The 57671-nt window shown below is 63.2% G+C and carries 52 protein-coding genes (2 of these 52 only partly in view); 19 read left to right on the forward strand and 33 right to left on the reverse strand.

What is annotated here, in order from left to right; translation table 11 throughout:
* Positions 1-159, reverse strand: partial view of an extracellular solute-binding protein gene (locus CXP40_RS07370; protein WP_106733247.1) — the beginning only. It extends 915 nt beyond the left edge of the window; the window shows 159 of its 1074 coding nt (coding positions 1-159); its start codon is at positions 157-159; the stop codon falls past the left edge of the window.
* Positions 160-443: 284 nt separating this feature from the next.
* Between CXP40_RS07370 and CXP40_RS07380 the strand changes: the two genes are divergently transcribed.
* The 5 genes from CXP40_RS07380 to CXP40_RS07400 all read left to right on the forward strand — a co-directional run bounded on the left by CXP40_RS07380 (position 444) and on the right by CXP40_RS07400 (position 4558).
* Positions 444-1340 carry a LysR family transcriptional regulator gene (locus CXP40_RS07380; RefSeq protein WP_106733248.1) on the forward strand — a complete coding sequence of 299 codons (897 nt, stop codon included), beginning with the start codon at positions 444-446 and terminating at the stop codon, positions 1338-1340.
* 55 nt (positions 1341-1395) lie between these two features.
* A complete protein-coding gene (locus CXP40_RS07385) occupies positions 1396-1950 on the forward strand; it encodes an NADPH-dependent FMN reductase (RefSeq protein WP_106733249.1) in 555 nt (184 codons plus the stop codon).
* Between the two features lie 107 nt (positions 1951-2057).
* Positions 2058-2633 (forward strand): TetR/AcrR family transcriptional regulator, encoded by a 576-nt coding sequence (locus tag CXP40_RS07390; RefSeq protein WP_106733250.1) that lies wholly within the window; start codon positions 2058-2060, stop codon positions 2631-2633.
* Between the two features lies 1 nt (position 2634).
* On the forward strand, positions 2635-3513 hold the full coding sequence (locus CXP40_RS07395) for an alpha/beta fold hydrolase (RefSeq protein WP_106733251.1): 879 nt from the start codon (positions 2635-2637) through the stop codon (positions 3511-3513).
* Positions 3514-3898: 385 nt separating this feature from the next.
* On the forward strand, positions 3899-4558 hold the full coding sequence (locus CXP40_RS07400) for an endonuclease (RefSeq protein ID WP_106733252.1): 660 nt from the start codon (positions 3899-3901) through the stop codon (positions 4556-4558).
* A gap of 84 nt (positions 4559-4642) precedes the next feature.
* Here CXP40_RS07400 and hutC read toward each other — a convergent pair whose 3' ends face one another.
* The 5 genes from hutC to hutI all read right to left on the reverse strand — a co-directional run bounded on the left by hutC (position 4643) and on the right by hutI (position 10955).
* A complete protein-coding gene (hutC, locus tag CXP40_RS07405) occupies positions 4643-5356 on the reverse strand; it encodes a histidine utilization repressor (protein ID WP_106733253.1) in 714 nt (237 codons plus the stop codon).
* 216 nt (positions 5357-5572) lie between these two features.
* Positions 5573-7108 carry a histidine ammonia-lyase gene (gene hutH / locus CXP40_RS07410; RefSeq protein WP_106733254.1) on the reverse strand — a complete coding sequence of 512 codons (1536 nt, stop codon included), beginning with the start codon at positions 7106-7108 and terminating at the stop codon, positions 5573-5575.
* Between the two features lie 13 nt (positions 7109-7121).
* Positions 7122-8786, reverse strand: coding sequence for a urocanate hydratase (gene hutU / locus CXP40_RS07415; protein ID WP_106733255.1), 1665 nt, complete (start codon positions 8784-8786; stop codon positions 7122-7124).
* 26 nt (positions 8787-8812) lie between these two features.
* The gene (hutG, locus tag CXP40_RS07420) at positions 8813-9748 is read right to left on the reverse strand and encodes a formimidoylglutamase (protein WP_106733256.1); all 936 of its coding nucleotides are present in this window, start codon (positions 9746-9748) and stop codon (positions 8813-8815) included.
* Positions 9738-10955, reverse strand: a complete 1218-nt coding sequence (hutI, locus tag CXP40_RS07425) for an imidazolonepropionase (RefSeq protein WP_106733257.1) — start codon at positions 10953-10955, stop codon at positions 9738-9740. Before hutI ends, hutG begins: the two co-directional genes overlap by 11 nt.
* A gap of 227 nt (positions 10956-11182) precedes the next feature.
* On the opposite strand from hutI, the gene CXP40_RS07430 reads away from it, so the two are divergent.
* The gene (locus tag CXP40_RS07430) at positions 11183-11776 is read left to right on the forward strand and encodes a HutD family protein (RefSeq protein ID WP_106733258.1); all 594 of its coding nucleotides are present in this window, start codon (positions 11183-11185) and stop codon (positions 11774-11776) included.
* Between the two features lie 52 nt (positions 11777-11828).
* Here the strand turns inward: CXP40_RS07430 and CXP40_RS07435 are convergent, their stop codons facing one another.
* From CXP40_RS07435 to bioB, 10 genes are all read right to left on the reverse strand, one after another.
* Positions 11829-13607, reverse strand: a complete 1779-nt coding sequence (locus CXP40_RS07435) for an acyl-CoA dehydrogenase C-terminal domain-containing protein (RefSeq protein ID WP_106733259.1) — start codon at positions 13605-13607, stop codon at positions 11829-11831.
* 173 nt (positions 13608-13780) lie between these two features.
* Positions 13781-15100, reverse strand: a complete 1320-nt coding sequence (locus CXP40_RS07440) for a GGDEF domain-containing protein (protein WP_371916938.1) — start codon at positions 15098-15100, stop codon at positions 13781-13783.
* Positions 15101-15215: 115 nt separating this feature from the next.
* Positions 15216-17021, reverse strand: coding sequence for a phenylacyl-CoA dehydrogenase (locus CXP40_RS07445; RefSeq protein ID WP_106733261.1), 1806 nt, complete (start codon positions 17019-17021; stop codon positions 15216-15218).
* A 169-nt stretch (positions 17022-17190) separates the two neighbouring features.
* Positions 17191-17928, reverse strand: a complete 738-nt coding sequence (locus tag CXP40_RS07450) for a putative metalloprotease CJM1_0395 family protein (RefSeq protein ID WP_106733262.1) — start codon at positions 17926-17928, stop codon at positions 17191-17193.
* A gap of 54 nt (positions 17929-17982) precedes the next feature.
* Positions 17983-18282, reverse strand: coding sequence for a hypothetical protein (locus CXP40_RS07455; RefSeq protein ID WP_106733263.1), 300 nt, complete (start codon positions 18280-18282; stop codon positions 17983-17985).
* Positions 18283-18381: 99 nt separating this feature from the next.
* A complete protein-coding gene (bioD, locus tag CXP40_RS07460) occupies positions 18382-19068 on the reverse strand; it encodes a dethiobiotin synthase (protein ID WP_106733264.1) in 687 nt (228 codons plus the stop codon).
* Positions 19069-19126: 58 nt separating this feature from the next.
* Positions 19127-19972, reverse strand: a complete 846-nt coding sequence (bioC, locus tag CXP40_RS07465; protein ID WP_256579263.1) for a malonyl-ACP O-methyltransferase BioC — start codon at positions 19970-19972, stop codon at positions 19127-19129.
* Positions 19965-20687, reverse strand: a complete 723-nt coding sequence (locus CXP40_RS07470) for an alpha/beta fold hydrolase (protein ID WP_106733265.1) — start codon at positions 20685-20687, stop codon at positions 19965-19967. The genes bioC and CXP40_RS07470 overlap by 8 nt, the downstream gene beginning before the upstream one ends.
* On the reverse strand, positions 20680-21849 hold the full coding sequence (gene bioF, locus CXP40_RS07475) for an 8-amino-7-oxononanoate synthase (RefSeq protein ID WP_106733266.1): 1170 nt from the start codon (positions 21847-21849) through the stop codon (positions 20680-20682). The genes CXP40_RS07470 and bioF overlap by 8 nt, the downstream gene beginning before the upstream one ends.
* 88 nt (positions 21850-21937) lie before the next feature.
* Positions 21938-22996 (reverse strand): biotin synthase BioB, encoded by a 1059-nt coding sequence (gene bioB, locus CXP40_RS07480; RefSeq protein WP_074855420.1) that lies wholly within the window; start codon positions 22994-22996, stop codon positions 21938-21940.
* Between the two features lie 196 nt (positions 22997-23192).
* On the opposite strand from bioB, the gene CXP40_RS07485 reads away from it, so the two are divergent.
* From CXP40_RS07485 to rarD, 5 genes are all read left to right on the forward strand, one after another.
* Positions 23193-23486, forward strand: a complete 294-nt coding sequence (locus CXP40_RS07485) for a hypothetical protein (protein ID WP_017675774.1) — start codon at positions 23193-23195, stop codon at positions 23484-23486.
* Between the two features lie 43 nt (positions 23487-23529).
* A complete protein-coding gene (locus tag CXP40_RS07490) occupies positions 23530-24270 on the forward strand; it encodes a ComF family protein (RefSeq protein ID WP_106733267.1) in 741 nt (246 codons plus the stop codon).
* Positions 24271-24331: 61 nt separating this feature from the next.
* Complete coding sequence (locus tag CXP40_RS07495; RefSeq protein WP_106733268.1) at positions 24332-25096, forward strand: TOBE domain-containing protein; 765 nt, start codon at positions 24332-24334, stop codon at positions 25094-25096.
* A 98-nt stretch (positions 25097-25194) separates the two neighbouring features.
* Positions 25195-26169 carry a serine/threonine protein kinase gene (locus tag CXP40_RS07500; protein ID WP_106733269.1) on the forward strand — a complete coding sequence of 325 codons (975 nt, stop codon included), beginning with the start codon at positions 25195-25197 and terminating at the stop codon, positions 26167-26169.
* A gap of 375 nt (positions 26170-26544) precedes the next feature.
* Positions 26545-27438 (forward strand): EamA family transporter RarD, encoded by an 894-nt coding sequence (gene rarD, locus CXP40_RS07505; RefSeq protein WP_106733270.1) that lies wholly within the window; start codon positions 26545-26547, stop codon positions 27436-27438.
* A gap of 312 nt (positions 27439-27750) precedes the next feature.
* Here rarD and CXP40_RS07510 read toward each other — a convergent pair whose 3' ends face one another.
* Both CXP40_RS07510 and CXP40_RS07515 read right to left on the reverse strand, forming a co-directional pair.
* Positions 27751-28269: a glycine cleavage system protein R gene (locus CXP40_RS07510; protein ID WP_106733271.1), complete on the reverse strand. Its 519-nt coding sequence runs from the start codon at positions 28267-28269 to the stop codon at positions 27751-27753.
* Between the two features lie 36 nt (positions 28270-28305).
* Entirely contained in the window at positions 28306-28755 is a 450-nt protein-coding gene (locus tag CXP40_RS07515; RefSeq protein WP_106733272.1) for an N-acetyltransferase, read from the reverse strand.
* Positions 28756-29058: 303 nt separating this feature from the next.
* On the opposite strand from CXP40_RS07515, the gene CXP40_RS07520 reads away from it, so the two are divergent.
* Positions 29059-31236 (forward strand): malate synthase G, encoded by a 2178-nt coding sequence (locus CXP40_RS07520; protein ID WP_106733273.1) that lies wholly within the window; start codon positions 29059-29061, stop codon positions 31234-31236.
* A gap of 119 nt (positions 31237-31355) precedes the next feature.
* Here the strand turns inward: CXP40_RS07520 and CXP40_RS07525 are convergent, their stop codons facing one another.
* The gene (locus tag CXP40_RS07525) at positions 31356-33422 is read right to left on the reverse strand and encodes an LTA synthase family protein (RefSeq protein ID WP_106733274.1); all 2067 of its coding nucleotides are present in this window, start codon (positions 33420-33422) and stop codon (positions 31356-31358) included.
* Positions 33423-33587: 165 nt separating this feature from the next.
* Between CXP40_RS07525 and CXP40_RS07530 the strand changes: the two genes are divergently transcribed.
* Positions 33588-35519, forward strand: coding sequence for a putative nucleotidyltransferase substrate binding domain-containing protein (locus CXP40_RS07530; RefSeq protein WP_106733275.1), 1932 nt, complete (start codon positions 33588-33590; stop codon positions 35517-35519).
* Positions 35516-36217, forward strand: a complete 702-nt coding sequence (locus CXP40_RS07535) for a PolC-type DNA polymerase III (protein ID WP_106733276.1) — start codon at positions 35516-35518, stop codon at positions 36215-36217. The genes CXP40_RS07530 and CXP40_RS07535 overlap by 4 nt, the downstream gene beginning before the upstream one ends.
* A 135-nt stretch (positions 36218-36352) precedes the next feature.
* On the opposite strand, the gene yegQ is transcribed toward CXP40_RS07535, so the two are convergent.
* The 8 genes from yegQ to CXP40_RS07575 form a co-directional block, all read right to left on the reverse strand.
* On the reverse strand, positions 36353-37660 hold the full coding sequence (gene yegQ / locus CXP40_RS07540) for a tRNA 5-hydroxyuridine modification protein YegQ (RefSeq protein ID WP_106733277.1): 1308 nt from the start codon (positions 37658-37660) through the stop codon (positions 36353-36355).
* Between the two features lie 244 nt (positions 37661-37904).
* Positions 37905-38411, reverse strand: coding sequence for a hypothetical protein (locus CXP40_RS07545; RefSeq protein ID WP_106733278.1), 507 nt, complete (start codon positions 38409-38411; stop codon positions 37905-37907).
* 91 nt (positions 38412-38502) lie between these two features.
* Complete coding sequence (locus CXP40_RS07550; protein ID WP_106733279.1) at positions 38503-40272, reverse strand: sodium:solute symporter family protein; 1770 nt, start codon at positions 40270-40272, stop codon at positions 38503-38505.
* A gap of 6 nt (positions 40273-40278) precedes the next feature.
* Positions 40279-40539, reverse strand: coding sequence for a DUF4212 domain-containing protein (locus tag CXP40_RS07555; protein ID WP_003463859.1), 261 nt, complete (start codon positions 40537-40539; stop codon positions 40279-40281).
* Positions 40540-40680: 141 nt separating this feature from the next.
* A complete protein-coding gene (locus CXP40_RS07560) occupies positions 40681-41469 on the reverse strand; it encodes a hypothetical protein (protein ID WP_106733280.1) in 789 nt (262 codons plus the stop codon).
* A gap of 144 nt (positions 41470-41613) precedes the next feature.
* Positions 41614-41916 (reverse strand): hypothetical protein, encoded by a 303-nt coding sequence (locus tag CXP40_RS07565; protein WP_106733281.1) that lies wholly within the window; start codon positions 41914-41916, stop codon positions 41614-41616.
* Positions 41917-41968: 52 nt separating this feature from the next.
* Positions 41969-43312, reverse strand: coding sequence for a cell envelope integrity protein CreD (gene creD / locus CXP40_RS07570; protein ID WP_106733282.1), 1344 nt, complete (start codon positions 43310-43312; stop codon positions 41969-41971).
* A 179-nt stretch (positions 43313-43491) separates the two neighbouring features.
* Positions 43492-43875 (reverse strand): phage infection protein, encoded by a 384-nt coding sequence (locus CXP40_RS07575; protein ID WP_106733283.1) that lies wholly within the window; start codon positions 43873-43875, stop codon positions 43492-43494.
* A 245-nt stretch (positions 43876-44120) separates the two neighbouring features.
* Here CXP40_RS07575 and CXP40_RS07580 point away from each other — a divergent pair, with 245 nt between their 5' ends.
* The 4 genes from CXP40_RS07580 to CXP40_RS07595 all read left to right on the forward strand — a co-directional run bounded on the left by CXP40_RS07580 (position 44121) and on the right by CXP40_RS07595 (position 49768).
* Positions 44121-45752, forward strand: a complete 1632-nt coding sequence (locus CXP40_RS07580) for a VRR-NUC domain-containing protein (protein ID WP_106733284.1) — start codon at positions 44121-44123, stop codon at positions 45750-45752.
* The gene (locus tag CXP40_RS07585; RefSeq protein ID WP_106733285.1) at positions 45749-48037 is read left to right on the forward strand and encodes an ATP-dependent DNA helicase; all 2289 of its coding nucleotides are present in this window, start codon (positions 45749-45751) and stop codon (positions 48035-48037) included. The genes CXP40_RS07580 and CXP40_RS07585 overlap by 4 nt, the downstream gene beginning before the upstream one ends.
* Before the next feature lie 359 nt (positions 48038-48396).
* A complete protein-coding gene (locus CXP40_RS07590) occupies positions 48397-49221 on the forward strand; it encodes a hypothetical protein (RefSeq protein WP_106733286.1) in 825 nt (274 codons plus the stop codon).
* Between the two features lie 100 nt (positions 49222-49321).
* Complete coding sequence (locus CXP40_RS07595; RefSeq protein ID WP_106733287.1) at positions 49322-49768, forward strand: hypothetical protein; 447 nt, start codon at positions 49322-49324, stop codon at positions 49766-49768.
* Positions 49769-50117: 349 nt separating this feature from the next.
* On the opposite strand, the gene creC is transcribed toward CXP40_RS07595, so the two are convergent.
* From creC to CXP40_RS07625, 6 genes are all read right to left on the reverse strand, one after another.
* Positions 50118-51551 (reverse strand): two-component system sensor histidine kinase CreC, encoded by a 1434-nt coding sequence (creC, locus tag CXP40_RS07600; protein ID WP_106733288.1) that lies wholly within the window; start codon positions 51549-51551, stop codon positions 50118-50120.
* Between the two features lie 3 nt (positions 51552-51554).
* Complete coding sequence (gene creB, locus CXP40_RS07605; RefSeq protein ID WP_106733289.1) at positions 51555-52235, reverse strand: two-component system response regulator CreB; 681 nt, start codon at positions 52233-52235, stop codon at positions 51555-51557.
* Positions 52236-52444: 209 nt separating this feature from the next.
* Positions 52445-52885 carry a CBS domain-containing protein gene (locus CXP40_RS07610; RefSeq protein WP_099525904.1) on the reverse strand — a complete coding sequence of 147 codons (441 nt, stop codon included), beginning with the start codon at positions 52883-52885 and terminating at the stop codon, positions 52445-52447.
* Positions 52886-52943: 58 nt separating this feature from the next.
* A complete protein-coding gene (locus CXP40_RS07615) occupies positions 52944-54974 on the reverse strand; it encodes a methyl-accepting chemotaxis protein (RefSeq protein ID WP_106733290.1) in 2031 nt (676 codons plus the stop codon).
* Positions 54975-55136: 162 nt separating this feature from the next.
* Positions 55137-55646, reverse strand: a complete 510-nt coding sequence (locus CXP40_RS07620; protein WP_099525906.1) for an ATP-dependent zinc protease — start codon at positions 55644-55646, stop codon at positions 55137-55139.
* A gap of 87 nt (positions 55647-55733) precedes the next feature.
* Positions 55734-56972 (reverse strand): HD-GYP domain-containing protein, encoded by a 1239-nt coding sequence (locus CXP40_RS07625; protein WP_106733291.1) that lies wholly within the window; start codon positions 56970-56972, stop codon positions 55734-55736.
* A 162-nt stretch (positions 56973-57134) separates the two neighbouring features.
* Between CXP40_RS07625 and CXP40_RS07630 the strand changes: the two genes are divergently transcribed.
* Positions 57135-57671 carry the 5' portion of an acyltransferase gene (locus CXP40_RS07630; protein WP_106733292.1) on the forward strand. 357 nt of this gene lie beyond the right edge of the window, so only the first 537 of its 894 coding nucleotides appear in the window; it begins with the start codon at positions 57135-57137; the stop codon falls past the right edge of the window.

Here is a 57671-nt window from a genome sequence, read left to right on the forward strand (position 1 = left end):
GAAGGTGTCGTATTTGACCCGGATGCCGGTCTCGGCCTGAAAGCGCGCGAGTGCCTGCGGCGCCACGTAGTCGGCCCAGTTGTACAGGTTGAGCTGTTTCGGCTCCGCCATCAGCGGCGTGGCGATGGCCAGAAGCAGCAGGCTTGCAGCAAGACGCATGGTTCTATCCTCGGGCAGATGCGGTTGGCCGTGCCTCTCTGCTGGAGGCTAGGTTCTGTACGAAAAGTGCCTGCGCTCGGTGATGCTTCGTTAAAAATGGGTTCGGAATGCTCATTTACAGCTCGTAAATTCCGCTTCCTCACCCATTTTTGCCTCGCCTGACCTTCGCTCGACGACTTTTCGTACAGAACCGGGCATGTCGGCATCCTGCACCCGGCGTTACTTCGGATAAATTCGAAGTGTTCTACTCCAACATCGACAGTCATCAATGTATGGAGCCGCCCATGCTCAGCCAATTGCGCGACCTCGATCTGCAACTGTTGCGCTTGTTCGTCACCGTGGTGGAGAGCGGCGGCTTCAGCGCCGCGCAGGGTGAGCTGGGCATCGGCCAGTCGACCATCAGCACGCAGATGGCCAAGCTGGAAACGCGCCTGGGCTTTCGCCTGTGCGAGCGCGGCAAGGCCGGCTTTCGCCTGACGCCCAAGGGCGAGCAGGTGCTGGCTGCCACACGCAAGCTGTTCGCCGCCATCGAGACGTTCAAGGGCGAAGCGCAGGGCATGGCCGACAAGCTGCTCGGTGAGCTGCGCATCGGTCTATCGGAGGCGCTGTCGGACGAGGTGATCGAGCGTATCGGCAAGGCCGTCGGACGTTTTCGCCAGCGTAACCAGGCGGTGCAGATCGAACTGCTCAGCGCCATGCCCGCCGAACTGGAACGACGCCTGCTGCAGGATCAGCTGCAACTGGCCATCGGCTATTTTTCCGGCAGCCAGACGGCGCTGGACTACCAGCCGCTGTTCGACGAGCGCCAGCGCCTGTACTGCGGCAGCCAACACCCGCTGTTCGCGCGGCAAACGCTGAGTGCCGACGACCTGCAGGACTGCGACCGGGTTGTGCATCCCTATCGCTTCATCGCCGCCCACGAGCCCTGGCAAGGCGGCACAAGCAGCGCGCGCTGCGAGCAGGTCGAGGGCAGCCTGGCGTTCATCCTCTCCGGCGCGCACCTGGGCTATCTGCCCGAGCACATTGCCCAACCCTGGGTGAACCGCGGCGGCCTGCGCGCGCTGCCCGGCACCTGGGACTTCACCGTGCAGTTTCGCCTGGCCAGTCACCGTGGCCATCCGCCCAGCGAGGCGCAGAAGGCCTTCAGCGAAGATCTGCTGGCTGCATTCAGCACCTGCTGAAACATCCGGGGTCTATAGTGGTTGTTCCTTCCTCACCACACCTTCTGGAGTACACATGAGCAAGACTTACAACGTCGCCGTACTGGTCGGCAGCCTGCGCAAAGCCTCCATCAACCGCAAACTGGCCCTGGCGCTGGCCGATCTGGCGCCCGCCTCACTGAATCTGGAAATCCTCGAGATCGGTGACCTGCCGCTGTACAACGAAGACGCCGACGGCGACAGCGCTCCGGCCTCCTACGCGCCGTTTCGCAGCAAGCTCAAGGCAGCCGACGCGGTGCTGTTCATCACCCCCGAATACAACCGTTCGATCCCCGGCGCGATGAAGAACGCCATCGATGTCGGCTCGCGCCCATACGGCCAGAGCGGCTTCAGCGGCAAGCCGGGCGCCGTGCTCAGCGCCTCGCCAGGTGCCATCGGCGGCTTCGGCGCCAACCACCACCTGCGCCAGTGCCTGGTGTTCCTCGACGTGCACGTGCTGCAGCAGCCAGAAGCTTATCTCGGCGGTGCCGGCAACTTCTTCGACGAGAACGGCGTGCTCAGCGACGGCATCAAACCCTTCCTGCAGAAGTTCATAGACGCCTATGCGGCGTGGGTGGCCAAGCAGGCCTGACGCCCTGCGCCGCCCTTTCCGGGCGGCGTTTCACACTGCCGATATGCCTTGATACGTGGCCTGAATGACACTGGCGACTAGACCGACCGGTCTACATAATCCAGGCCATGACCAAGCCCACTCGCGACAAACTCATCGACGCCATGATCGACGCCCTGCAACGCAAGGGTCTACATGGCGTTGGTTTGAACGAACTGCTGGCCGCCGCCGATGCGCCCAAGGGCAGCCTTTATCACCACTTCCCGAACGGCAAGAGCGAACTGGCCGTGGCCGCCATCGAGCGTGTCGGCCAGCGCGCCGAGCAGGCATTCGCTGTGCTCTTCGAGCGTCAGTCCGATCCACTCGATGCGCTGACCACCTGGCTGCAGGGTGCGCTTGGCCACTTGCAGGAAAGCGCCTTCGAACGCGGCTGCCCGCTGGCCACCGTCGCCCTGGAAAGCGGCCCGCAAGATCATGAAATTCGTGCAGCCCTGGCCAATGCCTTCGCCGCCATTCGCCAGGCCCTGCAGCAGCAGTTGCAACGTCACGGTTACCCGCAACCGCAGGGCCTGGCCACCTTGTTCATCGCCCTCTACGAAGGCGGTCTGCTGCAGGCCCGTGTCGCCGGCAGCAGCGAGCCTCTGAAACAGGCCGTCGACACCCTGCTCCACCTGACCCGCCAGCACCGCATGGAGCCTACCTGACATGAGCACGAGCATTCGCCGCGAAACCCAGCCCCTGCTGGCCCTCGACGACTATCCGCTGGCCGCCACGCGCTACCACTCTGAGCGCCCCCAGGCGCAATTGCTGATCGCCGGCGCCACTGGCGTGCCGCAAGGCTTCTATCGGCGCTTCGCTGAGCATGCTGCCAGCCGCGGCTTCAACACTCTGACTCTGGACTATCGCGGCATCGGCCAATCCAGGCCCGACAGCCTGCGTGGTTTCGAGATGGAGTATCTGGACTGGGCCAATCTTGACCTGGCCGCGGCGGTGGATCAGCACCGGCACGCCGAGCGTCCGCTGTTCATGATCGGCCACTCCTTCGGCGGCCATGCCTTCGGCCTGCTGCCCAATCATGATCAGGTCGCCGGCTTCTACACCTTCGGCACCGGCGCCGGCTGGCACGGCTGGATGCCCAAGGCCGAGCAAGTGCGCGTACTGGCCATGTGGCGGGTGATCGGCCCGCTGATGACGCGCTACAAGGGCTACCTGGCCTGGAGCAAGCTGGGCATGGGCGAAGACCTGCCGCTGGGCGTCTACCGCCAGTGGAAGCGCTGGTGCCGTTTCCCCCGCTACTTCTTCGACGACCCGCAGATGCCGGGGCTGGCCGAGCGCTTCGCTCAGGTGAACACGCCGATGGTGGCGCTCAACAGTCTGGACGACCTGTGGGCCCCGCCTGCCTCACGCGATGCCTTCATGGCTGCGTACGTCAACGCGCCCTACCAGGCGCGCACGCTCGACTCGCAGGCGGAAGGCCTGGGCACCATTGGTCATATGGGGTATTTCCGCCCGGCGGCGCAGCGCCTCTGGGACGAGACTCTGGATTGGTTCGAGCAATTGCGCATCGAACAACGCGCGGCATAAGCCGTCCGCTGAAAATCCATGGGCCAGAAAAAAAGAAAACCCCGCGATTGCGGGGCCTTGCAGACTGTAGTCCTGACATCCTTGATCTGCTCACCATCCTGGCGGCTGTCCAGCGTGTCCCTGTTTGTCTAGGCGCTTCCTGCGCTGAATCCATGTGCGGCAGAGTACGCCCGTACCTGATCAACCGACAGTGGCGATATTCGGCACATCGTGTAAGCCATGGCTTACATGGAGCCACCCTTCATCAGCCGTCTCGCTTTGCCCTGACCATCCCGGGTTGGGCGAACGCATTTGGCCATGTTTTTTGTGACGTACGTCTTGCTAGACTGCATCTTGTCCTACAAAAACAACAGACTCCGACAACGGCGGTCACTGGGGCTAGAGTATGCGCGCAGTCACCTTGCTTCTTGGTTGCCTGGCAACCGGCATCAGCAGCTTCTCCCTGGCCAATGGCCAGACCCAACTGGACGATGCCAAACAGGCCATCGATCAGGCGTTCTGGCAGGAGCTCTACGGCAGTGGTGGCACCACGCTCTACTGCGGCCAGACCTTCGCCCGCGAAAGCGGCACCCTGACTGCCAGCCCGATCTACAGCAGCAAGCAGCTCAAGAGCGCGATGCGCTGCGTCACCGACCGCCAGTGCACCATCATGAACCCGCGCTATCCGTACATCGTCGCCGACCAGCACAACTACTACCCAGCGCTGACCCGCGTCGAGCTGGTGCGGCGCAACGCTCAGTTCGCCGAACTGGCCGATGACGTGCCGAGCAAGTTCGCTGACATCGGCTGCGACCTGAAAACCAGCTTCCAACTGGTGGAGCCGCGGGACGAAGCCAAGGGCAATATCGCCCGCGCGATCTTCTACATGCATATCGAGTACGGCCTGCCCATCGTCGGCCTGGTGCCAATGTACAAGGCCTGGCACCGCATGGACCCGCCGGATGCCGAGGAAAAGGCGCGCAACGACAAGATCGAGGTACTGCAGGGCACGCGCAATCGCTTTATCGACGATCCTTCGCTAGTGGATCAGCTGATCAGCGACTGACTTCGATCACTGTGGGAGGGGCTTTAGCCGCGACGAAGCCACTGCAGATCGCCGGCAAGCCGGCTCCTACGGTTTGTAGAAAGCCTACGCTCTGCGCTTGTGCAGCGAACGCAGCTTGTAGCGGTCACCGGGATGGATCAGCCGCGCGTAGCTGATCAGGTGATCGTCCGACCAGGTACGGCGGATCACGCTCAGGCAGGGCATGGCCGGGTCGATCTGCAGCAGCTCGGCCGTGCGCGCATCCGCCAGTACCGCCTCCACCACATGCTCGACATCCGAGATCGGGCAACTGGCGACCAGAACTTCGTTGGGCGTGACCTGGGTGAAGTCGCTTTGCAGGTAATGCGGCACCCAGCGCGGATTGACGAAACGATCCTCGAGCTGGATCGGCAGGCCGTCCTGCAGGTGCACGAGGATGCTGTGAAACACCTCGCCGCCCAGGCGCAGCCCCAGGCGCAGGGCCACCTCGTCATCGGCGGCGATGGCTTCGCAACGCACCACTTCGTTGCTGTATTCGTGACCGCGACCGCGCACTTCACTGGCGATATTCATCACCTCGTGCAGCGGCGACTCGGCCTTACGGTCGGTGACGAAAGTGCCAAGCCCGGCCTGACGCACCAGATAGCCCTTTTGCACAAGGTTCTGGATCGCCTTGTTGGCGGTCATGCGACTGACGGAGAAATCCCGCGCCAGTTGCTCCTCGGGCGGGATCTGGTGATTGACCGGATAGGCGCCGCCGTGAATGCGCTCGAGGAGGAAATCCTCGATGGCCTTGTAGCGCGGGGTGGGACTGGTCACGGCTGCTCCTTGGGTATGCCCGGTGCGCGGATGATAGCGCCCACCGCTACGACTGGCAGTAGCGCCGTTGCCGAAACGCCGGAGTGCCAGCGCGTAGGGCGGGCTCAGGAGCGAAGCGAACAGCACGCCGGGCCATGCCGAGCTCGGCACCACAACCTACGGATAGCACCCCAACGGCGTACTGCTTCGCGAGTACGCCCTACATTTCTGCGCGGCTCAGCCTACCGACGGCAGCATGCCGGCTGGCAGCAGCGGCGTCAGCACGCGCTCGGCGAGCAGTGCATCGGCGGCGGCGATGTCCGGGGCGAAGAAGCGGTCCTCGACGTAGTACGGCACCTTGGCGCGCAACGCCTGACGGGCCTGTTCCAGCGCCGGCGTGCTCTTCAGTCCTTCGCGGAAGTCCAGGCCCTGGCAGGCGCCCAGCCATTCCACGGCCAGCACGCCGCGGGTGTTGGCAGCCATGTCCCACAGGCGCTTGCCAGCGGCCGGCGCCATGGATACGTGGTCTTCCTGGTTGGCCGAAGTCGGCAGGCTGTCGACGCTGTGCGGGTGGGCCAAGGCCTTGTTCTCGCTGGCCAATGCCGCCGCGGTGACCTGGGCGATCATGAAACCGGAGTTGACCCCGCCATTGGCCACCAGGAACGGCGGCAGCTGCGACATGTGCTTGTCCATCATCAGCGAGATACGCCGCTCCGAAAGCGCGCCGATTTCAGCGATGGCCAGGGCGATATTGTCGGCGGCCATGGCCACCGGCTCGGCGTGGAAGTTGCCACCGGAAATCACCTCGCCTTCAGCGGCGAACACCAGCGGGTTGTCGGAGACCGCGTTGGCCTCGACGCCGAGCACTTCGGCAGCCTGGCGCAGTTGGGTCAGGCAGGCGCCCATGACCTGTGGCTGGCAGCGCAGCGAGTACGGGTCCTGCACCTTGTCGCAGGCGGCGTGGGAACGGCCGATCTCGCTGCTGTCACTCAGCAGATGGCGGAACGCCGCCGCCGCGTCGATCTGCCCGCGCTGACCGCGTGCGGCATGGATACGTGCATCGAAGGGCGAGCGCGAACCGAGCAGCGCCTCGACGCTGAGCGCGCCACAAACGCTGGCGGCGGCGTACAGGTCTTCACCTTCGAACAGGCCACGCAGGGCGTAAGCGGTGGACACCTGCGTACCATTGAGCAGCGCCAGGCCCTCCTTGGCAGCCAGGGTCATCGGCTGCAGGCCGGCGATGGCCAGCGCCTCGGTGGCCGGCAGCCATTGGCCCTTGTGGCGCGCCTGGCTTTCACCGAGCAGCACCAGCGACATATGCGCCAGCGGCGCCAGGTCACCGGACGCGCCGACCGAGCCTTTCAGCGGGATATGCGGGTAGACCTCGGCGTTGACCAGGGCGATCAGCGCCTCGATCACCTGGCGGCGGATGCCGGAGAAACCGCGCGCCAGGCTGTTGATCTTGAGCAGCATGATCAGGCGCACCATGGCGTCGCTCAGCGGCTCGCCGATGCCGGCGGCGTGGGACAGCACCAGCGAACGCTGCAGCTTTTCCAGATCGTCGTTGGCGATGCGGGTCGAGGCCAGCAGGCCGAAGCCGGTGTTGATGCCGTAGGCGGTGCGGCCCTCGGCGATGATCTGGTTGACGCAGGCAACACTGGCGTCGATGGCCTGATGGGCGCTGGCGTCCAGGGTCAGGTGCACGGGCGCCTGGTAGGCGGCGCGCAGGTCGGCCAGGGTCAGGTGGCCGGGTTTCAGGTTAAGCGTATTCATGGAATCTCTTTCCTCAGCCGATCATCGGCAGGTTCAAACCCTGCTCACGGGCGCAATCGATGGCGATCTGGTAACCGGCGTCGGCGTGACGCATCACGCCAGTGCCCGGGTCGTTGGTCAGCACGCGGGCAATGCGCGCGGCGGCTTCATCGGTGCCATCGCAGACGATGACCATACCCGAATGCTGGGAGAAACCCATGCCCACGCCACCGCCGTGGTGCAGCGACACCCAGGTCGCGCCGCTCGCGGTATTGAGCAGCGCGTTGAGCAGCGGCCAGTCGGACACGGCATCGGAGCCGTCCTGCATCGCTTCGGTCTCGCGGTTGGGGCTGGACACCGAGCCGCTGTCCAAGTGGTCGCGGCCGATCACGATGGGCGCACTCAGCTCACCCGAACGCACCATCTCGTTGAAGGCCAGGCCGAGCTTGGCACGCAGACCCAGGCCGACCCAGCAGATACGCGCCGGCAGACCCTGGAAGGCGATGCGCTCGCGGGCCATGTCCAGCCAGCGGTGCAGGTGGGCATCGTCCGGGATCAGTTCCTTGACCTTGGCGTCGGTCTTGTAGATGTCCTCGGGGTTGCCGGACAGCGCCGCCCAGCGGAACGGGCCGATGCCGCGGCAGAACAGCGGACGGATGTAGGCCGGGACGAAACCGGGGAAGTCGAAGGCATTGCCCACGCCCTCTTCCTTGGCCATCTGGCGGATGTTGTTGCCGTAGTCGAAGGTCGGCACGCCCATCTTCTGGAAGTCGAGCATGGCCTTTACATGCACAGCCATGGACTGCTTGGCAGCCTTGACCACGCCAGCAGGGTCGGTGGCTGCACGATCCTTGTACTCGGCCCAGCTCCAGCCGATCGGCAGGTAGCCATTGAGCGGGTCGTGGGCGCTGGTCTGGTCGGTGACCATGTCCGGGCGCACGCCACGGCGCACCAACTCCGGCAGGATCTCGGCAGCGTTGCCCAGCAGGGCGACGGAGATAGCCTTGCCTTCGGCGCAGTACTTGGCGATGCGCGCGAGGGCGTCGTCCAGATCAGTGGCCTGCTCGTCGACGTAACGGCTGCGCAGGCGGAAATCGATGCTGCTCTGCTGGCATTCGATATTCAGCGAGCAGGCGCCGGCCAGGGTCGCGGCCAACGGCTGGGCGCCGCCCATGCCACCGAGGCCTGCGGTCAGCACCCAGCGGCCCTTGAGGTTGCCGGCGTAGTGCTGGCGACCGGCCTCGACGAAGGTCTCGTAGGTGCCCTGGACGATGCCCTGGCTGCCGATGTAGATCCAGCTGCCGGCGGTCATCTGGCCGTACATGGCCAGGCCCTTGGCATCCAGCTCGTTGAAGTGCTCCCAGCTCGCCCAGTGCGGCACCAGGTTGGAGTTGGCGATCAGCACGCGCGGCGCGTTGCTATGGGTCTTGAACACGCCGACCGGCTTGCCGGACTGCACCAGCAGGGTCTCGTCGTCGTTCAGGTTGGTCAGGCTCTCGACGATCTTGTCATAGCACTCCCAGTTGCGCGCGGCGCGGCCGATACCGCCGTACACCACCAACTCCTTGGGGTTCTCGGCCACGTCCGGGTCGAGGTTGTTCATCAGCATGCGCAGCGGCGCTTCGGTCAGCCAGCTCTTGGCGGTGAGCGTGGTGCCGCGCGGGGCGCGGATTTCGGTGTCGCGGTATTTGGTGGTCACAGCGGTTTCCTCCTGTTGTTCGGCGCTCAGAGGCTGAGCAGATGAATCAGGCGCGCCGCCACCTTGGCGGTGCGGTTGTCGATGTCGTATTCGGGGTTGAGCTCGGCCAGGTCGGCCAGGCGCAGCTTGCCGCTGGCCTTGAGCCGTTCGAGCAGCGGCTCCAGCAGCTCCAGGCGCACGCCACGGGCGGCCGGCGCGCTGACGCCCGGCGCTTCGCAGGCCGGCAGCACGTCGATGTCGATGGTCAGGTAGAGCGCGTCGCACTCGGCGGCGAAGACGTCCAGCTCGGCGCCGATGGCATCGAGGGTCGACTCGCGAATCTCATGATCCTCGCGCACCAGCACGTTCAGCTCGGCAGCGCGGGCGAACAGCGCGCGGGTGTTACTGGCGCGGCTGACGCCAAGGCAGGCGTAGCGGAATGGCCAGCCGCGTGCGGCGCACTGCTCGGCGATCTGCGCGAAGGGCGTGCCGGAGGAATGCACATGGGTCGGGTCGCGCAGGTCGAAATGGGCATCGAAATTGATGATGCCGATTTTTGGAGCGGGGTTGCCAGACAGATGCTCGGCCAGACCCGACCAGCTACCGAAGGCGACTTCATGCCCACCACCGATCACCAGCGGCAGATGGCCGGCGTCCAGCAGCGCGCAGACGTTTTGGCCGAGGCGCGCCTGGGCAGCTTCCAGGTCGCCATCCTCGCAGGTCACGTCACCGGCGTCATAGGCCGGCGCCTGGCGATGCCAGGCCAGGTTGGCCAGCGCTTTGCGCACGCATTGCGGCGCAGCGGCTGCGCCGACGCGGCCATGATTGCGGCGCACGCCTTCGTCGCAGGCGAAGCCGAGCAGGGCCAAGCCCGGCTCACTACCGGCGGAGAGCGAGCGGATGCGCTGGTGCCAGCGCGCGCTGTCGGTTTCCGGGTCGGTGCGACCGCTCCAGGCAGCCATCGAATGACGATCAGCGAGCATAGGTCACGACTCCATTGAACACGCGCTGGCGCAGACGTCCGGCCTGCACCGCGTAGGCCAGCTCGGCCGGTTGCTGGACATCCCACAGGCACAAATCCGCCGGAGCGCCGACGGCGATGCGGCCGAGGTCGGGTAGGCCGAGGGCGCGGGCGCCATGGGCGGTCATACCGGCCAGGGCTTCGCGCGGGGTGAGGCGAAACAGGGTGCAGGCCAGGTTGGCCATCAGCGTTGGCATGCAGATCGGCGAGGTGCCGGGGTTGGCATCGCTGGCCACGGCCATCGGTACGCCGTAATGGCGCAGCAGTTCGATGGGCGGCAACTGGGTTTCGCGCAGCACATGGAATGCGCCGGGCAATAGCACGGCGACCGTGCCGGCTTCGGCCATGGCGCGCACGCCGGGCTCATCCAGGTATTCGATATGGTCGGCGGACAGCGCGCCGTAGCTTGCGGCCAAGGCACTGCCGCCGAGGTTGGACAGTTGCTCGGCATGAGCCTTGATCGCCAGGCCATGGGCCTGAGCCGCCTGGTAGATGCGCTCGCACTGCGCCGGGGAAAAGCCGATGCCCTCGCAGAACACGTCCACTGCATCGGCCAGCCCTTCACGGGCAGCGGCCGGGATCATCTCATCGCAGACCAGGCTGACGTAGTCGTCGGCGCGGCCGGCATATTCCGGCGGCAGAGCGTGGGCACCAAGCAGCGTGGTCAGCACTCGCACCGGGCGCAGTTCGCCGAGGCGGCGGGCCACGCGCAGCATCTTCAGTTCGTCGGCAAGGGTCAGGCCGTAACCGGACTTTATCTCCACTGTGGTCACGCCATCGGCCAGCAGCGCATCGAGACGCGGCAGGCTGGCGGCGATCAGCTCGTCTTCGCTGGCGGCGCGGGTGGCGCGTACGCTGCTGATGATTCCACCGCCGTTACGGGCGATGGTTTCGTAGCTGACACCTTCCAGGCGCTGCTCGAATTCACCAGCGCGGTCACCGGCGTAGACCAAATGGGTGTGGCAATCGACCAGCCCCGGAGTCATCACGCCGCCACGCCCAGCTTCGACTGCACCTTGAGCCAGCGCCTCGTCGAAGGTGCGCGACGGCCACAGGCCGGCGATGCAACCGTCCTCGACCAGCAGGTTCATCGCCTCGTCCAGCTGCGCCAGGCCGTCGAAGACCTGCACATCGCGCCAGAGCTGTTTCGAGGTGGAATGCATCGACATGGGATTCTCCCGGCTTATTTTGTATATACAATATGAATGGATCGAATCGGCGTCAAGCCATGAGCAACGGTCTGACCCTATGATCACAATACCAAGCAAGGCATATGCAGCACGCCTTGATAGCCCTGAATAGAGCCTGAACGACCTCTATCTGAAGACATCTTCGCCGACCTAGTGATCGAGACCGTTTGTCGCTCAACTACTATGTATATACATTTGGAGAGATCATGCCCTGCCTCCCGCTAGACCCCGCAACCGCTCGCGCGATGCCCTGGAAGAACGGTGGCGGCACCACAGTAGAGTTGGCCATTTCGCCAGCGGATGCCGATCTGGAGGATTTCGCCTGGCGAATCAGCACTGCTCAGGTGGCAGTGGATGGTGCCTTTTCCAGCTTCCCGGGCATCGACCGCAGCCTGGCCGTGCTCGCTGGTGACGGCATGTGCCTGCAACACGCCGACGGGCGGCGCGAAACGCTGCTCAGCGGTGACGCCATCGCGGTGTTCAGCGGCGAAGAGGCGATCAGCGCACAACTGCTGGACGGCCCGATCACCGACCTCAATCTGATGACCCGACGAGGCCTCTGGATGCATCAGGTGCAGTTGCTGAAATGGCAGGGAACCCGAAGGCTGGAGAACGATGCGGCGGTGATGCTGCTGTGGAATGGGGGCCAGACCGCAGTCGACGTGAATGCTGGCGGCGCGATGCACCCGCTAACGGCGGGCAATGGCCTGCTGATCGAGAACGAACCCGGCCAATTACACCTGCACGCACACCGCCCCGCCCTGCTCTACGTGGCCTGGCTGAACCCGTGCGCACACTGAAATAAAAAGCCCCGGCGCGCGGGCCGGGGCTCATTTGTGCGCGGCAGCGTGATTAGAACTGCGCAGCGTCCAGCAGGTACAGCGATTCGCTACCTGCCTTGACCGACGCACTCAGCGAGTGAATGCGCGGCAGCAGGCGAGCGAAGTAGAAGCGCGCGGTGCCCAGCTTGCTGGCGTAGAACTCGTCCTGCCCTTCCTTGCCGATCGCAGCTCGTGCCATCAATGCCCACATATAGGCATAGGCGGTGTAGCCGAACACGTGCAGGTATTCGACCGAAGCAGCACCGATTTCGTTGGGGTTGCCCTTGGCCCGGTCCAGCACCCAGGCGGTCAGCTCATCGAGGTTCTGCACGGCAGCCGCCAGCGGCTTGGTGAACTCGGCGAGGTTGGCGTCAGCGGAGGCGACGAAGCCCTTGATTTCGTCGGCCAGGTGCTTGTAGAAGCTGCCGCCGCTGCCAACGATCTTGCGCCCCATGAGGTCCAGCGACTGGATACCGTTGGTGCCTTCGTAGATCTGGGTGATGCGGCAGTCGCGCACCAGCTGCTCCTGGCCCCACTCGCGAATGAAGCCGTGGCCACCGAAGATCTGCTGACCATGCACAGTGGTTTCCAGCGCCATGTCGGTGAGGAAGGCCTTGGCCACCGGCGTCAGCAGAGCGACCAGTTCGTCGGCGCGCTGGGCGGTGGCCTTGTCCTCGCTGTACTTGGCGGTGTCGAGTTGCATGGCGACGTAGCTGGAGAAGGCGCGACCGCCCTCATTCAGCGCTTTCATGGTCAGCAGCATGCGACGCACGTCCGGATGCACGATGATCGGGTCGGCGGCTTTGTCCTTGGCCACCGGGCCGGTCGGCGCACGGCTCTGAATACGCTCGCGAGCGTACTCGATGGCGCTCTGGTAGCTGCGCTCGCCCAGGGCCAGGCCCTGGATGCCAACGCCCAGGCGCTCGTAGTTCATCATGGTGAACATGGCATTGAGGCCCTTGTTCACTTCACCCACCAGGTAACCGGTGGCACCGTCGAAGTTCATCACGCAGGTGGCCGAGGCCTTGATGCCCATCTTGTGCTCGATGGAGCCGCAACCCAGCGCGTTGTTCTCACCGAGGGAGCCGTCGGCGTTAACCATCACCTTGGGCACGATGAACAGCGAGATGCCCTTCGGGCCAGCTGGTGCGTCCGGCAGCTTGGCCAGCACCAGATGGATGATGTTCTCGGTCAGGTCGTGCTCGCCACCAGTGATGAAGATCTTGGTACCGCTGATCTTGTAACTGCCGTCAGCCTGAGGTTCGGCCTTGGTGCGGATGATGCCCAGGTCGGTACCGGCATGCGGCTCGGTCAGGCACATGGAACCGGCCCAGACGCCGGCGTACATGTTCGGCAGGTACTGCGCCTTCAGCTCTTCGCTGGCGTGGTTGAGGATCGACAGGCAGGCGCCGGCGGTCAGCATCGGATACAGGCCGAAGGACAGGTTGGCCGAGTTGACCATTTCCTCGACCTGGGCGCCGATCACCTTGGGCATGCCCATGCCGCCGAATTCCGGCGAGCCACCAACACCGACCCAACCGCCCTCGGCGTAGGTCTGGTAGGCCTCGGGGAAACCGGCCGGGGTTTTCACCGCGCCGTTGTCCCAGGAGCAGCCTTCTTCGTCACCGCTGCGGTTCAGCGGGGCGATGCTGCCCGCCGTGACTTTGCCAGCTTCTTCCAGGATGGCACTGGCGGTCTCGGCATCGACCACCTCGGCCAGGGCCGGCAGCTCGGCCCAGAGCTTGGAGACTTCGAATACTTCATTGAGCACGAAGCGCATGTCGCGCAGGGGGGCTTTGTAATCGGCCATGACACATCCTCGAAAACGGACTTACGTGAGAGGACCGAGTTTACTTGAACAACTTTATAGACACATAGGGTCGTGTTGTGACCAATTATTCACAAGAGGTCACTAACTCCCTGATGTGAAAACCGCTCTACAACGGGCCGAGAAATGGGCGTGACCGTTCGTCTGCCGGACGACTACTCTCGATCCGCTGCCAGCTTCACAGCCCCGTGACGCTGCCCGGCGCTACGGATGCAATTGCGCCCGGCGGCCTTGGCGCTGTACAGCGCCTTGTCCGCCTCCTTGATCACTTCCTGCGGCGTTCGCTGCTCGGCCTGACGCTCGGCGACGCCCATGCTCACGGTCACCGATACCTCGCTGGCGGTCTTGCCGGCCCTGCGCTGCTTGCCTTCACGATCATCGCGCGGCCGGCTTTGCGAGTCGCGCAGTTGCATGCGGTACTGCTCGATGCCTATACGCACCGCTTCCATGTGCGGCATGCATTGCTCCACGGTCTTGCCAGGAAACAGCAAGGTGAACTCCTCACCGCCATAGCGGTAGGCCTTGCCACCGCCACCGACCTTGCGCATTTGGCTGGCGACCAGACGCAACACCTGATCCCCCACATCATGGCCGTGGGTATCGTTGAATTTCTTGAAGTGATCGACATCGACCATGGCAATCACATAATCACGCCCCAGGCGCTGCAGACGCTCGTTGAGCGCGCGCCGCCCCGGCAGCCCCGTGAGCTCGTCACGAAAGGCCATCTGGTAGGCCTCGTGCGCTACCGCCGCGACCAGCATGAGCATCACCATGCTGATCATCACCTGCAGCGCATTGGCCAGGATGAACACCTGCGGCAGCATCCACAGCAAACCGCACAGCCCCATCAGTTGCGCCGCGTGCAGCGGCCTTGGCCGACGCAGGTACTGCACCAGCAGAACGATGAAGGCGACCAGGAACGCCACGTAAACCAACTGCGCCAGGCTCATCCAGGCGCCATGCAACGACGGCCAGTGAATCTTAGCCAACCAGTCGGCAATACCCTGCGGATAACGGCGCGCCAAACCAAAGGCCACCGCGCTGACTGCCAGCAAGATCAGGGCGCGGGCGAACATGTCCTGCAGCAGGTGCGAACGTTCCTCCCAGCAGCCGTAGAGGGCATAGAGCAGCGGTAGCAACAGGCAGATCAGATGGAAGACCAGAACCGCATCGTCGCGGATCTGGCCATTGTCACGAAAGTGATCGACCTGGATATCCAGCAGGAAGTAGCCAACATACAGCACCAGCAGCAGGAAAATTTCCCGCTGACGGCCATAGACCAGACAGAACGCGCCGCCGAGCAGCAACAGCAACGTCGGCAATACATTGAACAGGGAGATGAAGAACTCGCTCAGCACCGGCAAGCGTGCAGCCACCAACCCGCCGACCAGCAAGGGCAACGACGAATAGAAGTGACTGAGGCGCAAATTGGCCAGACGGATCACGCTGACATCCTGAGCGAGAGATGGAGGCATTCTGCCTGCTTCGACTCTTGAAAACAGCGACAGGATGCGACATTCCCTTCAGTGTCCGGCGCAAAAACCATAACGCCGCCCCAGAGGGCGGCGTTGTGGTTCAACCGATCAGGCCTTAGAAGCCGAGCGCGAAGTGCTCTTCTTCCATTTCCATCAGGTTGCTGGCGCCCGACAGCATGGCTTCGACATGCGTGCGGGTACGCGGCAGGATGCGCGCGAAGTAGAAGCGAGCGGTCTGCAGCTTGGCTTTGTAGAAAGCCTCGTCGCCAGTACCGGCAGCCAGCTTCTCGGCAGCCAGGCGCGCCATGTCGGCCCAGAAGTAGGCCAGGCAGGCGTAGCCGGAGTACATCAGGTAGTCCACGGAGGCGGCACCGACTTCCTCGCGATCTTTCATCGCAGCCATGCCGACTTTCATGGTGATGTCGCCCCACTCCTTGTTCAGCTTGGCCAGCGGCTCGACGAATTCCTTGACGGAATCGTTGCCTTCGTTGGCCTGGCAGAACTTGTGTACGATCTTGGTGAAGTTCTTCAGAGCGCCGCCCTGAGTCATCAGCACCTTGCGGCCCAGCAGGTCGAGCGCCTGAACGCCGGTGGTGCCTTCGTACATCATGGAGATGCGGCAGTCACGCAGGTTCTGCTCCATGCCCCACTCGCTGATGAAGCCGTGGCCACCATAGATCTGCATGCCGTGAGAAGCGGACTCGAAGCCCACTTCGGTCATGAAGGCCTTGGCGATCGGGGTCAGGAAAGCCAGCAGTTCGTCGGCAGCTTTCTTCTCTTCTTCGTCCTGGCTGTGCTGAACGATGTCCACCTGCTTGGCGGTGAAGTAGACCATGGCGCGGTTGCCTTCGGCGAACGCCTTCATGGTCAGTAGCATGCGGCGTACGTCCGGGTGCACGATGATCGGGTCAGCGGCTTTGTCCGGCGCTTTCGGGCCAGTCAGCGAACGCATCTGCAGACGCTCGCGAGCGTACTTGATGCCACCCTGGAAGCCGACTTCGGCGTGGGCCAGGCCTTGCAGCGCGGTACCCAGGCGAGCGGTGTTCATGAAGGTGAACATGCAGTTCAGGCCCTTGTTGGCCGGGCCAATCAGGTAGCCAGTGGCGCCATCGAAGTTCATCACGCAGGTGGCGTTACCGTGGATGCCCATCTTGTGCTCGATGGAGCCACAGGAAACGGCGTTGCGCTCGCCTACGCCGCCTTCGGCGTTCGGCAGGAACTTCGGCACGATGAACAGCGAGATACCCTTGGTACCGGCCGGCGCATCGGGCAGACGGGCCAGAACGATATGGACGATGTTCTCGGCCATGTCGTGCTCACCCGCGGAGATGAAGATCTTGGTACCGGAGACTTTGTAGCTGCCGTCGGCCTGCGGTTCGGCCTTTGTGCGCAGCATGCCCAGGTCGGTACCGCAATGCGGCTCGGTCAGGCACATGGTGCCGGTCCACTCGCCGGAAACCAGCTTGGTCAGGTAGGTGTGCTTCTGCTCGTCGGTGCCGTGAGCGCTCAGGGTGTTCATGGCGCCGTGGGAGAGGCCCGGGTACATGCCCCAGGACCAGTTGGCCGAACCGACCATCTCGCTGACAGCCAGACCGAGCGACTCAGGCAGACCTTGGCCGCCATGCTCGACGTCATGCGCCAGGCTCGGCCAGCCGCCTTCAACGAACTGCTGATAGGCCTCTTTGAAGCCAGTCGGGGTTTTCACACCGGATTCGCTCCAGGTGCAGCCCTCGATGTCACCCACACGGTTCAGCGGAGCCAGAACCTGCTCGCAGAACTTGGCGCCTTCTTCGAGGATGGCGTCGACCATGTCTGGAGTGGCGTCCTGGCAGCCAGGCAGGCTCTGGTAGTGCGCTTCATAACCCAGCAGTTCGTCGCGAACGAAACGAATGTCACGCAAGGGGGCCTTGTAGTCAGGCATAACGGTAAACCTCTGCGGTGGATTCCTAGTAGTTGGGGTGACCGTCTTGGCGGTCGCTCTCGGGATCACTCCCGGCTGCCTGGCCACGAGGCTGCGGCCGAAGCAATCAAACAGGCGTTTGAAACATACGTTTACGCCAACCCCTTGTCAAGCGCTGCCAATCGGCCGACTACGCGACCAGATCGATGCGGAGCTCCGGAGCAAGCAATTCACCCAGTCGCCGATACAGATCAAGATTAGGCGCTGGCGGCGAAGCCTGCTGCGACTGCTCGGCGGGCTGTTCATCGGCGGGTCGAGCCGTGTCATCCGCCTTGCCCTCCGCGTCGGTACCGCTGGCCTCGTCACGCCGCAACTCGGCCAGTTCGACGCGCGCCTGCGCCGCTTGCGCCTGGGCCAGAGCGACTACGCGCAAGTCCTGCGGGGAGGGTTCGATGGGCGCGAGCGCTGCGCGCAGAACGATTTCCATCTTGCGCAGCGTCGCTTCGGGGTCATTGGGGACGGGGGCGGTATCAATGCTGACTTCACCGGAAACGGCGTAACGCTGCCCATCAGGGCCGCGCTTGAAACTGTAGGTCGGTGCTCCCGCGTATTGCCCGCCAACGGCAGCATGCGCCTGCTCGTGAGTACGGACCTCACGATCACGCTGCACGAGGTCGTCGATTTCCAGCTGTTGCTGGCGCTGCTCCTGAGGGCTTGGCTCGGGCTTGTCTGCGCGATTCGATGCGTTGCCTTCGCGATCCGCCTCCTCTCGGCCGGAGGCAGCGGAGTCGGCTTGCTGCTCCTGCGGCGCCGCAACAGGCGCCTGGTCAGCACGGGCAATGTCAGGGGAAACGTCGGACGACAGAGGCCTTGCCGAACTGACGGACGGCGCGGGAGTGAACGGTGGCAGGCTGCTGCCAATCTGCATGAGCGTCCTCCTGCCCCGCTGCTGGCCGCATCCGCGCGGCCGGGGTGAGACGACTTAAGCGCGGGTATCGATCAGGGTGCCCAGCACCTCGTCGGCGGTGTCGACGACACGTGCATTGGCACGTACTTCGTTTTCACCGACACGCAGTGCTACGAGGCTTTCGGTCAGGTCAGGGCGGTTACGCTCAGGTACCTGCGAACTCGGATTGACCTGATTCTGCGGTGGGGTCTGAGTAGTCTGCTGCGACGGGTTGATGGTGTTGCTGGCGATATCACCGGCGGCCTGCTCGACACGGCGTTGCCCGGCCTGAATACCGTTCAAACCCGAATTGAATGCGTTGGCGGAGATTTCCATCGGCAGCCCCCTGAGGGATGTAGAACCTGATAACGGGTATTGAAGCAGAAATCGGCTAAAAAACGTACAGGCAAAAGGCTATGGTCAGTTTGCTGTTTATTACCAGTCAGCCAGCAACTCCAGTTTGAGGTGTTCCGCCACCGCAGCGGCCGTCACACTGTCCAGGTTTGGCACACGCCCCAGGCAAGGCGCTGGCAGGCGCTCGGTGAGGGTGGCGAGATTTTCCTCCAGACGTGAGGTCTTCGGCTCGACGATATTGGCCACCCAGCCGGCCAGTTTCAGCCCATCACGCTCGATCGCCTCTGCACTCAGCAGCGCGTGGTTGATACAGCCCAGGCGTACGCCCACCACCAGAATCACCGGGATGCCCAACGCCACGGCCAGGTCCGACAGGTTTTCCTCACCGGCCAGCGGTACGCGCCAGCCGCCTGCGCCCTCCACCAGCGAGAAATCCGCGCCCTTGCCCAGGATCGCCCGCACCGGCGGCAGCAGGCTGGCAACATCCAGTTTGACGCCTACCTCACGGGCCGCCAGATGCGGGGCAATGGCGGGTTCGAAGGCCAGCGGGTTGACCTCTTCATAGCGCAGCGGCAACGAACACTGGGCGAGCAAGGCCAGCGCGTCGTCGTTGCGCAGGCCATCGGCGGTTCGCATGCAACCGGAAGCGACCGGCTTGGCCGCTGCGGTGCTCAGACCCTGCTGGCGTGCCGCATGGAGCAGGCCAGCGGCGATAGTCGTCTTGCCAATTTCGGTATCCGTACCCGTGACGAAGTAGGCTTGGGTCATCTGATCCTCGTGGGAGCGAGCTCTGCTCGCGAAGCGGGTGGGCGAGCGAGGTCCGTGCCTAGGAAGGTTTCTGCAGCACGCCGTATACCACCTGATAGGTGGCCGGCAGTCCCTGCGGCTGGCGGAAGTGCTCGTAAGCCTCGATCAATGCACGAATGCGCGAGCGCCCCGTCAGCCCACCCGGACGCCCCGGGTTGAGATTGTGCGCACCGAGGTCCTTGAGCGAGGTGGTCAGGCTGCGCAGATCAGGAAAGTGCAGAACCTCCGCCTCGCGTTGCAGCGCCAGCACCTGCAGGCCACTGACCTTGCACATATGCTGATAGGCCTCGAAATGGCGGAAGCGATTGACGTGGACCAGGCCGTCGACCGCCAGCCAGCTGTCACGCAGCTCCTGCAATGTACCGACACACAGGCTGGAGAACGCCAGCACGCCACCGGGACGCAACACCCGCTGCGCTTCGCTCAGCACGCGCGTGAAATCGGCACACCATTGCAGCGCCAGGCTGGAGAACAACAGATCGACGCTGGCGCTTTGCAGCGGTAGCGCTTCGGCATCGCCGGCAATGAAATGCGCAGCACCGCCCTGAGGCCTGGCGTGGCGCAGCATGCCCTCGGCGATATCCACAGCCAGGCCCTCGCTCGGTGCATAACGTTCAGCCAGGGCGCGGGTGAAATGGCCCGTGCCGCTGCCCAGGTCCAGCCAGCGACGCGGCTGTAGCGAAGCAGGCAGACGCGCCAGCAGTTGGTTGCCGACACTGCGTTGCAGCTCGGCCACCGAGTCGTAACTGGCTGCCGCACGGGAAAACGACGCGGCGACCTGACGCTTGTCCGGCAACGCCACATCTCCGTAGGGTGCGCCGTGCGCGCCAGGGAACTCATGAGGCGCCACACGCAGCTCAGACATCGCTGGCCTCACGGATGAAATCGAGCATCAAGACCGCCAGGGCATCTGCCTGCTCGCGCACGAAGGCATGGCCGCATTCTTCCAGCACGTCCACCTCACCCGCTGGCAACAGCGCCAGCAGTGCGTCGCTTGCCGCTGCTGGCACCAGCGCATCCAGCTCGGCCAGCAGGTGCAATTGCGGCCCGTTATACGCGGCCAGCGCAGCGCGATTGTCCAGGCTCGCCAGCAGGCGCAGCCCGGCCAGCAGAGCGGACTCGTCGCAGGTCGACAGATGGCTTTGCAGTTGCCGTGACAGGCCGCGCGCGTCGGCGCCACCCTGGGCACAGAGCATGGCGAAACGTTTGAGCGTAGCGCCGGCATTATCCTGGCAGCTCTCATAAAAGGCTGAGTAGGTCTGTGCCGGCATGGCCGTCGGCCAGGTATCGCTGGCGACGAAACAGGCATTGCTGGCCAAGGTGATCAAACCACGGCAGCGCTTGCCACGACGCGCAGCCAGGACGGCGGCCAACATGCCGCCAAGCGACCAGCCGGCCAGCCAGCAATCATGCGGCAGACGCGTATCCAGCTCGTCGAGCCAATCGGCAGCGGCCGCACTGCTCAGTCGCGGCAGGGCTGGCACCTGCACCTGCATATCGCCACCCAACGCCTTGGCCAGCGGCTGCAGCAAGGCGCCATCCAGGCCCCAGCCCGGCAATAGAATCAGCGTCTCACGCATCGGCCTGCACCTGCGGCCAGCACTCGGCCAGCGCCTCAAGTAGCAGTTCGAGCTGCGCATCGCTGTGCGCAGCGGACAGGGTCACGCGCAAACGGGCGCTGCCAGCCGGTACGGTCGGTGGGCGAATGGCGCCGACCAGCAGGCCGCGATCCTTGAGCAGCGCAGACAGCTTGAGCGCACGCGCACTGTCGCCGACCAGAATCGGCTGAATCGGGGTGGGACTGTCCATCAGGCTCAGGCCGATCTCGGCGGCGCCCTGACGGAAGCGGGCGATCAACCGCTGCAAGTGTTCGCGGCGCCAGCTTTCGCTGCGCAGCAGCTCCAGGCTCGTCAACGTGGCGCAGGCCACCGCCGGCGGTTGGCTGGTGGTGTAGATGTAGGGCCGGGCGAACTGGATCAGCGTCTCGATCAGCTCCTCGCTGCCGGCGACGAAGGCGCCAGCGGTACCAAAGGCCTTGCCCAGTGTGCCGACCAGCACCTGCACGTCATCCTGGCCCAGACCGAAGTGCTCGACAATACCGCCGCCGGTGGAACCCAGCGGGCCGAAGCCATGGGCATCATCGACCATCACCCAGGCCTGCGCGGCACGCGCCTCGGCGCACAAGGCCGGTAGATCGGCCAGATCGCCGTCCATGCTGAACACGCCATCGGTGACCACCAGACAGTTGCCCGTAACCTTGCGCAGGCGGTTGGCCAGGCTCACCGTATCGTTGTGCAGGTAGCGAGAAAAACGCGCGCCGCAGAGCAGTCCGGCATCGAGTAGCGAGGCGTGATTGAGACGATCCTGCAGTACGCTGTCGCCCTGCCCGAGCAAGGTGGTGACGACCGCCAGGTTGGCCATGTAACCGGTGGAGAACAACAGCACACGCGGCCTGCCGGTGAACGCGGCCAGGGCCTCCTCCAGCTCGTGATGCGGGGTGCAGTGGCCGATCACCAGATGCGATGCGCCGCCGCCGACGCCCCATTTTTCAGCGCCCTGCTGCATGGCGCGGATCACTTCGGAGTGGTTGGCCAGGCCTAGATAGTCATTGGAACAGAAGGCCAGTAGCTCCTGATCGTCCGCGCGCACCTGCGGCCCCTGTGGGGTCTGCAACAGCGGGCGTTGGCGGAACAGATCGGCGGCCTGGCGCTCGGCCAGTCGCGTAGCAAGATCGAAGCTCATGCACGTTTTCCGTAGAAACGAGCGTGGCGAGCGAAAAACCAAGACAGGAGGTCATTCGCGAGCAGAGCTCGCTCCCACATAAAAGGAATCAGGCCGAAGCGGCGTTGTAGAACAGCTTGGAATCGCGCTGCTCGACCAGCGCCTGTTCGATGGCCGCCTGGTGCACCTCGTCGGCGTGCTCTTCGCGCTCCTCAGGCTTTATGCCGAGGCGCTTGAACAGGGCCATGTCCTTATCCGCCTGCGGGTTGGCGGTGGTCAGCAGCTTCTCGCCGTAGAAAATCGAGTTGGCGCCCGCCATGAAGGCCAGGGCCTGCATCTGCTCGTTCATCGCCTCGCGGCCGGCAGACAGGCGCACGTGGGATTTCGGCATCATGATCCGTGCCACGGCCAAAGTGCGGATGAAGTCGAACGGGTCGACGTCCTTCTCCTCGGCCAGCGGCGTGCCCTTGACCTTGACCAGCATGTTGATCGGCACGCTTTCCGGGTGCTCCGGCAGGTTGGCCAGCTGGATCAGCAGCCCGGCGCGGTCATCCACCGACTCGCCCATGCCGAGGATGCCGCCCGAGCAGATCTTCATCCCCGCCTCGCGCACGTATGCCAGGGTCTGCAGGCGCTCGCCGTAGGTGCGGGTAGTGATGATGCTGCCGTAGAACTCCGGCGAGGTATCGAGGTTGTGGTTGTAGTAGTCCAGGCCTGCGTCAGCCAGCGCCTGGGTCTGCTCCTGATCGAGGCGACCAAGGGTCATGCAGGTTTCCAGGCCGAGCTTCTTCACGCCCTTCACCATTTCCAGCACGTAAGGCATGTCCTTGGCGGACGGATGCTTCCACGCGGCGCCCATGCAGAAACGCGTGGAGCCGATGGCCTTGGCCTCGGCGGCCGCCTCCAGCACCTTCTGCACTTCCATCAGCTTTTCCTTGTCCAGGCCGGTGTTGTAGTGGCCGGACTGCGGGCAGTACTTGCAGTCTTCCGGGCAGGCGCCGGTCTTGATCGACAGCAGGGTCGAGACCTGCACGCGGTTCGGGTCGAAGTGTTGGCGATGGATGCTCTGCGCCTGGAACAGCAGGTCGTTGAAAGGCTGCTCGAACAGCGCGCGAACCTCGGCGAGGCTCCAGTCGTGGCGGGTGGTGATTTCGGCGGTTGCGCTCATCTGAGAAGTCCTTCGACGCTTGGTGGCATCTGTTGTCAGGCCCACACGGGGCATTCAGGCTTTGGCCATCATAAGTGGCGATTGGATGCTGTCAACCACGACAAAGACACAGGTTTACATATGATCAATTAACAATCAATAGAACTTATGTCATGGCACAAGGCCAAATGCTTACCCCTCCCACAGGATGTTCTGCATGCAGGTTGAAGGTTTTTTTGAAGGGCTCGGCGAAGCGCTGGGTCGCGCCATCCGTTTCATCGTCGACATGTTGTCCGGCGTGCTAGGCGCCATGGCCGATGCCATCGACGACTTTCTCCAGGGTATGGCCAGGGCCATTGGCATGGACGTGTCGATCTTCAGCATCATCCTGCTGATCATCGGCCTGCTGTTCCTGTTCAGCGGCGCTCGTTCACTGCTGCGCGGCTCGATCATCGGCGGGGTGATCTGGCTGTTTCTCGGCCTGATCGTCATGGGCTGGCTCATCCGCTGACGCGAACTACACTTCTGGCACCACCGCTCATGGATGAGCCGCGATGCCATTATTCGACCCAACCCTTCTGCAACGCCTCCCCTGGCTGCGACCGCACCGCCATTGCCAGCTTTGCGACGAAACCACCGATCACCCCACGCACGCGGTCTGCACGGCTTGCGAAGCAGAGTTGCCGTGGCTCGGTGCACATTGCCAGATCTGTGCGGTGCCATTGCCGGCCCACGGCATGATCTGCGGCGCCTGCCAGAACAAGCCGCCGAGCTTCAGCCGCGTGGAGGCGCCCTGGCGCTATGCCTTCCCCGTCGACAATCTGATCACCCGCTTCAAGCATCAGGCGCAATGGCCGTACGGCCGTCTGCTTGCCGAGCTGTTGGCCGAACACCTGCACCACGCCTTCGATGAGGGATTGCCCCGCCCCCAGGCGCTGTTGCCCGTTCCATTGGCCCGCAAGCGCCAACGGCGACGCGGCTTCAATCAGGCGCAGATGCTCGCCGAATGGCTGAGCACCAGCCTCGACCTGCCGGTACAACATGAATGGCTCCAGCGCCGCGTCGATACCCCAGCACAGCAAGGGCTGGATGCCGCGACGCGCAAGCGCAATCTGCGTCAGGCCTTCAGCCTGGAACTGCAGGCCAAGGTGGCTGGCGCTCACCTGGCGCTGGTCGACGACGTGCTCACCACCGGCGCCACGGCGGGCGTGCTCGCCCATCTGCTGCGTCGCGCCGGCGCCCTGCGCGTCGATGTGTATTGCCTGGCCCGCACGCCACGGCCGGGCGACGCCTGACTTGACGCGCCAGGCGCAGTCACGCACCTTGCCCGACATCCTTCCTGGCCACGCCTCAATCATGTCGCAGCTCGATCCCCTCGCCCAACTGCTCAGCCGCCGCCCGAAACGCCTGGCCCTGCTCGAGCAGATCGCCGAACAAGGCTCCATCACTCGTGCCGCCAAGGCCGCCGGGCTGAGCTACAAGGCCGCCTGGGACGCCATCGACGAGTTGAACAACTTGTCGGAGCAGCCCCTGGTCAGCCGCAACGTCGGCGGCAAAGGCGGCGGCGGTGCACGCCTGACACCCGCTGGCGAGCGTCTACTGGCACTGCAACAACGCCTGCAGGCGCTGCAGGTGCAACTGCTGCAGGCCGCCGGTGACGACGCCGACCTGGAGCTGCTCGGCCGCCTGATGCTGCGCACCAGTGCGCGCAACCAACTCACCGGCCGCGTGCGCGCGATTCACGCCCACGGCCACAACGACCTGATCGATATCGAACTGCCCGGCGGCAGCAGTCTGCAAGCGCAGATCACTCATGACAGCACCGAGAACCTGCAACTGAGCGAAGGCAGCGGCGTGGTCGCCCTGATCAAGGCTGGCTGGCTGGAACTGCAGCCACTCGATGCACCGCCAGCAGAACAGCACAATGCACTCGAAGGCCGTATCGAACAGATTCTGCCGGCCAGCGACGGCCCCAGCGACGTGCGCATCAGCCTGCCTAATGGTCAGACCTTGTGCGCCCTGCTCGAATCCACTCGCCTGGCCGAGCTGGGCCTGCGCGTTGGCGACCCGGTGCGCGCACAGTTCGCCGCCAGCCAGGTGCTGCTCGGTACGCAACTTTAGGGCGGCTGCAACTCGCTAATAACGCCAACGGCGGGTTACACCCGCCCTAGGTTCAGCGCAAGCCGGTAGACTGATCGCCCACTCACGCGGAGCCGTTCATGAGCCATCCCTTTTCCACCCTCACCCCAGATCTGGTGCTTGATGCCGTGGAGAGCCTTGGCTACCTCAGCGACGCCCGCGTATTGGCACTCAACAGCTACGAGAATCGCGTCTATCAAGTCGGTATCGAGGGCGAAACGCCGCTGATCGCCAAGTTCTATCGTCCGGACCGCTGGAGCGATGCGGCGATCCGCGAGGAGCACAGTTTCAGCGCCGAGCTGGCCGAACACGAGGTCCCGGTGGTAGCGCCACTGGCGCGCGATGGCGAGACACTGTTCGAGCACGGCGGCTTCCGCTTCGCCCTGTTCCCGCGTCGGGGCGGCCGCGCGCCAGAGCCGGGCAACCTCGACCAGCTGTACCGCCTTGGCCAGCTGCTCGGACGCATGCATGCCATTGGCGCCAGCCGTCCTTTTGCTCACCGCGAAACCCTGGCGGTGGACAACTTCGGCCATGCAGCCCTGGCCTCTCTGCTCGATGGCGGCTTCGTGCCGCGCAGCCTGCTGCCGGCCTACGAGTCGGTAGCGCGCGACCTGCTCACCCGCCTCGATGAACTCTTCGCCCGTGTGCGCTACACGCCGATTCGCCTGCACGGCGACTGCCACCCTGGCAACCTGCTGCACCGCGACGACGCCTTCCATGTCGTCGACCTTGATGACTGCCGCATGGGCCCGGCCGTGCAGGACCTGTGGATGATGCTGGCCGGCGGGCGTCATGAACGCCTTGGCCAGTTGGCCGAACTGGTCGACGGCTATCAGGAGTTCCATGATTTTGCCTCTCGCGAGCTGCCTCTGATCGAAGGCCTGCGCGCCCTGCGTCTGATGCATCACAGCGCCTGGATCGCCCGCCGCTGGGACGACCCGGCCTTCCCCCTGGCCTTCCCCTGGTTTGCCGGCGAGCGCTACTGGGGCGACCAGATTCTCGCCCTGCGCGAACAGATGGCCGCACTGGATGAAGAGCCGCTGCGACTGTTCTGAAACGTGGCCCAGAGGTCATTCTGGAGTGAACCCGAACCACGTGATGGTGCGCGATCATTGCAGATGGCCGAAATCTGAAGTCTTCGCGGCTGAAGCCGCTCCTACGGCGCAGGTGAACACCGGCAGGAAAGGCTGGGCGGCATTCCGCTTCAGCCGCGATGCTTCCTATTCGCCCCCATAGCCCTGGATTACACCCGGGCTACCCGAAAGACCGTGCTGAACCGCCAACCGATACAGTTGCGCGCACCGCGTAAAGTTTGCCTTACGACTTTGCCGGCGTTTCGCTATACATAAAAAGCTGAACGGACAGACAAGGCAGAGGCCAGAGCGCTAGAATTTCGCGGCAACCGTTAGCTGCCTAACCAAGGATTCTCGATGGCCACCGCCAACCCGCAACGCGGGTACGTTCTGGGCCTTACCGCCTACATCATCTGGGGCCTGTTCCCGCTCTACTTCAAAGCCCTGCAAAGCGTGCCGGCGATGGAAATCATCGTGCACCGGGTGCTCTGGTCCGCGCTGTTCGGCGGCCTGCTGCTGCTCGTCTGGAAGCACCCTGGCTGGTGGCGCGAGCTGCGCGACAACCCCAAACGCCTGGCGGTGCTGGCCGGCTGCGGCCTGCTGATCGCGACCAACTGGCTGGTGTACGTATGGGCGGTGAACAATGACCGCATGATCGAGGCCAGCCTGGGCTACTACATCAACCCCTTGATCAACGTATTGCTCGGCCTGCTGATTCTCGGTGAGCGCTTGCGTCGCCTGCAGTGGCTGGCCGTGGCCCTGGCCGCGCTGGGCGTGCTGCAACAACTGTGGCAGGTCGGCAGCCTGCCCTGGGTATCGCTGGTGCTGGCGCTGACCTTCGGCTTCTATGGATTGATCCGCAAACAGGCACCTGTGGCGGCACTGCCCGGATTGGTGGTGGAAACCTGGCTGCTGGTGCCGGTGGCGTTGGCTTGGCTGGTTCTGCACCCTACAGCGATGAGCAGCCAGGCCAGCTTCTGGACCAGCAGCGAAGCACTGTGGCTGGCCGCCGCCGGGCCGATCACTCTGGTGCCGCTGGTGTGCTTCAACGCCGCGGCGCGACATCTGCCTTACACCACGCTGGGCTTCCTGCAATACCTGGCTCCAACCCTGGTACTGCTGCAAGCCATCTTGCTGTTCGATGAGCACTTCTCGCCGAGCACCCTGCTGGCATTCGCCTGCATCTGGGCAGGGCTTTTTGTGTACAGCCTGGATATCTGGCTGAACCTACGCAAGCGCTCGACGCAGTAAAAGGCTGGTGCGCACAGCGCACCCTGCGCAGGTCGCGGAAGCCGCAAGGTGTCGCGGGTCCACCTAAGCCGTGTGCACCGGCTTTCCTGCTAGCACTCGCTGAACAGAAAACATCCACCCAGCGCCAAGCCTCGCCAGCCCTGGCGCGGCGCCTTTCATCCCCGGTTTATCCACAGCTCCATCCCCGGCCTTTGTGCACAAGCTATTGATCCTGCTGAATTTTTAGTCAGCCCATGAAAAACCCCGGGGCACTAAGCTGTGCGCCGGGGCTCCCCAGTTTATCCACAGGCTGATCCACGCATACCGTGGATATCAATCCTCAGCGCGCAGTTTCAGCTCCACCATCAGGTCATCGGCCAGGGTTTCCAGGCGTGCCTGCAATTGCTCCAGGGCCAGGGTCTCCGGCACGGCCAGCAGCGCTTCGGCGGTGAACAGCAACTCGCCGCTCATCGGCGCTGGCGCCACCTCGGTCAGCAGGCTCTCCAAATTGACGCCCTGCTCGGCCAGCACACGGGTGATATCGCGGACGATACCGGGCCGGTCGTTACCCACCAGCTCCAGGCGAATCGCGGTGAAGCGCCCGCCCGGCTCGCTGCCGCTGGCCGCCAGTTGCACGCGAATGCCTTGCGCGCTGAGGGCTTCGAGCGCCTTGATCAGGCCGCCGTGGGCCTCGGCCGGTACATCCACCCGCACGATCCCGGCGAACTGCCCGGCCATGCGCGCCATGCGGCTCTCCAGCCAGTTGCCGCCATGGGTCGCGACACAACCCGCCAAGCGCTCGACCAAGCCGGGTTGGTCCTCGGCAATCACCGTCAGTACCAGATGATCCATGTACTACCTCACTCGTTCACACAGGGTTCGAAAAGGTCAGCCGCGCAGCGACAACCAGTAGATGAAGAACTGTTCGTCACGCACGTAGCCAAGTCGCTCGTAAAGGCTCTGGCCGGCCAGGTTGGTTTTCGCCGTTTCCAGTTGCAGACCACAGGCGCCGGTCGCCTCGGCATGTGCGCGGGCGGCATTCATCAATGCCTCGCCCACGCCTGAGCGGCGGGCGCGTTCGTCGACATACAGATCACTGAGCAACCAGGCCGGTTCCAGCGCCAACGAGGACTGAAAGGGATAAAGCTGCACGAAGCCCTGCGCCGCGCCCTGCTCGTCGCGGGCGATGAACAGTTGCGAATCACCGCGCTGCAGGCGCTGACCAAGAAAGCTGGCAACTTCCGCCGCGTCCCGCGGCACTTGGTAAAAGCGCAGGTAGCCGACGAACAGACGGGTGAGATCAACAAGGTCGGCAGCAACAACAGCGGATACCGTCATGGCAGGCTCCGGAATGACTGAAAAGCAGTATAGGCGAGGTGGCGTAGGCCATATCGGCGCACTTGTCAGCAGCCTACTCAATTAATCGTGTACGATTTTGATTATTTTGTGGAACAATATCGCACCTTTTTGCACGCAAAGCGCACTAAATGTGACCATAAATAGTCTTTTGGTCGCAGACTGACGCTACCCCGCTGCATTTACCCAGGATCTTGATGTAGTATGCCGCGCTTTGGACTACAAGACGGAAAACCCGTCTCCAAAGCGGCTATTGAGTAGAGCTCAGAGAGAGTGAGGCAAGTGATGACTGAACGCGTTCAAGTCGGCGGCCTGCAGGTCGCCAAAGCCCTGTACGACTTCGTGAACAACGAAGCCATTCCCGGTACCGGCATCGCTGCCGACCAGTTCTGGGCCGGTGCCGCTGCGGTCATCAAGGACCTGGCGCCGAAGAACCACGCCCTGCTGGCCAAGCGCGACGAACTGCAGGCGCAGATCGACGCCTGGCACCAGGCGCGCAAGGGGCAGGCCCATGACGCGGCTGCCTACAAGGCCTTCCTCCAGGAAATCGGCTATCTGCTGCCGGAGCCGGAAGACTTCCACGCCACCACCACCAACGTCGACGAAGAAATCGCCCGTCTGGCCGGCCCACAGCTGGTAGTACCGGTAATGAACGCGCGCTTCGCCCTGAACGCCTCCAACGCCCGCTGGGGCTCGCTGTACGATGCGCTGTACGGCACCGACGTGATCAGCGAAGAAGGTGGCGCCGAGAAGGGCAAGGGCTACAACAAGGTCCGTGGCGACAAGGTCATCGCCTTCGCCCGCGCCTTCCTCGACGAGGCCGCGCCGCTGGCTGCCGGCTCGCACGTCGACTCCACCGGTTATGCCATCGTCGACGGCAAGCTGGTCGTCGCCCTCAAGGGTGGCAGCAACAGCGGCCTGCGTGACGACGCGCAACTGGTCGGTTTCCAGGGCGAGGCCAGCGCGCCGATCGCCGTACTGCTCAAGCACAACGGCCTGCACTTCGAAATCCAGATCGACGCCTCCAGCCCGATCGGCAGCACCGATGCCGCCGGCGTCAAAGACGTGCTGATGGAAGCGGCGCTGACCACCATCATGGACTGCGAAGACTCCGTCGCCGCCGTCGACGCCGATGACAAGGTGGTGGTCTACAAAAACTGGCTGGGCCTGATGAAAGGCGACCTGGCCGAAGAAGTGTCCAAAGGCGGCAAGACCTTCACCCGCACCATGAACCCGGATCGCGTCTACACCAAGCCGGACGGCTCCGAGCTGACCCTGCATGGCCGTTCGCTGCTGTTCGTGCGTAACGTCGGCCACCTGATGACCAACCCGGCCATCCTCGACGCCGCAGGCAACGAGATCCCGGAAGGCATCCAGGACGCGCTGTTCACCAGCCTGATCGCGGTGCACAACCTGATCGGCAACACCAGCCGCAAGAACACCCGTACCGGCAGCGTGTACATCGTCAAACCGAAGATGCACGGCCCGGAAGAAGTCGCCTTCACCAGCGAAATCTTCGCCCGCGTCGAGGATGTGCTGGGCCTGGCCCGCAACACCCTGAAAGTCGGCATCATGGACGAAGAGCGTCGCACCACCGTCAACCTCAAGGCGTGCATCAAGGCTGCCAGCGAGCGCGTGGTGTTCATCAACACCGGCTTCCTCGACCGTACCGGTGACGAGATCCACACCTCCATGGAAGCCGGCGCCGTGGTGCGCAAGGCCGCCATGAAGAGCGAAGCCTGGATCGGCGCCTACGAGAACAACAACGTCGACGTCGGCCTGGCCACCGGCCTGCAAGGCCGCGCACAGATCGGCAAGGGCATGTGGGCCATGCCGGACCTGATGGCCGCCATGCTCGAGCAGAAAGTCGCGCACCCGCTGTCCGGTGCCAACACCGCCTGGGTTCCGTCGCCGACCGCCGCAGCCCTGCACGCGCTGCACTACCACAAGGTCGACGTGTTCGCCCGTCAGGCCGAACTGGCCAAGCGCGCACCGGCTTCGGTCGACGACATCCTGACCATTCCGCTGGCCAAGGACACCAACTGGTCAGAAGAAGAAATCCGCAACGAGCTGGATAACAACTCGCAAGGCATCCTCGGCTACGTGGTGCGCTGGATCGACCAGGGCGTCGGCTGCTCCAAGGTGCCGGACATCAACGACGTCGGCCTGATGGAAGACCGCGCCACCCTGCGCATCTCCAGCCAGCTGCTGGCCAACTGGCTGCGTCACGGCATCGTCAGCGAAGCGCAGGTAGTCGAAAGCCTCAAGCGCATGGCGCCGGTGGTGGATCGTCAGAACGCCAACGACCCGCGGTATCGCCCGATGGCCCCGGACTTCGGCAATAACGTCGCCTTCCAGGCCGCGCTGGAACTGGTGGTCGAAGGCACCAAGCAGCCCAACGGCTACACCGAGCCGGTGCTGCATCGCCGTCGCCGCGAGTTCAAGGCCAAGAACGGTCTGTGATTCGCTCATTGCGCGAATGAATAAACCGCCCTCCGGGGCGGTTTTTTATTGAGCAGTCGCGACTGAAGCCCTCCCACGGGCGCTAATGTTGTGGGAGGGGCTTCAGCCGCGACATACAACTAGCGCGTGGCCTGCGCCGCCTTGTCCGCCGTCACGCCGGTGGTATTGCTCAGCAGGCTGGCGGTGGCAGTCTGCACGAAGGCCGACAGTTTGCGCTCCAGATCACTGCGCCGCTGCGCATCGTCGATCACTTCGCCGCGCGCATGATGGCCAAGCTGGTAGCGATACAGGCGCGCATCACGATCACGCGGTTTGACCAGGATGTTGTCACCGGTCACCAAACCCACGGTCTGGTCGCTCCCGGACGGTTTGATCACCGCCACACCGGCATCACCCTCAGGCAGCGCCAGCAGATCGCGGCCCCAGCATTGCTGCTGCACTGGCTGACCGAGGCGGCCCATGATGGTCGGCACCACGTCGATCTGGCTGCCAACGGTGTCGCGGCTGCTGCCGAAGGTGTCCTGCACGCCAGGGCCGATCAGCAGCAGCGGAATGCTGAAGCGCGACAGATCCATCTCGGTAATCTGCTCGTCGTTGCCGAAACCATGGTCACCCAGGATCACGAATAGGGTGTCCTTGAAATAGGGCTCCTGGCGCGCCTTGGCGAAGAACTGGCCGAGCGCCCAGTCGGCGTAGCGCATGGCAGTCAGGTGTTCGTCCAGTGAACCGTGGCCGGTGACGCGCTCGACCGGCAGGTCTTCCGGCAGCGCGTAAGGCGTGTGGTTGGACAGCGTCTGCAGCAGTGCATAGAACGGCTTGCCCTGGCTGCCGAGCTTGGTCAGTTCGTCGGCACCGCGGCTGAACATGTCCTGGTCGGACACGCCCCAGGTCGGATCGATGAACACCGGGTCGACGAAATCGTCGCGACCGACGAAGTTGCGCATGCCCTGGTTGGCGAAGAAGCCGGACTGGTTATCCCAGGCGAAGCTGCCGTTGTAGACATAAACGTCGTCATAGCCACGAGCACTGAGCAACTGCGGCAGGCCTGAGAACTGATGGCCGCCTTCAGGCATGCGCATCAGGTATTCGAACGCCGGCAAGTTGGGGAAGCAGGCCATGGTGGCGAACATGCCCTGATGGGTATGGGTGCCGTTGGAGAATACGCGCTGGAACAGCAGACCTTCCTTGGCCAGGGCATCGAAGTTGGGGGTGATGCCGTCCTGGTTGCCCATGGCGCCGATGTATCGGCCGGCCATGCTCTCCATGAGAATCACCACCACGTTGCGCACCTGCGGCAGTTGGCCTTCGGCCGGCGGCGTGTAAACGCGGCGCACGGCGGCCTGGTCAGGGTCGATCAGCTCATCGCGCGGGGTCAGCAGCAGGTCGCGGGTGATCTGCTGCGCTTCGTCAGCCGGCAGGGTGGCCTTCCAGCTGTTGTCGCGGTGATCGGAGAAGAAGTTCTCGGCGGCGTCGACCAGGGTCAGGGTGCCATTGAGGCCCAGGTGATTGGCGAACATCGAATCGGTGGTATAGGCGTCGCCCCAGCGCAGCGGCGGGCCGGAGCGCAGTGTGCCACGGGCAGCGACCACGCAGACCAGCAGAAACAGTACGAACACGGCGGTGCGAGCCGGCCAGCGCGGCGGCGCAGCATGCCCGCGCGCACGCGTTGCGCGCTCGATACGGCGGAACAGCCAGGCCAGCAGCAGCGTCGCCAGGGCCCAGGCCAGCAGCAGGCGCAGCACCGGGAAACCGTTCCAGATCATGCTGGTAACGGTGCCCAGGTCTTCCTGCATGTACTGGAACACCAGGCTGTTCAGGCGCTGGTGAAATTCGCGGTAGAAGTTCAGCTCGACCACGGCGAAGAACAGGCACAGGCTGGTGGCGAACGTCAGCCAGGCCACATGCAGCCGCCGGGCACGCATCGCCGTGACGCTGAGCAGCGAGAGGCTCAACGGCACGCACAGGTAGACGATCAGGCGCAGATCGAAGCGCGCGCCATTGATAAAGGCTTCGACGAAGGTGCTGGCCGGCGTATCGGCGATCAGCGCGTGGTTGTAGGCCAGAAGCCCCAGGCGAGCCAGGGCGAAGAGCAGCAGCATACACAGCGCGCTGCCGAGGATGAACGCCAGGTGACTACCAACACTGACCTGCGCCGCCTTGTGGGCAGCTGGTACGGATGACTGCATGGATATGCCTTGCTCTTTACGGAATACGTGGGCGGGAGCAGTCTGCCTGGGCACCAGTCAAAATTTCGTCAAAACGGCGCTGCCTGCACCCTACTTAGGTGCAATGGGCAACCCGGCGGGCCAGAGCCACACTGACAACATCCCGAAACTGCGAGGCGCAAGCCCATGAGCAAGGCCGACGCAATGGCCGATGCGGGCAAGACTGCGGTGCTTCAGAACATCCACGGCACCATGGAGTTCCTGCACAAGTTCCCGCCTTTTAACCAGATGGACACCGCTCACCTGGCGTATCTGGTCGAGCACTGCCAGCTGCGCTTCTATGCCGAAGGTGACTCGATCATCAAACCCAGCGATGGCCCGGTCGAGCACTTCTACATCGTCAAACAGGGCCGCGTGCACGGTGAGCGCCCACATAGCGCCCGGCGTGGTACGGAAACCACCTTCGAGATCACCGCCGGCGAGTGCTTCCCCCTGGCGGCGCTGATCGGCGAACGCGCCACGCGTACCGAGCACCTGGCCGCCGAGGACACCTTCTGCCTGCTGTTGGCCAAACACGCCTTCATCAAGCTGTTCGCCGTTTCCAACCCGCTGCGCGACTTCGCCCTGCGCGGGGTCAGCAGCCTGCTCGATCAGGTCAACCAGCAGGTACAGCTGCGCGCGGTGGAAACCCTCGGCGCGCAATACTCGCTGGACGCCCGTCTGGGCGAACTGGCCATGCGCCAACCCATCGGCTGCGCGCCTGCCACGCCGCTGCGCGAGGCGGTGCGGCTGATGCACGAACAGCATGTCGGCAGCATCGTCATCGTCGATCCGGCCGAGCGGCCGCTGGGCATCTTCACCCTGCGCGACCTGCGTCGGGTGGTGGCCGACGGCGTCGACCTGGCCCAGCCGATCAGCAACCTGATGACCCCCAGGCCCTTCCACCTGGCGCCGGACGCCAGCGCCTTTGACGCCGCCATCGCCATGACCGAGCGGCATATCGCTCACGTCTGCCTGGTGGACCACGAAAAACTCTGCGGGGTGATTTCCGAGCGCGACCTGTTCAGCCTGCAGCGTGTCGACCTGGTGCACCTGGCGCGCACCATCCGCCACGCCGGCAAAGTCGAAACCCTGGCCGGGCTGCGCAGCGACATCCGCCTGCTGGTCGACCGCATGCTCGCCCACGGCGCCAGTTCGACGCAGATCACCCATATCGTCACCCTGCTCAACGACCACACCGTATGCCGGGTGATCGAGCTGACCCTCGAGGAAATGGGCGATCCGGGCATCCCCTTCACCTGGCTGTGCTTCGGCAGCGAAGGCCGCCGCGAACAGACCCTGCACACCGACCAAGACAACGGCATCCTCTTCGAGGCGGAAAACGCCAGCGAGGCTGCGGCGATTCGCGAACGCCTGCTGCCGATCGCCCGCGAGATCAACCAGCGCCTGGCGCAGTGCGGCTTCACCCTGTGCAAGGGCAACATCATGGCCGGCAATCCCGAGCTATGCCTGTCGCGCCAGGAATGGTCACGGCGCTTTGCTGGCTTCGTTCTCGAAGCCACGCCGGAGAATCTGCTGGGCTCGTCGATCTACTTCGACCTGCGCACTATCTGGGGCCCGGACGAAGGCTGCGAACAACTGCGCGAAGAGTTGCTCCGCCGCGTCGCCAGCAACAGCCTGTTCCAGAAGATGCTGGCCGAGAATGCCCTGCGCCACCGCCCGCCGGTTGGACGTTTCCGCGACTTCGTGGTGGCCCGTTCGGGCGCCGACAAGGACACCCTCGACCTCAAGGTGCAGGGCCTCACGCCCTTCGTCGACGGCGCCCGTTTGCTCGCGCTGGCCAACGGCATCAGTGCGGTCGGTACCCTGGAGCGCCTGCGCGCGCTGATCAGTAAGGGCGTGATCGAGGCCCTGGACGGCGCCGCCTACGAAGAGGCCTACCACTTCATTCAGCAGACGCGCATGCAGCAACATCAGTTGCAGGCACGCGACGAGCTACCCTACTCCAACCGCGTCGACCCCGACCACCTCAACCACCTGGACCGGCGTATTCTGCGCGAGTCGTTCCGCCAGGCGCAGCGCCTGCAGAGCAGCCTGGCCATGAGGTATCAGTTATGAGCAAGTTCACCTGGTTCACCGGCCGCGGTCCGGCCCTGACCCAGCAGCAGTTGCAACGCCGCGACGCCTTGAGCGCCCCGGCAGCGTTCGACGACCGTCCGCTGCACCAGCAGCGCTTCGTCGTGCTCGATCTGGAAACCACCGGCCTGAACATGCGTCGTGACCAGGTGCTGGCTATCGGCGCGGTGGTGATCGACAACGGCGCCATCGACTTCGCCGAACAGTTCGAATGCACCCTGCACCGCGCCGATCACCAAGCCAGCGCTAGCACCCTGATTCACGGCATCGCCCCAAGTGAAGTGGCCCGTGGCGTCGAGCCGAGCGAGGCGCTGCTGGATTTCATGGAGTTCGTCGGCAGCAGCCCGCTGCTGGCCTTCCATGCCGAATTCGACCAACGCATGCTGGCGCGCGCACTGCGCCAGAGCCTGGGCTATCGCCTGCAGCACCATTTCTTCGATGTCGCCGAAATCGCCCCGCTGCTGTGCCCGCAAGCGCGCATTCGTCAGGGCGGGCTCGACGACTGGGTCGCCGAATTCGGCCTGCAGGTGCACCAGCGCCACAACGCCAGCGCCGACGCCCTGGTCACCGCCGAACTGGCGCTGATGCTGTTCAGCAAAGCGCGCCGCCAGGGCATCGACAGTCTCTGCGAGCTGGAGCGCCAGCTGGCCAGCCGGCGGCGGCGTCAGCAGGCCATGTAGCCGTACGCTGCCAATCATCTAGCAACGGGCTTCTCCATCTTGCCGCACGCCTCGTGCGTATCAGAGCCACCAGGAATCGCGGCTGAAGCCGCTCCTACAGGTTGGTTTGCGGCAGGCAATGCATCCTACGAAAGCCTACAGATCGCGCATCAGCAGCCCGTATTCCAGTTGCACATCTGCCGGCAGCGGCAGATAAAGCACGTGACCGTCGCCCGGAGCCACCTGCTGCGCCTGGCCCTGGGCGTTCTGCAGGTGTTCCAACGTGAAGTGCAGATTGCCCTGCGGCGTCATCAGCTCCAGGCCGTCGTCCACGGCGAAGCGGTTCTTCACCCGCACCTCGACCAGCTCGCCACGGCGCTCACCGGTCAGTTCGCCGACGAACTGCTGACGTTCCGCGACCGAGCTGCCGCGCTCGTAGTTCTGGTATTCGTCATGCACATGACGACGCAGAAACCCTTCGGTGTAGCCCCGATGCGCCAGTGACTCCAGACTGCCCAGCAGGCTCGGGTCGAACGGCTTGCCGGCCAGCGTATCATCGATGGCGCGGCGGTAGACCTGCGCGGTGCGCGCCACATAGAAATGGCTCTTGGTGCGCCCCTCGATCTTCAGCGAATGCACACCCATGCGCACCAGACGCTCGACGTGCTGCACCGCGCGCAGGTCCTTGGAGTTCATGATGTAGGTACCATGCTCGTCTTCGAAGGCGGTCATTTCATCATCCGGCCGCCCCGCCTCCTGCAGCACGAATGCCTGGGTGGTGGGTGCGCCCTGGCCCAGAGTCGGCTCGACCACGCGGACGATTTCACCCAGCTCGTTCTCGCTCGCGGGCGTGGCCTGGTACTGCCAGCGGCAGGCATTGGTACAGGTGCCCTGGTTGGGATCGCGACGATTGATGTAGCCCGACAGCAGGCAGCGTCCGGAATAGGCCATGCACAGCGCACCGTGGACGAACACCTCCAGCTCCATCCCCGGCACCTGGTTGCGGATCTCCTCGATCTCCTCCAGCGACAACTCGCGCGAGAGGATCACCCGGCTCAGCCCCTGCTGCCGCCAGAACTCGACGCTGGCCCAGTTCACCGCATTGGCCTGCACCGAGAGGTGAATCGGCATCTGCGGATAATGCTGACGCACCAGCATGATCAGGCCGGGGTCGGACATGATCAGCGCATCGGGCCGCATCTCGATCACCGGCGCCAGGTCCTTGAGGAAGGTCCTGAGCTTGGCGTTGTGCGGGGCGATGTTGACTACCACGTAGAACTGCTTGCCCTGCGCGTGCGCCTCCTTGATGCCGAGCGCAAGGTTGGCGTGGTCGAACTCGTTGTTGCGCACGCGCAAACTGTAGCGTGGCTGCCCGGCATACACCGCATCGGCGCCGTAGGCGAAGGCGTAACGCATGTTCTTCAGGGTGCCGGCCGGCGACAGCAGTTCAGGGAAACGGGGCATGAACGCAAGCTCGAAAAATCAGGGGCTGGCGATTCTATGCAGGTGGCAGGCGTGGATATTGATCTGGGTCTATCGGGCGCAGAAAAGCGGCCGAGTCAGGCACCATCAGTCAAGGGGCGGTGCGCACGGCGCACCCTACAGGCATCAGCAAATAGGGAGTAGTCGCCCAGTTCACGCGCACCGATGCTGCGCTTTCACGTAGGGTGCGCCGCGCGCACCACTGCCGCGACGCAAGAATGGCGGGCTAGCGACACACTTGACGATACAGCGCGTCGTCCTTGTCGATGCGCTTGAGCTGGGCAAGCTGAGGCTGCTTTTTCTCGTCCAACGGCAACAACTCGCCAGTTGCGCAATTGAGCAGATGGGCGCGGTGCGAAACGTGGTCGATGTGCTGTTTCTCGAAGCGATAGAGCATGAACTCGGCCACTTGCGCATCTTCCACCTGATCGCGCACGACACTCTTGCTATCGAGCACGGTGAAGGCGGTAACCATCGGCACGAAGTAGCTCCACGGGCGCCAGAACACGTGACCCGCTTCGGTCGCGACCACAACCGACTCCTTGGGCTGGCGCGCCTGCTGATGCTCGAACCAGGAGTACTCGTAGAACACCTGATAGCTCAGCATCCCCAGGCCACCGAACAGTGGCACGATCCACTTCGGCAGTTTGTTACGCGTCAGTTTACGCAGCAGCAGAGCGATACCGGCAGCGCCGAGCCCCGCCACCACGATGGCAAGCAAAGTCCACAACATATGAGTGTTCCCGAAAAAAGACGGGCCTCCACTGGAGGCCCGTCTGTCAGACCCTGGACCATCGAACGATGGCGTCAGGCCAGGATTATGCTTAGTGGTTCAGAGCGGCACCAGCACCTTTGGGGGTACGTACGCTTTCCACCAGGTCCTGGATTTCCTGCGGCGGTGCAGCAGTGACCTGCGATACGCCGTAAGCCACAGCGAAGTTGATCAGCGCACCGACGGTACCAAAGGAAGCCGGGGAGATACCCATGAACCACTGGTCCGGGGTATTGGGCAGCATGTTGGTCTCCGGAATGAAGAACCAGCCCAGGTAGGTGAAGATGTACAGCAGGGTGATCACCAGGCCGGCGACCATACCGCAGATCGCACCCTTGTCGTTCATGCGCTTGGAGAAGATCCCCATCATCAGCACCGGGAACAGGGTCGCCGCCGCAATACCGAAGGCCAATGCCACCACCTGCGCGGCGAACCCTGGTGGATTCAAGCCCAGGTAGGTCGCCAGCAGAATCGCTGCAGCCATCGACAGCCGCGCTGCCATCATCTCGTTCTTCTCGCTGATCTTCGGATTGATCAAGGTCTTGATCAGGTCATGACTGATCGCCGAAGAAATCGCCAGCAACAAACCAGCCGCCGTCGACAGTGCCGCCGCAATGGCGCCCGCCGCGATCAGGCCGACCACCCAACCTGGTAGGTTGGCGATCTCCGGGTTGGCCAGAACCAGGATGTCGTTGTTCACGGTCAGCTCGTTACCGTTCCAGCCACGCTCCTGAGCGGTCGCAGTAAAGGCCGGTGCAGCATCGTTGTACATCTGGATGCGGCCGTCGCCGTTCTTGTCTTCCCACTTGATCAGGCCGGTTTGCTCCCAGTTCTTGACCCACTCAGGACGCTCGTCATAGGACAGGGCAGGAGCCGAGGCGCCTTCCGGATAGATGGTGGTCACCAGGTTCAGGCGCGCCATCGAAGCAACAGCCGGCGCGGTGAGGTAGAGCATGGCGATGAAGATCAGGGTCCAACCCGCCGACCAGCGTGCGTCGGAAACCTTGGGCACGGTGAAGAAGCGGATGATGACGTGCGGCAGACCGGCAGTACCGATCATCAGCGACATGGTGAACAGCACCATGTTCAGCTTGTTGTCGACATCGGCGGTGTAGGCAGCGAAGCCCAGGTCACGCACCACTTCATCGAGCTTCTGCAACAGCGGCACGCCGGACTCGACGTGGTCACCGAACAGGCCCAGCGGCGGGATCGGGTTACCGGTCAGTTGCAGGGAGATGAAGATCGCCGGGATGGTGTAGGCCACGATCAGTACCACGTACTGCGCAACCTGAGTGTAGGTGATGCCCTTCATGCCACCGAATACGGCGTAGGCGAAGACCACGGCCGCAGCGATCCAGATACCGGTGGAGTTGCTCACTTCGAGGAAGCGCGAGAAGGCAACACCGGCACCGGCCATCTGACCGATCACGTAGGTCACGGAGATGATCACCAGGCAGATCACTGCAGTCAGGCGTGCGCCACGACTGTAGAAGCGATCACCGATGAAGTCCGGGACAGTGAACTTGCCGAACTTGCGCAGGTAGGGCGCCAGCAGCATCGCCAGCAGCACATAGCCGCCGGTCCAGCCCATGAGGAAGGTGGAGTTGGCATAACCACCGGCGGCGATAAGGCCCGCCATGGAGATGAAGGATGCAGCGGACATCCAGTCAGCGGCTGTCGCCATGCCGTTGGTGACCGGATGCACACCACCGCCAGCGACGTAGAACTCTTTGGTGGAGCCGGCACGCGCCCAGATGGCGATGCCGATGTAGAGCGCGAAGGACGCGCCTACGAACAACATGTTGATGACGAATTGGCTCATGACCACTTACTCCTCGACGCCAAATTCTTTATCGAGTTTGTTCAGTCTCCACGCGTAGTGAAAAATGAGCCCGATGAAGAAGAGGATGGAGCCTTGCTGGGCGAACCAGAATCCGAGGTCGGAACCGCCAACGGAGATTCCCGCGACCATCGGGCGCAGGATCATGGCGAATCCATAGGAAACCAGCGCCCAGACAATCAGGCTCCAGGTGATGAGCCGCACATTGGCCTTCCAATAGGCCGCGGCATTGCTTTGTTCAGAAGTCATAGACGCCTCCGGTTATTGTTATTCTGATGCAGCTTCAAGCTAGCAGCAGGCCAGTACCGACCGACAGATAGACATTGGTATTAGCCGCATCGCAGAGCGCTTCTGGAACGTCTGATCCCACCCGAGCAACGCACAGCGCCGTCAGTACGGGTCGGAGACCAACTCGATCGGCAGCAGATAGCGTTCTTCGTCGTACTCGATACGGAACTGGCCGCGGCGGACATCGGCTTCGATGGTCTGGCATTCGCCATCGGCCACCACCATGCGCCGGCCAGTATGGGTTTGCCTGAAGATCAGGTCGCGGTAGCCATCGCGGCCAACCTTGTCGGTAACGATGAGCACGCCCTTGGCCTCGCCGAACGAAGCCGTGCAGTCGCCGTCTCGTTCACCGCCGAAGCTCTCCACCACCAGCCCTCCCATCAGGGGGCGCAACCCTTGCGCTTTCAACTCGTAGAGAGCGAGCTCGGTTTCCGCGAAGGGATTCATCCACGACCCGTTGCGGCGATTGATTCGAACGCCAAAGGCCAGGTCATCACCTCGTAGCCGATAAGGCGCGGTATCCAAGACCAACCGGTCCACATAGATCGCGTCCCAATCCAGTAGATTGGGCTGGACCAGGCGCGCCACGACGTCTTGCCTCGCATGATCCAGCACCAGTATTTCAAGGTCGCTCTGGCCTTGGTCAGGCTGCGCCTCGCGTACCAGCGGCACGGCGAGCAGGGTCAGCTGAGGACGCGCAGGCCAGATCTTGCAGATGCTCTGCTCGCCGTCGACCCGATAGGCGCCGCGCTCATCCTGCAGCCAGGCGCCGCCGGCATGGCCGGGATGCGCCAGCTCCAGCCAGGCTGACAGTTGCACCGCGCAGTCATCGGCCAGCGCCACGCTGACCGACAACAGGCCACCCAGGGCCGTTGCGAATAGTCCTTTCATCCTTGAGTTCCTTCATTTCATCCCGGCGCGAGTCTACGCCGCTGACCGCCCACTGCCCATGATGGGCATCGCGAAACAGCCAGGCGATACGCCGCGCCAGAAGGTGCCCGGCACGCGCCTCCTCGCGCAAGCCGATATGCCCGCTCATGCCCGATACCACAGGCGCATGAAGCCCAGTGCCAGCAGCAGGCCGACCTGGCCCAACGCGGCGCACAGCGACAGGAAGGAGCGCAGCGTGCCGTTGCTCGCCGCGTCCTGGATACCGGTCAGGGCGTTCCAGAAGCCCTCCGGCAGCACCATCAGGCTCAGGCTGGCGAGCGGCTTGCCGGTCAGCAACAGGCCGTCGATCAGGTTGAACCAGCCGCAGAACATCAGGCCGATGAGGATCATCACCGCCACCACCAGACCGAGGCCAAGGCAGGCGGAGAATTGCACGAGAAGACGCATGGGTATTACCTCCGACAAGAGGCGCGGCCTGCACTGACCGCGCCGATCAGATTCAGGCCTGCGGAGCGCTACGGCCGACGCCGTACCAGTCCAGTTTGCGGGTCAGCACCATCACGCTGCCGAGCACGCCGAACACCAGCAGCGAGCCCATCAGCAGGGCGTAGTCCTCGGCGTTGAGCAGGCCGTAGAGCATGGCGTACAGAGCGGCCAGCAACGCGCCAAAGCCCATGCCACGTCGCCAGCTGTGCAGCACGAAGCTGACGTAGAACCCAATCAGGCCGACGCAGGCGCTGGCAGACAGGCCGTAGGCCAGGGCGAAGTCCAGATGCTCGGAGAGCGACAGCAGCAGCAGGTAGAACAGCGCCAGCGACAGGCCCACCAGGGCGTATTGCACCGGGTGCACGGCCAGGCGCTTGAGCACCTCGAAGAGGAAGAAGGTGGCGAAGGTCAGAGCGATGAACAGCAGCGCATATTTGATCGCGCGATCGGTCTTCAGGTACTGGTCGACCGGGTCGACGAAGCTCACTCCAAAGTTGCGGCCAAACAGCCCCTGGCAACGCTCGCTACCCACGCAGTCACGCAACGCCTCCTCCAGATTGGTAGCGAAGAAGCTGGTCTGCCACTCGGCAGTGAAGCCTGCCGCACTGATTTCACGGCTGCTCGGCAGGTATTCGCCGACGAAGCTCGGATGCGGCCAGTCGGAGTTCAGTTTGACCCGGCTGTCACGCCCGACCGGCACCACCGAAAGCTGCTCGGTGCCCTGCAGTTTCAGATCAAAAGCGAACTCGAGCGTCTGCCCACCCTGCGCATCCAGAGCCGGGAGCGGCGCATGCACGCCGGCACCGAAGTTATCGTCACCCGTACCTGGTGCAAAACTCAGGGTCTGGCCATTGAGGCGCAGTTGTAGATCGTTGCTGATACCACGGATGTCGCTGATGCCGACCGAGAGGAAGGGTTTCTCGAAGCGGTAGAAGCCCAGCTCGTCACCCAGTCCCAGGCGCGCCGGCAGGCGGAATTGACCGCTGACCTGGCTGTCGCTGCGGTACAGGCGCGCTTCGTAGATGCCGCGCGCTCGCAATTCGGTGCCCACCTGACCTTCGAGCACGAAGCGCTCCGGCAGGAAGTACAGACGGCCGCGACGCTGACGCTCTTCGCTATAGCGCTCGCCGGTCTTCTCATTGGTCTTCCACTCGTGCGTGGTCTTGATATACGGCAGCACCAGGATCGGCCCGGTGATCTGCTGGCGGTAGCTGGAGCTGCGGGCAATGTCCTGCAGCACCTCGTAGCGCAACCCCTGTCGCTCGTCGACCAGGCCATCGATCATCAGCAGGGGAATCATCAGCAACAAAATCAGCAAGGCGATGGCGCCTAGCTTGAAGCCCAGGGAACGGCTCATGGTACGGCTCTCCGTAGCGAGTGAAGGTACGGCAGAGTCTGGGCAAGGGCGGAGGGAGGCGTATGGGGCGAGCGTGGAGATTGTGTGGAGAGTGCGTGAACGAGAAAGAGCGCCGGTTCAGGGCGCCCTTTCTAACTGCAATGCGGCATGAGACTGCTCCCGCATGATGAATGACCGGATCAGCTGATACGGCTGGCACCCACGCGGTCGGCGCCATCTTCGGCGACACGATTCAGACCAACACGGTCAGCACCACCTTCTGCAACACGGTTCGGGCCAACCCGATCAGCGCCACCTTCTGCAACACGATTCAGACCAACGCGATCAGCGCCACCTTCTGCAACACGGTTCGGGCCAACGCGATCCGCACCATCTTCGGCTACGCGGAAACGCTCCAGAGTACGCTCGGCACCGCCTTCGGCTACGCGGTTCGGGCCGACGCGATCTGCGCCATCTTCAGCGACTACAGGGGTTGCAGACTGTTGAGCGTTGATCTGCGGCAGGGCGAAAGCACTGGCGGACAGAGCGGCAATAACGAGGCTGGCGAGGATTTGCTTTTTCATGTTCGTTCTCCTGAGGGGGTAAGTAACTGGCTACGGTTGTCATGTTACGCACGCCCCAGAACGGCAAAAGGCACATCTCGGGATAGTGACAATCGACGCCATCGATACCTGAAAAAGCGCTTATCGATCAGACAGATAGTTGCCACGATCACTCACACAGCACTGCCCTCGCCTTCCGTCTACTCGGTGCGGTAGCGGGTGAACGGCACTGGCATCTGTATAAAAAACCAGTAAAACTTCGCCCCATGCTCAGCCTCGACGCTCCCGAACTCTATTATCTGGCCAACTTCCGCAAGGCCCTCGCCTGGCTCGACACCCATCACCGTGAACTGATGGATGACGCCGAGCGCGCCCTCGTTGCGGACTTTCCCCAGTTGCCATTGCCCACCCAGGCGCTGCTGGTACGCCTGGTGATGCGCAAGGGCATTCACTTTCGCGCGAGCAAACTGCGCTACGCCGAGATCGGCGATATCCCCACTGCCGCAGAGCCATTGCTGGAACTGGGCTGGCTGATCGACTGCGCCGCACTGAGCTTCGACGAACTCGGCGCCCTGCTGCTCAAGGACGAGCTGGCTGCGCATTTCGCCGCTGACCTGCCGCGCGGGCCGTTGAAGAAAAGCGAAGTGCTCGAGTATCTGCGTGAGCTACATATCGAACCGCGCAGCCTGGTCGACTGGTGCCCGAATATGGAGGAGCGCCTGCTGAGCCTGGCCATCGGCCCGCTGTGCGACCGCCTGCGCCTGATGTTCTTCGGCAACCTGGCGCAGGACTGGTCGGAATTCGTGCTGGCTGACCTGGGGATATTCCGCTACGAGCAGGTGCCGATCACGCCGGGCTCGCGCGGCTTTCGTCACCGCCAGGACGTCGACGACTACTTGCACCTGCGCGCCTGCCGCGAGGCTTTCGAGGTCGGCATGCCGGTGACCGAGGTTCTGCAGCACCTTGGCGATTTCTGCAGCGACAGCCCGCATATCGGCGAACGCCACCAGCGCCTGCTGCTACAACTGGCGCAGCATCTGGAGCGCGCTGGCGAGCTGGACTCGGCGCTGGCGCTATACCGCGACACCCGCGCGGTCGGCTCGCGGCAGCGACAAATCCGCGTGCTGGAGCGCCTCGGCCAGGATGCCGAAGCATTGGCACTGGCCGAACAAGTAATCGCGGCGCCGCACAACGCCGAAGAGGCGCAACTGGCCGAACGAGCCCGCACGCGTCTGCGTAAACGCCTCGGCCTGCCGCCTGCGGCCGAGGTGGCGAAGCTGATCGAGGATCGCCTCGACCTGCGCCTGCCGCGCGCCGCCAGCGTCGAGCTGGCCGTGGCCATGCACCTGGCCGAACCCGACGCGCCGGTACATTACGTGGAGAACACGCTGATCTGTGGGCTGTTCGGCCTGCTCTGCTGGGAGGCGATCTTCGCCCCGCTGCCCGGCGCATTCTTCCACCCCTTCCACACCGGCCCTGTGGACCTGCACCGCGCCGACTTCCACACCCGCCGCAGCGAGCTGTTCGCCGCCTGCCTGGCGCGCCTGGACGACGGCAGTTACATCGAGGCCATGCGCCGCACGCACGCCGAGAAGGTCGGCATCCAGTCGCCTTTCGTGTTCTGGGAGCTGCTCGACGCCGAACGCCTGGAACAGGCCCTGGCCTGCCTGCCACCCGCGCACCTGGCCGCCTGGTTCCGCCGCCTGCTGGCCGATATTCGCGAAAACCGCGCCGGCATGCCTGACCTGATCCAGTTCTGGCCGGCCGTGGGCCGCTACCGGATGATCGAGGTGAAAGGCCCCGGCGACCGCCTGCAGGACAACCAGAAGCGCTGGCTGGCCTTCTGCGCCGAGCACGGCATGCCGGTCAGCGTCTGCTACGTGGAGTGGAGCGATTGAGTCTGCGCATCGCCGTGCGCGAGCTGTGCGAGTTCACCGCCAAGGAAGGTGACCTCGACCTGCGCTTCACCCCCTCGCCCACTGCGCAGGAAGGCATGGCCGGGCACGCCACGGTGGTGGCCCGGCGCGGTCCGGATTACGTTGCCGAGCTGCCGCTGATCGGCGACTTCGAAGGGCTGACGGTCAGTGGCCGCGCCGATGGCTTCGACCCCGAGTTTCGCCTGCTGGAAGAGATCAAGACCCATCGCGGTGACATCTCGCGCATCCCGGCCAACCACCGCCTGCTGCACTGGGCGCAGGTGAAGATCTACGGCTGGCTGCTGTGCCAGGAACTGGGCTTCGAGGAACTGGATCTGGCGGTGGTGTACTTCAACGTCATGACCCAACAGGAAACGGTGTTCCGCGAGCGCCACAGCGCCGCGTCGCTGGGCGAGTTCTTCGCCCTGCACTGCCGCCGTTACATCGAATGGGCGCGGCAGGAACAGGCGCATCAGCACGCACGCAACCAGGCATTGGAAGCGCTGGAGTTCCCCTACGGCGAATTCCGTCATGGCCAACGGCAACTGGCCGAAGCCGTATACCGCGCCGCGCGTGACGGCCACTACCTGCTGGCGCAGGCCACCACCGGCATCGGCAAGACCCTCGGCACCCTGTTCCCGCAACTCAAGGCCATGCCCGGCCAACAGCTCGACCGCCTGTTCTTCCTCAGCGCCAAGACGCCCGGCCGGCGCCTGGCACTCGATGCCCTGCAACGCCTGCGCGAGCCGGACACGCCGCTGCGCGTGCTGGAACACGTGGCCCGCGACAAGGCCTGCGAGCACCCGAGCAAGGCCTGCCATGGCGACTCCTGCCCGCTGGCCAAGGGCTTCTACGACCGCCTGCCGGCAGCACGCAGCGCGGCGCTCAAGGAACGCTGGCTGGATCAGCAAGCCGTGCGCAACATCGCCATCGCCCATGGCGTGTGCCCTTACTACCTGAGCCAGGAGCTGTGCCGCTGGAGCGACGTGGTGGTGGGCGACTACAACTACTACTTCGACCTCGGCGCGCTGTTGCACAGCCTCACCCTGATCAACCAGTGGCGCGTCTGCCTGCTGGTGGACGAGGCGCACAACCTGGTGGAACGCGGGCGCGGCATGTACAGCGCCGAGCTGGATCAGGCGCGCTTCAAGGCCATGTGCCGCGACGCGCCGAAACGCCTGAAAAACGTGCTGGATCGGGTCGACCGCCACTGGGATCAACTGCACCGCGAGCAAGAGGTGCCCTATCAGGTCTACCCGCTGGCGCCGGACCTGCTGCTCGCCGCCCTGGGCAAGGCGGTCAGCGCCATCACCGACCTGCTCACCGACCAGCCCGAAGGCAATGGCGGTGAGCTGCTCAGCTTTTATATGGACGCCATGCTGTTCTGCCGCCTGGCGGAAAGCTTCGGCCCGCATTCGCTGTTCGACATCAATCGCGATGAGGCCGGCAACGGGCGCAGCTACTCGACCCTATGCATCCGCAATATCCTCCCGGCGCCCTTCCTCGGCCCGCGCTTCGAGGACGCGCACAGCGCCACGCTGTTCTCCGCCACCCTCAGCCCCAGCCACTACTACCTCGACCTGCTCGGCTTGCCGGAAGAGACCCAGTGCCTGGACGTCGCCTCACCGTTCAGCGCCGAACAACTGCACGTACAGGTGGTGCGTAACCTGTCCACCCGCTACCAGCACCGCGACGCCTCCCTGGCGCCAATCTGCCAGTTGATGGCGCGCCAATACGCCGAACGCCCCGGCAACTACCTGGCCTTCTTCAGCAGCTATCAGTATCTGGAACAGGTACTACAGGAACTGCGCAGCGAGCATCCGCAAATCCCGGTATGGACCCAGTCGCGGCAGATGGACGAAGCGGCGCGTCAGGGTTTTATCGAGCGCTTCCAGGTCGGCGGACGCGGCATCGGCTTTGCCGTGCTTGGCGGCGTTTTCGGCGAAGGTGTGGATCTGCCCGGCGAACGCCTGATCGGCGCCTTCGTCGCCACCCTCGGTCTGGCCCAGCTCAACCCGATCAACGAAGAAATCCGCCAACGCATGGACACCCTGTTCGGCAACGGCTACGACTACACCTACCTCTACCCCGGCCTGCAGAAAGTGGTGCAAGCCGCCGGCCGGGTGATCCGCACGCCAGAAGACCTGGGCGTGCTCTACCTGATCGACGACCGCTTCGCCCGCCCCGAAGTGCGGCGTTTGTTGCCGAGTTGGTGGCAAGTGGAGTTGTTGCGTTTGCCGCTCAGCGCGCCCTTGCTGGAAAGATAAGTCGAGGCGATCCGCACCGCGCAGGTCATGGAATGAGAACGACCTGCCGAAGCGGTGCCCGTGACTGCAACGCTCCCACAGAGGCCGCTGTCGCACTGGGCACACCGCTGACGACATGGCAGCACTGAGTTTTTTCAGAGCCCCCAAGAAAGACAGGTGCCAGATACGCTGCGCCCAAAGGCCACTTGCCAGTACGCATCCGACTTGGTGTATAACCAGTAAATCGCTCCAGCATCCAGACTGTAACCAACGAGATAGAGAAGAAAGTAAGGATTACAAGAAACGTAATCCGCTAAGTCTGCACGACTAGTCATGCACAATTTAGTGTCTATTTATAGTTATACGCTTAGGGAGTCCTGGTGAACGGAATCTGTACATTATGTACCAAACCAGCAAAGCTTATAGATAGTCACCTTATGCCTAAGTCCGTATATCGATCAATCAGCAAAGGATCAGCTGGCCACGGACAAAATATTGTTTTGATTAATGGTTTTAATAGATCAGCCGTCTACTCAGACAAGCAAGCCAAAAAGCACTTACTTTGTGAAAGCTGTGAATTAAAATTCTCCATGAACGGGGAAGACAAAGTAATCCCACTTATGGCTCGCCCTAACGGCTTCAAGCTAGCTACAAAGATAAAAAAATTTAAGCCATTATTTCATACAGAAGATGAAATATGGTATTTCCCGCCAAACGACGAAACAGCTTTTAATTTCATGTATTTCGCTGCAAGCATTGCCTGGAGGCTATCCGCAACAGACTGGAGTGGATTCGGCATTCCCGAAACAAAAAATTCAATTCATAAAGAAAGTATGACTGCCTTTTCGGACTACCTACTAAGAAACACAGAGCACCCGACAAACACTTATCTAGCCATATATGTTGACAACCAGATAGTAGATACACCATCAATGAGCTTCCCCGCAATTAAAAACCACGAAGGGCATCAGCATATTGTATTCAGCATACCTGGAATAAAATTTAGCATGTTAGCCGGGAGCGATCACACCTCTGGAGTAAGAGAAATTTTCTCTATCAACAAATCAAACGTCTACTTTGTAAGCCGCAGTTTGAAATCGCACCCTGACTACCACTTCATGGTTAACTTCCTTAAACATGAAGCAGTAGCAAAAGGGCGACTTCTTAAAGAACGCGAAAAAATACACAACGGACGTATTAACTAACTCATGAGCTCGCTGGAGCAACAACACGCAGGTTCAGTAGTTTCGCTACAATTTTCAGCCCACATGTTATTCCAGAGAATGCGGGCATTAGGAGTCAAGCATGGATGTAGCCATACCCAAAATAACTGATATTTCAAGCGTCAAGGGAATAAGTACACTATTGGCGCTACCGCTGATTTGCGTGGCCTATATCCTGCAAACTGGTGCGAGCATTGGCTGGGAAGGAAGTGCCTGGCTTGACGTATCCACTTCAGACTCAGAGCAAATACAACTTAATCGGCTCATATTAATATTTATTCTCAAATCCCTTTGGATTTCTTTCTTTGCATTAATCGCCTACAGCATCATCACCTACGTACACATATCAACCGACTTCCCATTCCTGCAAATCACATCCATAATACTAATTGCATTTGCGTTATTTGGGATGTTTGCAGGCGAGGAGTTTATCCAGTTAAAGACCGTGAATAATTTTTGGTTCTACAGCTTCATTGTCTGGGGCGTTTTTCTCCAAACAATTAAAGAGCAACTTGATACAGACTCATAGGTTCTGTACGAAAAGTCGTCGACCGAAGGTCAGGAGAGGCAAAACCTTGTGAGGACGCGGAGTTTACGAGCTGTAAATGAGCAGTCCGAACCCGTTTTTAACGAAGCATCACCGAACGCAGGCACTTTTCGTACAGTCTAGGACAACAACCGCTAATGGTATTGCTACCACGCAGGAGCGTGGGAACTATCGAGCAACGTGCAGTGGGAGGCGCTTCAGCGGCGACGGGGTTCTACCTTCGTCGCGGCTGAAGCCCCTCCCACAAGGTAACTCCAGAACGTAGCCTGGGGTGAGCGAAGCGATACCCGGGATAACAAATACCAATGGGGTTCGCGTTGATCTACCCATCCTACGTTGCGTATATACCTGGCAATATCAGGCGCACCTCCACACCCCCCTCAACATTCCCGATCTGCAACTCGCCGCTATGCAGCTCGGCCACTTCCTGCACGAAGTTCAGGCCCAGGCCAGTGCTCTTGCGGCCGCCGTTGGGACGCGGCAGCGAGTAGAAGCGTTCGGTCAGGCGCGCCAGGGCGTAGTCGGGGATGGCTTCACCCTGGTTGAACAGGCGCAGGACGATACGCTCGCCCTGGCGCTCGGCGGCGATGCGGATGCGCCCGCCGGGTGGGGTGAAATCCAGGGCGTTGTCCAGCAGGTTGGCCAGCGCCTGCCGCAGCAGGAAGCGCTCGCCGCGCAGGCTGAGGCCCGTCGGTATTGCCTGATCAATCTGCAGATGGGCAGCGGTGATACACGCCTGCTGCGCTTGCAGCAGTTCGTCCACCAGTGGCGCCAGCGGCACTATCACGCGTTCCTCCAGGCCCTGGCGTTGTTCCACCTGCGCCAGGTGCAGCAGGCGTTCGATGAGGTTCTGCAGACGCGCGCTTTCCTGTTGGATATTGGCCACGAAGCGCTGGCGTTGCTCGACCGGCATATCACCTTCGAGCAGTTCGGCGGCGCCGCGGATGGCCGCCAGCGGGCTTTTCAGTTCGTGGGTCAGGGTGTGTACGTAGCGCTCGACGTAGGCCTTGCCTTCCAGCTCGGTGCGCATGCGCTCCACCGCCTTGGCCAGCTGGCCCAGTTCGCCGCCGCGCACAGCGGGCATCTCGGCGCGCTGGCCTTCGCTGACGACCTGAGCGTAGCGAGTCAGCTTGCCCAGCGCGGCGCTGAGCCACCAGGACAATGCCGCGCCGATCAACAGACCAAGACCGATCAACCCGGCGCCGAGCCAGCCAAGGCGCGTTTGCGAGCGCTCGATATAGGGCTGCAGGGTGCGGTTGGGTTTGGCCACCGAGACCACGCCGATGATTCGCTCGCCGTCCTTGATCGGCGCGGCGACATACATCACCGAGGAGTCGGGATCGTCCGGGTCTTCGCGGGTCGAGCGTGCGCCGTACTGGCCACGCAGGGTCAGCAGCACATCGTTCCAGCGCGAATAATCCTGGCCGACCGCCAGACCGGTGGAGTCGAGCAGGACGATGCCCTGGGCATCGGTGACGTAGATGCGGTGGTTGACCTCGGCCTTGGTCAGCCCCCAGATGCTCGCCTGGGGCTGGCGCCGGCCATAGGCTTCCAGCGCTTCGTGCAGGCGGCCTTGGCCGAGGGTGCCAGCCTTGACCTCGTCACGCAGGATCTCGGCCAGCAGGTTGGCGGTATCGACCAGGGTTTCCTCGGTGCTCTGGCGTACGCCGGGGCGAATCTCGTCCATCACCGTGCTAAGCACGAACCAGCCGGCCAGGCCAACGAAGAGGAAGTAGACGAGGAAGATGCGTACGCCCAACGGCATTGTTCAGCTCTCCGGCTCGTAGCTGTAACCCAGACCACGATGGGTCTGGATCGGCTCTTCGCTCGGGGCGATGGCGCGCAGTTTGGCCCGCACGCTCTTGATATGGCTGTCGATGTTGCGCTCGTAGCCGGCCTCGCTGGCCACGCCGAGGGCATCGAGCAATTGCTCGCGCGAATAGACCCGGTGCGGCTGGCCGAGCAAGGTGCGCAGCAGGCGAAATTCGTGGCGGGTCAGACTCAGGGCCTGGCCGTGGTAGTGAATGCGAAAGGCGGCATCGTCGATCTGAAAGGTGCTCGGCGCGCTGGCTGCTGGTGCTTCACGCGGCGCCACGCGTTTGAGGATGGCCTTGACCCGAGCGGCCACCTCACGCGGGCTGAACGGCTTGACCACGTAGTCGTCGGCGCCGATTTCCAGGCCCACCACACGGTCGATTTCCTCGCTGCGCGCGGTAAGAAAGATCACCGGTAGTTCGGAGAAACGGCGCAGGCGTTTGCACACTTCAAAGCCGCTGATATCAGGCAGGCCGACGTCGAGAATGGCCAGGTCGAAGGTACCGTTTTCCAGCAGCGTCAGCGCCTCGCCGCCCAGGCTCGACCAGTGCGTGGCGAAACCTTCGGCCTGCAGGGCATAGACCAGCGTATCGGCAATCGCGGCTTCGTCTTCGACTATGAGTATCTGCGGCATCGGGCGTCCTGCACCTGTGGGGCGACGGCAGGAGACTGCCGAGCGCGGGAGCCAGCGTCAAGCGAGGTATTGGCGAGTTTCACCCGCCCTACACGACAAGCGCCACTGCGACTGCATGGATGCAGAAGGCAGAAGGCAGAAGGCAGAACGAAGCAGGATGCCAGAGTCGAAAGCGCCTCCCAAAAGGTTATCGCTCCCCCGTAGCCCGGTCAGGGAATCTCGCCGCGAATGTACTGCTCCAGCTGACGGATCAGGTCGGCCTGTTCGGCAATGGTTTCCTTGACCAGGTCACCGATGGACAACAGGCCGATCAGCTCGCCTTCGGCCAGCACCGGCAGGTGACGCAGGCGGCGCTCGGTCATCAGCTCCATGCAGTACTGCACGCTGTCACGCGGGCCAACGCTGATGACTTCGCTGGTCATGATTTCGTTGATCTTGGTGTTGAGCAACGAGCGCTCGGCCAAGGCCACCTTGCGCACGTAGTCACGCTCGCTGACGATGCCGACCAGGCGCCCACCGGAAAGCACCACCAAGGCACCGATCCTATGCTCCGCGAGGATACGCAGCCCGTCGAGCAGCGAATCCTCACTGTCGACGCTGTAAACGTAGGCGTTGGCTTTATTGCGAATAACCTCTGCGACGGTTTTCATGCGGGCGGCTCCTGTTGTTGTTATCCGGTTTTAGCAGAGTTGGCCGCCGCGGTCAGCCTCAGTCGAGGCTGAATCGTCCAGTATTGTGCGCCAGCCCTTCGCTGCCACGACGCAGTTGCTCGGCAGCACTGCTCACGGCCTGGGCGCCATCGAGCAGTTGTCCGGCGGCCTGATCGACCTGCTGGATATTGCCACTGACCTCATCGGCGGTGGCCGCTTGCTGCTCGGCGGCCGTGGCGATCTGCGCCAGGCGGTCGCTGACGCGCTGCACCGAGTCGACGATGTTCTGCAGTTCATCACCCATGGCCAGCACGCTGCCGATGTCGCCGTCGGCCTGGCTGCAGGCTTCTTCCATCAGGGTGACCGACTGCCCGACCACGCGCTGCAGGTTGTCCACGGTCTGGGCGATTTCCTGGGTCGAGTCCTGGGTGCGCTTGGACAGCGAGCGCACTTCATCGGCGACCACGGCGAAGCCTCGCCCGGCCTCACCCGCACGCGCGGCCTCGATGGCGGCATTGAGCGCCAGCAGGTTGGTCTGCTCGGCGATGCCCTTGATCACCTCGACCACGCGGTTGATCTGCTGAGTCTGATCACGCAGTTGCTGCAACGCTGCAGCGCTGTCGCCGAGACGGCTGCTGAGGTGGCGCATGCTGGCGCTGGTGCGCTCACTGCGCTGGTTGCTGCTCAGCGCCACTTCACGGGTCTGCTGCGCTTCCACCGCCGCCTGCTCGCAGCTTTGCGCCACGCTCTGCGCGGTGGCGGCCATCTGCGTGGCGGCGGTGGCGATCTGGCTCATCTGCGCTTGCTGCTGCTCGACGGCGTCCAGCGCATCACGCGCCTGGCCACCGAGCAGTTGCACCGTGCTATCCAGTTGCTGGCTTTCGCGATTGACGCCCTGCAGCGAGTCGCGCATCTGCTCGACTGCGGTATTCAGCGCCTGGGCGATGGCGGCCAGGTCGTCACGGCCGTTGACCTCCATGCGCACGCGCAGGTCGCCGTCACGCAGACCGCGCGCGGCTTCGATGATGTTGCTGGTGCTGATGCGGATCGAGGCGTTCAGGCACATCAGTACATACATCGCCAGCAGGGTCAGCGCGATGAAGGCACCGATCACCTCGATCATCGAGTGCAGCGCCTGCTGCCGGTAATAACCGAGGCTGGCGCTGAACTGCTGATAGAGCGACTGCTGCAGGCCCTGCAGTTGGGTTTCCAGCGCTTCGACACGTTGCACGAACTGCTCGGGCGTGAGCGCCATGGGGCTGGCCTCGAACATGTCGCGGTCGATCTGGACGAGGAAGTCGTCGAACGCCTTGAGCGAAGCATCGAAAGGCGCGCTCAGTTGGCGCATGGCCTGCGGCGCCTCGCGCGACAGGGTGATCTGCGCCTTGACCAGCTGCGCCCGTTGCTCGTCCAGGCTGCGCCGCAAGTCGCGAATCAGCACCCGGCTCTGCAGGGTGAAATGCTGCGAGACCACAGCGCCATGGCCCTGAGCGGCGAAGGTGCCAAGCTGCTCGAGCAGCCGCGGCATGACGTAGGTGATCTGCTCCATCATCAGGTAGGTGTCGAGGCGCGGATCGAGAATCAGGGTGCTGTCGGTCGCCACCTGCTCGCGCAGGGCGATCAGGTACAACAGTGCCTTCTGGTAGCGCTCCAGTGCATCGGGCAAGGGAACCTTGGTCAGCCCAGCAGCTCGCAGACCGTCGCGCTCACCCTGCAGGGCCTGGAAATGCTGGCGCGCCTGATCACTGATCAGCTCGCTCTGCAGCGGCTCGGCCGCCTGCTGCAAGGCCTCGTCGAGCTTGGCCTCGCGTTGCTGCAGCAAACCTTGTGCGGCATTCTCGGTGCCTTTCCATCGAGCCAGCAGGGTGCGCTGGGCGATCAGCTCATGTTGCACCTGAGCCATACGTTCCAGCGCCTGCGCGCCTTCCACTTCGTAGTCCACGGATTGCAGGCGCGACAGGTAGTCACTGCTGATGACCCACAGCGCATAACCGAGCGGCAACGCGAACAACAGGAACACCAACTGAAACTTGTGGGCAAAACTGAAACGCTGCAGTAGCCGTACACCCGGCTTGAGTACTCCCGTCATAGCGACACCTCAACGACCTAAAGGGCCTACAGGCCTGGCAAAGAATTGCATGAAGCAAAAAGCAGGCCCGGCGCCCTTATGGGCAAGGAAGTCGATACTGGGCACTCACGACGAGTGTAATGGCCAATGGGTATCAGTCTTTTCCGAAATGCGACAATTAACTCAGCATTGGGGACGATCGCGGGTGTAACGCTCGGCCGGGTCCACTGCTGCACCAAGATCGCGCATGGCGCTGGCACCGATCAGCAGCGGATAGCTGAAAGTGCTGCGGTCGGTCAGGTTGACCTCGATGGTGCGCTCTTCCTCGCCCAGGCAGATCGGCATCTCGATCACCGGGCGCTGCGAGTAGGCGACTTCCTTGACCTCGGCGTCGCTCTCTTCGGTACGCTTCTTGATCTCGGCGATGCGTACCAGCGGGTGTTCATACACCTTGTCTTCAGCACCATCGACGGCCAGGCGGAAGCGCACCCAATCCTCACCATCGCGCTTGAAGGGTTCGATGTCCTTGGCCGATAGCGAGGCGGTCATCGCGCCGGTGTCCATCTTGGCCTTGAGAGTCTGGCCCAGAGCGGGGAGCTTGATCAGTTCGTAGCGGCCGTAAAGGTCCGGTTGTTCATCGGCCATGGTCGGCAGACTGATGGCGGCGGCCAGCAGGAGCAGAGCGTATTTCAAGGTTAGGTCCTCTCGTTTGCGGTGACCGAACCTACGACTGCCATGCGCCTGGCATGTTCCGCCAGAAGCGTTACAACGTGCTGCAAACTAGCGGCCGCGCCCCTCCAGATCCACCCCACTCCACAGCTCGTCGAGCCGCTCGAAACCCCACTCCTCGGCCGATTCACGCCCGACGATGCGATCCTGGTCGGTGATCTTGCTCAGGTCGACGACGCTCTGCGGCAGCGGCAAACGCGACTTGGCCGAGAAGAACACCTTGACCCTGGGCGCCAGCAACGCCTTGGGATTCTGCTCCATGACCACCGCCAGGCGTCCACTTTGCAGACGCACCAGGGCGCCGACCGGATAGATGCCGACGGTCTTGACGAAGGCCTGGAACACCACTTCGTCGAAATGCCCCTTCCATTCGGCCATCTTGCGGATCGACTCGGCCGGGTCCCAGCCCTGCTTGTAGGGGCGATTGGAGGTGATCGCGTCGTACACGTCGCAGACCGCGCCCATCTTTGCCAGCAGGCTGATCTGGTCACCTTGCAGATGATGCGGATAGCCGCTGCCGTCGACCTTCTCGTGGTGATGCAGGCACACGTCGAGAACCAGAGCGCTGACCTGCTTGCTGGCAATCAGGATATTGCCGCCAGCCTCCGGGTGCCGGCGCACCTTGGCGAACTCGTTGTCGGTGAGCTTGCCGGGCTTGTCCAGCAGCTCCTGCGGTACGGCCATCTTGCCGATATCGTGCAGCAAACCGGCCAGCCCGGCCTCGCGCACAGCGGCCTCGGGCAGACCGAGCTGGCGCGCCAGGGCAATCATCAAGGCGCAGACCGCCACCGAGTGCATATAGGTGTATTCGTTGCTGTGCTTGAGTCGCGCCAGGCTGATCAGCGCATTGGGGTGGCGCATCACCGACTCGGAAATTTCCTCGACCAGCGACTCGGCCTGCTCGAACTGCAGCGCCTGGCCCATGCGCGCATCGCTGAACATGTCCATTACCGCCTGCTTGGAGCGCGCGCAGAGCTTCACCGCATTCTCCAGTTCCTGCTCCATCGACAGTGCCTTGACCTTGGGCGGTTCGATGGCCGCCAACAGGCGGGCCTCAGCCTCGCATTGGACCTCAGCCTCGGTAGCGGCATGGACACCAGCGGCGACATCGGTGCCCTTGCTGACATCGATCCACAGCTCGCTGATCGCACTATCGCGAATACGAGCGAGATCTCTTTCGGAGTTGAGAAGAAATTTGGACTTCCAGAAGGGATGATCCATCCAGGAGCCGCAGAATTCCTGAATGAACATTCCGACGCGTAGATCAGCGACGGCGATCCGTTTGAGCATGGTGCGTACCGGCAGGTTGAAGCGCCTTCCGTGGGCAGGATGTCCCGTGGTGACGATCATTGGCTTATAGATACTGATCTGGCAATAGGCCAGTGGGTGGAGCTTTGAGCAAATTGTTGCGCTTGCATAAGATGTCCGCTCACCGCCCGCCATGGAGTCGACATGCGCCCTCTGCTGACCGGCCTAGCCAACATCGTTTTGCTGCTCGCCAACACCCTGGTCCTGATCGGTCCGCTGCTGCTGATCGCCCTCGCCAAGCTCGTGTTACCCGGACAGAGCGCCCGCGACACCTGCTCACGCGGGGTGATGTGGGTGGCCGAATTCTGGGCGGAGAACTGCAAGCGCATCTTCGCCCTGCTCACCCCGACTCACTGGGACATTCGCGGCAACGCCGAGCTGCGCAGCGATCGCTCCTACCTGGTGATCAGCAACCACCAGTCCTGGGTCGACATTCCTGCCCTGGTGCAGGCCTTCAACCGCAAGACGCCCTACTTCAAGTTCTTCCTCAAGCAGCAGCTGATCTGGGTGCCCTTTCTCGGCCTGGCCTTCTGGGCACTCGATTACCCCTTCATGAAACGTTACTCCAAGGCCTTTCTGCAGAAGAACCCGCATATGAAGGGCAAGGACCTCGAGATCACCAAGGCCGCCTGCGAGAAGTTCAAGCGCCTGCCGGTCACCGTGGTCAACTACCTGGAGGGC

The sequence above is a fragment of the Pseudomonas sp. YY-1 genome (assembly GCF_002843095.1).
In the GTDB taxonomy this organism is placed as follows: domain Bacteria; phylum Pseudomonadota; class Gammaproteobacteria; order Pseudomonadales; family Pseudomonadaceae; genus Aquipseudomonas; species Aquipseudomonas sediminis_A.

Bases quoted from the DNA above. Each gene is read 5' to 3' on its own strand.
- CXP40_RS07485 (WP_017675774.1), top strand. From the start codon at position 23,193: ATGCAGGTTGAAGGTTTTTTTGAAGGGCTCGGCGAAGCGCTGGGTCGC.
- bioB (WP_074855420.1), bottom strand. From the start codon at position 22,996: ATGAGCGCAACCGCCGAAATCACCACCCGCCACGACTGGAGCCTCGCC.
- creC (WP_106733288.1), bottom strand. From the start codon at position 51,551: ATGCCGTTGGGCGTACGCATCTTCCTCGTCTACTTCCTCTTCGTTGGC.
- CXP40_RS07625 (WP_106733291.1), bottom strand. From the start codon at position 56,972: ATGCTCAAACGGATCGCCGTCGCTGATCTACGCGTCGGAATGTTCATT.
- CXP40_RS07560 (WP_106733280.1), bottom strand. From the start codon at position 41,469: ATGAAAGGACTATTCGCAACGGCCCTGGGTGGCCTGTTGTCGGTCAGC.
- CXP40_RS07390 (WP_106733250.1), top strand. From the start codon at position 2,058: ATGACCAAGCCCACTCGCGACAAACTCATCGACGCCATGATCGACGCC.
- bioF (WP_106733266.1), bottom strand. From the start codon at position 21,849: ATGAGCTTCGATCTTGCTACGCGACTGGCCGAGCGCCAGGCCGCCGAT.
- CXP40_RS07400 (WP_106733252.1), top strand. From the start codon at position 3,899: ATGCGCGCAGTCACCTTGCTTCTTGGTTGCCTGGCAACCGGCATCAGC.
- CXP40_RS07580 (WP_106733284.1), top strand. From the start codon at position 44,121: ATGCTCAGCCTCGACGCTCCCGAACTCTATTATCTGGCCAACTTCCGC.
- rarD (WP_106733270.1), top strand. From the start codon at position 26,545: ATGGCCACCGCCAACCCGCAACGCGGGTACGTTCTGGGCCTTACCGCC.
- CXP40_RS07525 (WP_106733274.1), bottom strand. From the start codon at position 33,422: ATGCAGTCATCCGTACCAGCTGCCCACAAGGCGGCGCAGGTCAGTGTT.
- CXP40_RS07555 (WP_003463859.1), bottom strand. From the start codon at position 40,539: ATGACTTCTGAACAAAGCAATGCCGCGGCCTATTGGAAGGCCAATGTG.
- CXP40_RS07510 (WP_106733271.1), bottom strand. From the start codon at position 28,269: ATGGATCATCTGGTACTGACGGTGATTGCCGAGGACCAACCCGGCTTG.
- CXP40_RS07565 (WP_106733281.1), bottom strand. From the start codon at position 41,916: ATGCGTCTTCTCGTGCAATTCTCCGCCTGCCTTGGCCTCGGTCTGGTG.
- hutH (WP_106733254.1), bottom strand. From the start codon at position 7,108: ATGAATACGCTTAACCTGAAACCCGGCCACCTGACCCTGGCCGACCTG.
- CXP40_RS07470 (WP_106733265.1), bottom strand. From the start codon at position 20,687: ATGCGTGAGACGCTGATTCTATTGCCGGGCTGGGGCCTGGATGGCGCC.
- yegQ (WP_106733277.1), bottom strand. From the start codon at position 37,660: ATGCCCCGTTTCCCTGAACTGCTGTCGCCGGCCGGCACCCTGAAGAAC.
- bioD (WP_106733264.1), bottom strand. From the start codon at position 19,068: ATGACCCAAGCCTACTTCGTCACGGGTACGGATACCGAAATTGGCAAG.
- CXP40_RS07430 (WP_106733258.1), top strand. From the start codon at position 11,183: ATGCCCTGCCTCCCGCTAGACCCCGCAACCGCTCGCGCGATGCCCTGG.
- CXP40_RS07575 (WP_106733283.1), bottom strand. From the start codon at position 43,875: ATGAAAAAGCAAATCCTCGCCAGCCTCGTTATTGCCGCTCTGTCCGCC.
- CXP40_RS07495 (WP_106733268.1), top strand. From the start codon at position 24,332: ATGTCGCAGCTCGATCCCCTCGCCCAACTGCTCAGCCGCCGCCCGAAA.
- CXP40_RS07455 (WP_106733263.1), bottom strand. From the start codon at position 18,282: ATGGAAATCTCCGCCAACGCATTCAATTCGGGTTTGAACGGTATTCAG.
- bioC (WP_256579263.1), bottom strand. From the start codon at position 19,972: ATGTCTGAGCTGCGTGTGGCGCCTCATGAGTTCCCTGGCGCGCACGGC.
- CXP40_RS07610 (WP_099525904.1), bottom strand. From the start codon at position 52,885: ATGAAAACCGTCGCAGAGGTTATTCGCAATAAAGCCAACGCCTACGTT.
- CXP40_RS07435 (WP_106733259.1), bottom strand. From the start codon at position 13,607: ATGGCCGATTACAAAGCCCCCCTGCGCGACATGCGCTTCGTGCTCAAT.
- creD (WP_106733282.1), bottom strand. From the start codon at position 43,312: ATGAGCCGTTCCCTGGGCTTCAAGCTAGGCGCCATCGCCTTGCTGATT.
- CXP40_RS07530 (WP_106733275.1), top strand. From the start codon at position 33,588: ATGAGCAAGGCCGACGCAATGGCCGATGCGGGCAAGACTGCGGTGCTT.
- CXP40_RS07490 (WP_106733267.1), top strand. From the start codon at position 23,530: ATGCCATTATTCGACCCAACCCTTCTGCAACGCCTCCCCTGGCTGCGA.
- CXP40_RS07440 (WP_371916938.1), bottom strand. From the start codon at position 15,100: ATGCCTCCATCTCTCGCTCAGGATGTCAGCGTGATCCGTCTGGCCAAT.
- hutI (WP_106733257.1), bottom strand. From the start codon at position 10,955: ATGTCGATGCATTCCACCTCGAAACAGCTCTGGCGCGATGTGCAGGTC.
- CXP40_RS07615 (WP_106733290.1), bottom strand. From the start codon at position 54,974: ATGACGGGAGTACTCAAGCCGGGTGTACGGCTACTGCAGCGTTTCAGT.
- creB (WP_106733289.1), bottom strand. From the start codon at position 52,235: ATGCCGCAGATACTCATAGTCGAAGACGAAGCCGCGATTGCCGATACG.
- CXP40_RS07450 (WP_106733262.1), bottom strand. From the start codon at position 17,928: ATGCAGATTGGCAGCAGCCTGCCACCGTTCACTCCCGCGCCGTCCGTC.
- CXP40_RS07385 (WP_106733249.1), top strand. From the start codon at position 1,396: ATGAGCAAGACTTACAACGTCGCCGTACTGGTCGGCAGCCTGCGCAAA.
- CXP40_RS07520 (WP_106733273.1), top strand. From the start codon at position 29,059: ATGACTGAACGCGTTCAAGTCGGCGGCCTGCAGGTCGCCAAAGCCCTG.
- CXP40_RS07515 (WP_106733272.1), bottom strand. From the start codon at position 28,755: ATGACGGTATCCGCTGTTGTTGCTGCCGACCTTGTTGATCTCACCCGT.
- CXP40_RS07550 (WP_106733279.1), bottom strand. From the start codon at position 40,272: ATGAGCCAATTCGTCATCAACATGTTGTTCGTAGGCGCGTCCTTCGCG.
- CXP40_RS07380 (WP_106733248.1), top strand. From the start codon at position 444: ATGCTCAGCCAATTGCGCGACCTCGATCTGCAACTGTTGCGCTTGTTC.
- CXP40_RS07595 (WP_106733287.1), top strand. From the start codon at position 49,322: ATGGATGTAGCCATACCCAAAATAACTGATATTTCAAGCGTCAAGGGA.
- hutG (WP_106733256.1), bottom strand. From the start codon at position 9,748: ATGCTCGCTGATCGTCATTCGATGGCTGCCTGGAGCGGTCGCACCGAC.
- CXP40_RS07395 (WP_106733251.1), top strand. From the start codon at position 2,635: ATGAGCACGAGCATTCGCCGCGAAACCCAGCCCCTGCTGGCCCTCGAC.
- CXP40_RS07535 (WP_106733276.1), top strand. From the start codon at position 35,516: ATGAGCAAGTTCACCTGGTTCACCGGCCGCGGTCCGGCCCTGACCCAG.
- CXP40_RS07445 (WP_106733261.1), bottom strand. From the start codon at position 17,021: ATGCCTGACTACAAGGCCCCCTTGCGTGACATTCGTTTCGTTCGCGAC.
- CXP40_RS07500 (WP_106733269.1), top strand. From the start codon at position 25,195: ATGAGCCATCCCTTTTCCACCCTCACCCCAGATCTGGTGCTTGATGCC.
- CXP40_RS07545 (WP_106733278.1), bottom strand. From the start codon at position 38,411: ATGTTGTGGACTTTGCTTGCCATCGTGGTGGCGGGGCTCGGCGCTGCC.